A 56,341-nucleotide genomic window follows, 5' to 3' on the forward strand; every position below is an offset into this window, starting at 1 on the left:
TACAAGCGTTTGTCCGATGCCCTACTCGCACGTCTGGAGGCGCAGGTCGACGTGACCTGGGTCGACATGACGGCGCCCGATGGCCTGGCGCGCCTGCGCGATGCCCTGCCCGGCGCGCAGGGGCTGCTCGGCGCCAGCCTGCGCCTGGACAGCCCGCTGCTCGACGCGGCGCCGGACCTCGAGGTGATCTCCAGCGTGTCGGTGGGCATCGACAACTACGACGTGCCTGACCTGACGCGCCGTGGCGTGATGCTCACCAACACCCCGGACGTGCTCACCGAAACCACCGCCGACACCGGGTTCGCCCTGATCCTGGCCACGGCGCGCCGGGTCGTGGAGCTGGCCGGGTGGGTGCGGGAGGGGCAGTGGAGCAAGAGCCTGGGGCCGTCGCATTTTGGCACCGACGTGCACGGCAAGACGCTGGGTATCGTCGGCATGGGCCGTATTGGCGAAGCACTGGCACGACGCGGTGCGGCCGGGTTCGGCATGCGGGTGCTCTACCACAGTTCGCGGCCCAAGCCGGATGTCGATGCGCGGTACGGTGCGCAGTATCGCGACCTGGACGACCTGTTGGCCGAAGCCGACTACGTGTGCCTGACGGTGCCGTTGAATGCGAGCACTGAAGGCTTGATCGGCGCGCGGGAGCTGGCCTTGATGAAGCCCGACGCGATTCTGGTGAACATTGCCCGTGGCCGTGTCGTGGACGAAGCGGCCCTGGTCGAAGCGCTGAAGGCACGGCGCATTCGCGGGGCGGGGCTGGATGTGTTCGTGCAGGAGCCGTTGTCTGTCGATTCACCTTTGCTCGGGCTGGACAACGTGGTGGCGACGCCGCATATCGGCTCGGCGACCCATGAGACCCGCGAGGCCATGGCCCGGTGTGCCGTAGACAATCTGCTGGAGGCGCTCGCGGGCAGGCGGCCGAAGAACTGGGTCAATGCGTGGTGAGGTGAGAAGGGCGGTTCTGCAATCTGGAAAAACGCCAGGTGTGACCCAGTGAAAGTCACTCTGGCGTTCGATGAGTCATCTATGGGCTGTAGTGCCTGATCTTTGGTTGCACTGTCCAGTGCTGGGTTTTGGCAGGGGGCTGTCGATTTGCCTTTGAACTCAACTCCCCGGCCGATACTGCAGCGCCTCCGCCAGATGAGCCCGCCCGATCGCCTCCACCCGCTCCAGATCGGCCAGCGTCCGCGCCACCTTGAGCAACCGATGCGCCGCCCGCAGCGACAACGTCAGTCGCTCGCAGGCGCCTTCGAGCCAACGCTGATCGTCCTCGGTCAACGCGCAATGCCGCCGCAGCTTGTCCAGCGTGAGAAACGCATTGGCACAGCCCTGTCGCTTTTGTTGTACCTCGCGCGCTTCGGCGACGCGCTGGGCCACGCTGGCGCTGGTTTCACCATCGGAACTGGTGTCGAGCACGGTGGCTTCGCGGGCCACGGTCAGGTGCAGGTCGATGCGGTCGAGCAGGGGGCCGGAGAGCTTGTTGCGGTAGCGCTGGATCTGGTCCGGGCTGCACCGGCAGCGACCGGTCGGGTCGCCGAAGTAGCCGCAAGGGCAGGGGTTCATGGCGGCGACCAGTTGGAAACGCGCCGGGAAGCGCACCTTGTCCTTGGCTCGGGCGATCACGATTTCACCCGACTCCAACGGCTCGCGCAGCACTTCCAGCACGCGGCGCTCGAACTCGGGCAGCTCGTCCAGAAACAGCACGCCATGGTGGGCCAGGGTGATCTCGCCAGGGCGTGGCCGACTGCCGCCACCCACCAGCGCCGGCCCGGACGCAGAGTGATGCGGATGCCGGAAGGGCCGTTGCGGCCAGTGGTTCAGGGGTGTACGACCGCTGACCGACTGGATGGCCGCCACCTCGAGCGCCTCGCGTTCGTCCAGCGGCGGCAGCAACCCAGGCAAGCGGCTGGCCAACAGCGTCTTGCCCGTGCCAGGCGGGCCGGTGAACAGCAGGTTGTGAGCGCCAGCCGCGGCGACCAACAGCGCACGCTTGGCCGCCAGCTGGCCCTGCACCTCGCTGAGGTCGGGGTAAGGCCGGCTTTCCAGCAGCAGCCCGTTGGCAGCGTAGGGCGGCAGCGGCAGTTGCCCGTTCAGGTGCGCGACCAACTCTTGCAGGTGCCCCACCGCATACACCACCAGGCCACTGGCCAGGCTGGCTTCCTCGGCATTCTCGCGAGGCACCACCAACGCCCGCCCGGCCTCACGCGCGGCCAGCGCGGCGGGCAGCACGCCCTGCACCGGCCGCAGTGCGCCGGACAGGGCCAGCTCGCCCAGGCATTCGAAGTCGTTTAAGGTCGCCACCGGCACTTGGCCGTTGGCGGCCAGGATGCCCAGGGCAATGGCCAGGTCGTAGCGCCCGCCATCCTTGGGCAGGTCGGCAGGCGCCAGGCTCTGGGTAATGCGCCGAGCGGGGTAGTCCAGCCCGGAGTTGACGATGGCGCTGCGCACCCGGTCCTTGCTCTCCTTGACCGTTGCTTCGGGCAGGCCGACCAGCGTGAGTGCGGGCAGGCCGTTGGCGAGGTGGGTTTCGACGCTGACGTGGGGCGCGGTCACACCGACCTGGGCGCGACTGTGGACAAGGGCGAGGGACATGGACACTCCGTGTTCGCTGGGCTGAGGCCGCGTCCTGCGGCTGGAGGAAGGATAGCGAGGGTGACGGAGGGGTGGTGGGGGAGAGTGCGACTGGATTTTACTGGTGATGAAGTGGAACTAGGAAAAACCATGTGAAGATGAAATGACAGGCGTCATTCAGTTGTTTCCAGGCGGTGCTCCAAAACCACCGAACCTAAGCGTCCTCATGCACCTCCTCGCCTACAAGATCGCCATCAGCGTTCGGCATGGCCTCGCCAGCTTGTTCAGCGGGAATATCGGCCGTCTTCTGATGTTCGAGGCCGCTGCCCGGCAGCAGGACATTTGCCAGGCGATCCGAAAAATATTTGTCAAAAGGCTCGAGTTCTGGATACTCCTCCGGCGCCACCAGGTGGGCCGTCAGTCGTCCCACAAGACCGCACATCCAATCTGCGCATTGAATGGTCTGGAACAGGTGGCTTTCAGCCTGAATAGGCGGTTCGATCAGAGTCCGACACTTCTCCGTCTGGTCTTCAAACATCGCCAGGGTGCATACCTCGACGTTCGTCTCACGCCACTCGTTCCCAGCGCGCTGCTCATCGAGCATTACCATGAAAGTAGAGCTCGTCTTGGCGCAGAAACGGTCGATCTTGCGCACCGATTGTAGAAGCTGTCTTTTGAACGTCTCAGTAGAGTCGTGGGCATCAGGGTCGATGGTCTTATGCTCGCCTGTGTAGAACACATAGCCGCCAATCTTGTGGATATGGTTAAGGAGGCGGAACGTGGAGCGACGAAGGCTTTCATAGTGCTCAACGTTGCGAAGTGCATAAAGCTGAGAGCCTTTTTTTTCCCATCGCCAAGCCGGTAGGCCTTCAGGGTTCTTGTGCTTCAGGTCGAATGCCAGTAGCTGGCACTTCAGCTTGTAGAAGTAGATGGCGAACTCGCGGATTTCGGTGGCCGGGACCACCAAGCCAGCGAAGCCAAAGGCAGGGTGTGTTCTGTACTTAGGATGGTTGCGCGAGACGTACTGGCCAACGTGCCCGAATTCGTCCAGATACGCGACGTAATGCGTCATCGCTACTAGATTCCTTTACCTCAGAAACACGAAAACCCGCTGCTTTCGCTAGGCGGGTCTCGGAAGGTAGGCACAAGCGTTCCCACTTATGCGTTGAGACGAAATGTAAGGGCGGCTAACGCAGACGTCAACCAAAATCCTGGTCTTCTATCACGTTTTCGTGAACCTGCTAAAAGGAAAGCTCCGACCCTTAGGCGAAGCACCAGAGGCCCACCTTCTTGAACGTTGCTGCCGTCCCCGGCTGTGCTCTATATGAAGAAATATCCCGCTTCATCGCCCGTCTACCCACGCCGGGCACGTTTTTCGTTGAAGAGGTCCTTCCGGGGCCTGGTCTCGACAGCGTGAAGCCTGCTGCGGCCTTGGCCAGAGCATGCAAGGGTCCCCTGCGCAGATCGCTGCTGGTAGGCTGTGGCCATCATGACGACGGCGAATTCATCGGATGAAACCCGTACAGCGTTCTCTGAAGACCTTTTTCTCTACCAGCATCCTGGGTTTCATCCTCATGGGATGCATCGCCGGCGGGTGCGCGTCGTTCTTCATCTATGAATGGGTCGATGCCCTGCTCAGTGGTGTCCATGTGATCCACGTGCGCGGCAGACCCACGAAGGTGTTGACCCTCGACGGCTCGGCGGGTGCCTACTGGTTGTCCATGCTCTTCGAGGCGCTGAGGATCGCCCTGCTGGTGGGGGCGGCCTGGCTCTCGTTCTTCGCGGCGCGATTGTGTCGGAAGTGAGCGCGCCAGGCGCTGTCGAGTCGCGTTTGCCGACCTGCGTACCTGGAAGGGCAAGACAGGCCGGCGACTCGCGTGCCGTTGGGCCTCAGCTCAACGCCTCACGGCTGTGCTCGCCATCGACCAGCCGTTGCAGGCCCAGGGGGTTGGCGTTCTGCAACGCCGGGGGCAGCAGCGCGTCCGGGTAGTCCTGATAGCACACCGGGCGCAGGAAGCGGTCGATGGCCAGGGTGCCGACCGACGTGCCACGGGCATCGGAGGTGGCAGGGTAAGGGCCGCCATGCACCATGGCGTCACAGACTTCGACCCCGGTCGGGTAGCCGTTGACCAGCAGACGCCCCGCCTTGCGCTCCAGCACCGGTACCAGAGGCGCGAAGCGCTGCAGGTCCTGGGGTTCGGCGATCAGGGTCACGGTCAGTTGCCCGTGCAGCGCGTCCAGCGCCTGGCGCAGCTCGGCCTCGTTCGCCACTTCCACGATGACGGTCGTCGGGCCGAAGACTTCCTCCTGCAACAACGCATCGCCCTGGAGCAACAGGCTGACGTCGGCCTTGAACAGCTGCGCACGGGCCTCGTTGCCTGCCTGTTCGGCACCGGCCAGGTGCTGCACGCCGGGATGCTGCATCAGGCGCTGCACACCGCCGCTGTAGCTGCGCAGGGTGCCGGCGTTGAGCAGGGTCTGGCCGGCCTGGTCCGCCAGGTGCGCACCGAGCGCGCTGACGAAGCCGTCGAAGGCCTCGCCCGCCAGGCCGATGATCAGGCCGGGGTTGGTGCAGAACTGCCCAGCGCCCAGCACCACCGACGCAGCCAGTTCCTGGGCGATCCGGTCACCTCGGGCCTGCAAGGCCTCGGGCAGGACCAGCACCGGGTTGATGCTGCTCATCTCGGCGAACACCGGAATCGGCTGCGGGCGTGCGGCGGCCAGGTCGCAGAGGGCGCGACCGCCCTTGAGCGAACCGGTGAAGCCTACCGCCTGGATCGCCGGGTGGCGCACCAGCGCTTCGCCGACCCCGCCGCCGTAGATCATGTTGAACACCCCGGGCGGCATGTCGGTGGCCACGGCGGCGCGCTGGATGGCCTCGGCCACCTGTTCGGCGGTGGCCATGTGGCCGCTGTGCGCCTTGACCACCACCGGGCAGCCGGCGGCCAGCGCAGCGGCGGTATCGCCGCCTGCGGTGGAGAAGGCCAACGGGAAGTTGCTGGCACCGAACACCGCCACCGGGCCGACGCCGGTGCGGTACTGGCGCAGGTCGGGTCGGGGCATTGGCTGGCGCTGGGGTTGCGCGCGGTCGATACGGGCCCCCAGGTAATCGCCGCGGCGCAAGACCTTGGCGAACAGGCGCATCTGATGGCTGGTGCGGCTGCGCTCACCCTGGATACGGGCAGCGGGCAGGGCGGTTTCACGGCATACGATGGCGACGAAGGTATCGTCCAGGGCGTCGAGCTGATCGGCGATGGCGTCGAGGAACTGGGCGCGCCGCGCCGGGGCCAGGCCGTTGTAGGTCAGGAAGGCGGCTTCGGCCGCTTCGGCTGCCGCGGCGACTTCTTCAGGTGTGGCCTGGACGAAGGTCTGGGGCAGGGCCTCGCCGGTGCGGGCATCGAGGCTCTGCAAGGTGACGGTGCCGGCGCCGATGCGCTGGCCGCCGATGAACTGGCGTGCGGACATGGTGAACTCCTGTGAAGACGAGTGGCTTAGAGGCTTTTCACGAGACCCGGCCGAACCTGCTCGGGCAGGGCGACGATGCCGTTGCGCAGCGGCTGGCCAAAGGCGTCCAGGCTGATCTCGAAGGTGTCGCCGGGACGTGCCTGGATGCCGTCGGCGAACGACAGCGTGGCAGTGCCGAAGTAGTGCACGTGGATGTCGCCGGGGCGCAGGAACTGGCGGTACTTGAAGTGGTGGAACTCGAGGTTCTCGAAGCTGTGGCACATGTTCTGCTGGCCGCTGAGGAACGGCTTGGACCACAGCGTCTGGCCGTCGCGCAGGATCCGGCTGGTGCCTTCCAGGTGCGGCGGCAGGGCGCCGACGCGCAGTTCCGGGCCGAAGCTGCAGGCGCGCAGCTTGGAATGGGCCAGGTACAGGTAGTTGCGGCGCTCCATGACGTGGTCGGAGAACTCGTTACCCAGGGCATAGCCCAGCCGCACCGGGGTGCCGTCGTCGTCGATCAGGTACAGACCGACCAGTTCCGGCTCTTCGCCAGCGTCCTCGGCGAAGGCCGGCAGGGGCAGGTCGCCGCCCGGGCGCACGACGATGCCGCCATCGCCCTTGTAGAACCACTCGGGTTGCGCGCCGACTTCGCCTGCGGGCGGTTGGCCGCCCTCCAGGCCCCACTGGAACATGCGCAGGCTGTCGGTCACCGCGCCCTCGGCCTGCTGCTGGTGCATCTTGTCGCGGGTGGCGGCGCTGCCCAGGTGGGTCAGGCCGGTGCCGGTCACCAGGCAGTGGGCCGGGTCCGGATGGTCGAGGGGCGGCAGGACGCGCCCTTCCGCCAGCAGGGCCAGGTAGTCATGGGCAGCGCCAAGGCCGCAAGCCTCGACTTCACCCACCAGGTCGCGCCCGGCGGCGATGGCCCGCACGGCCAGCTCGCGGGTGCTGTGGATGCCTTGGACTTCCAGGGCGCGTTCGCCTTCCACCACGCCCACGCGGCGTTCGCCGGCGGCCGTTTCGAATTGGATCAATCGCATGCGTGTACTCGCTTGTTGAGTGAGAGGGTCAGTGGGAGGCATCGCGCGTGTGCGTCGACGCCTGGCGTTGGCGGCATTCCAGGCGGGTGTACACCACGCTGGTCAGCAGCAGCCCGAACAGCATCACCACGGCCAGGAAGTACAGGCCCGAGGACAGGTGACCGGTGTGCTCCTTGAGCGCGCCGATGCCGAAAGGCCCCAGGTAGCCGCCGAGGTTGCCGAGGGAGTTGATCAGGGCGATCCCGGCCGCCGCGCTGGCGCCGGAAAGGAACCGCCCCGGCAAGGTCCAGAAGATCGCCGTGCAGGAGAACAGCGCGAAGGCCACCAGGCACAGCGCCGCCAGTTGCATGACCGGTGCGCTCAGCCAGGCGCTGAAGAACAGGCCCACCGCCCCCAGGGCATAGAGCAGGCCGAGGTGGCCATAGCGATCGTTCAGGCGGTCGGAGCTGCGCGGGACGATCAGCAGGCCGATGATGCCGAACAGGTACGGCACCGCCGAGACGAAGCCGGTGACCAGGTCGCTGCCGCCGAACTGATGCACCAGGGTCGGCAGCCACAGCCCCAGGCCATAGATGCTCAGGGTAACCGGCAGGTAGAACAGTGCCAGCAGCAGGACCCGTCGGTCCTTCAAGGCATGCAGCGGGTTGCCGTGGCGGGCCTGGCCGAATTCGCGCAGGTCGTTGGCCAGTTGCTCCTGCAGCCAGCTGCGCTGCGCCTCGCTCAGCCAGCGGACCGTGGCCGGGCCATCGGGCAGCAGGCGCAGGGTCGGCCAGGCCAGCAGCACCGCCGGGGTACCGATGCAGATGAACAGCCATTGCCAGCCATGCAGCCCTTGCAGGCCATCGAGGCCCAGCAGCGCGCCGGAGAGCGGCCCGGTCACCAGCATCGCCAGCGGCTGCGAAAGGATGAAGAAGCCCAGGATCTTGCCGCGATGACGCACCGGGTACCACTGGGTGATGTAGTACAGCACGCCCGGGAAGAAGCCGGCCTCGGCCACCCCCAGCAGCAGGCGCATGACATAGAAGCCCGTGGGGCCGGTGACGAAGGCCATGCCGATGGTGATCGCGCCCCACGTCAGCAGGATGCGGGCGAACCAGCGCCGTGCGCCGAAGCGGTCGAGCAGCAGGTTGCTGGGTACCTCGAAGAAGAAGTAGCCGATGAAGAACAAGCCGGCGCCCAGGCCATAGGCGGCATCGCCCAGGCCGATGTCGGCGCCCATGTGCAGCTTGGCGAAGCCCACCGCAGAACGGTCGACGTAGGCCACCAGATACAGCAGGACCAAAAAGGGAATGAGTTTCCACGTGATCAGGCGGACGAGCCGCTGCTCATGAACCATGGCGATGTCTCCAATTGTTCTTGTAATGGATGCAACACGCGGTTGGGGCCCATGGCAGGCCGTCAACGGTCTGGATCATCTTATAGTATTACTATTTAAAGCAACAACCCTTCACATAGCGCCTTTTTGTCGCTAGAGTCGGCGCAACACTGCTAAATAGTAATACCAATAAGGTGCCGTCATGTCCGATAACAAAAAACCGCTACGCTCGGCCCAATGGTTCGGTACGGCCGACAAGAACGGCTTCATGTACCGCAGCTGGATGAAGAACCAAGGCATCCCCGACCATGCCTTCGATGGCCGGCCGATCATCGGCATCTGCAACACCTGGTCGGAGCTCACGCCCTGCAACGCGCACTTTCGCAAGATCGCCGAACACGTGAAGAAGGGCGTGCTGGAGGCGGGCGGCTTCCCGGTGGAGTTCCCGGTGTTTTCCAGCGGCGAGTCCAATTTGCGACCGACCGCGATGCTCACCCGCAACCTGGCGAGCATGGACGTCGAGGAATCGATCCGTGGCAACCCGGTGGACGCGGTGGTGCTGCTGACCGGCTGCGACAAGACCACCCCGGCGCTGCTGATGGGCGCGGCCAGCTGCGACGTCCCGGCCATCGTGGTAACTGGCGGGCCGATGCTCAACGGCAAGCACAAGGGGCGCGACATCGGTGCCGGGACCATCGTCTGGCAGATGCACGAGGCCTATAAGGCCGGGCAGATCGACCTCAACGAATTCCTCTCGGCCGAGGCGGGCATGTCCCGCTCGGCCGGGACCTGCAACACCATGGGCACGGCCTCGACCATGGCCTGCATGGCCGAAGCGCTGGGCACCTCGCTGCCGCACAACGCCGCCATCCCGGCGGTGGACGCGCGTCGTTACGTGCTGGCGCACCTGTCCGGCATGCGCATCGTCGACATGGCCCGCGAAGACCTGCGCCTGTCGAAGATCCTCACCCGCGAAGCCTTCGAGAACGCCATCCGCGTCAACGCCGCCATCGGTGGCTCGACCAACGCGGTGATCCACCTCAAGGCCATCGCCGGGCGCATCGGGGTCGACCTGCAACTGGAAGACTGGACCCGCATCGGCCGAGGCACACCGACCCTGGTCGACCTGCAGCCCTCGGGCCGCTTCCTGATGGAAGAGTTCTACTATGCCGGGGGCCTGCCCGCGGTGATCCGCCGTCTCGGCGAGCACGACCTGCTGCCCAACCCAGGCGCCCTGACGGTCAATGGCCAGAGCCTGTGGGACAACTGCCAGGCCGCGCCGCTGTACGACGAAGAGGTGATCCGCCCCTTGGAACGTCCGCTGGTGGCCGATGGCGGCATCTGCATCCTGCGCGGCAACCTGGCGCCCAAGGGCGCGGTGCTCAAGCCGTCGGCAGCGACTCCGGCGTTGATGCGCCACCGTGGCCGCGCCGTGGTGTTCGAGCACTTCGAGGACTACAAGGCGCGCATCAACGACCCGGCGCTGGACGTCGACGCCGACTCGGTGCTGGTCATGAAGCATTGCGGGCCCAAGGGCTACCCTGGCATGGCCGAGGTCGGCAACATGGGGCTGCCGGCCAAGCTGCTGGCCCAGGGCGTGACCGACATGGTGCGCATCTCCGATGCACGGATGAGCGGCACCGCCTATGGCACCGTGGTCCTGCACGTGGCACCGGAAGCGGCAGCCGGTGGCCCGTTGGCCGTCGTGCGCGAAGGCGACTGGATCGAACTGGACTGCCACGAAGGCCGCCTGCACCTGGACATCTCCGACGAGGAGCTGGCCGGACGCCTGGCCGACGTGGCGCCGGTGCCGCAGCTGATCACCAGCGGCTACGCCCGGCTCTACCTGGACCATGTCATGCAGGCCGACGAAGGTTGCGACTTCGACTTTCTGGTCGGCTGTCGCGGTTCGGCCGTGCCCAAGCACTCCCATTGAGCACGGGCCTTTCGGGTCTCGGCGGGCCGACGGCGGGGCCGGGGAGGGTGCAGGGGTGCTATGATGCGCGGCCACGCCTGAAGGACGTCCCCTGCGCCCCCATGAACTACCGCCAGCCCTCGCCGCGCAAGAGCATGCACGCCACCCTGGTCCAGGACCTGGGCCTGCAGATCGTCTCCGGTCAGCTCCAGCCCCAGCAGAAGCTGCCTTCCGAGGCCAGCCTGTGCGAGGCGTATGCGATCAGCCGGCCGGTCTTTCGCGAGGCCATGCGTGCGCTGACCGCCAAGGGCCTGGTTCAGGCCAAGCCGCGGGTCGGCACCCTGGTCAGGCCACGGCACGACTGGCACATGCTCGACCCGGACGTGCTGCACTGGCTGATGCAGGCCACGCCGCAGCAGGAGTTCTTCAACATGCTGTCGAGCGTGCGCTGGGTCATCGAGCCGGCGGCAGCGGCCCTGGCCGCCAGCAACGCCACCGAGACGGACGTGGCGTCGATCGCCGAGGCCTACCAGCGCATGGAGCAGGCCAGCACCCCGGAAGAGCGCCTGCAACCGGACTTGGACTTCCACGCCCGCATCGCCGACGCCACGCACAACGACCTGCTGGCCTACCTGTGCAACATGCTGTCGCTGGCCCTGCGCGAATCGGTGCGCTATTCCAACCAGCGTTCCAATTTCGACCAGCTGGCGCTACCCCGGCACCAGGCGATCCTCACCGCCATCCAGAACGGCGACGCCCTGGGCGCTCGGCATGCGGCGCTGGTGCAACTGGAAGACGCGCGTGTCGCGCTCAGCAAGGTGCTGGGTCAAGACCCGATCAGCTGAGTGCCAGGCTCCGTTTGCACGCCGTTTGTCCCTGCGCCCAACCTTCACACCACGAAATAATCGGCAAGCGCTGAATTATTTCACCTGTTCCCTGATCTGATTCAAAAGGTTTCTGAATAGAAGCACAGCGCCACCCCGTGCGCTGGTCAGAACCGTTTCTTTGAAGCTCGCCCCAGCGAGACACGACAGCGATCAGGTACCCGCATGAAATTACGCAAGAAACGCGTCAAGCCCATTGGGCTCAACGACATCACCATCGTCGACGATGCCAAGATGCGCAAGGCGATCACCGCCGCCGCCCTCGGCAATGCCATGGAATGGTTCGACTTCGGCGTCTACGGCTTCGTCGCCTACGTGCTCGGCAAGGTGTTCTTCCCCAACGCCGACCCCAGCGTGCAGATGGTCGCCGCCCTGGCGACCTTCTCGGTGCCTTTCCTGATTCGCCCGCTGGGTGGCCTGTTCTTCGGCGCCCTGGGCGACCGCTACGGACGACAGAAAGTCCTGGCCGCGACGATCGTGATCATGTCGCTCAGTACCTTCGCGATCGGCTGTATTCCCTCGTACGCCTCGATCGGCATCTGGGCGCCGATCCTGCTGCTGCTCGCCAAGATGGCCCAGGGCTTCTCGGTGGGGGGTGAGTACACCGGCGCTTCGATCTTCGTGGCCGAATATGCCCCGGACCGCAAGCGCGGCTTCCTCGGCAGCTGGCTGGACTTCGGCTCGATCGCCGGCTTCGTGCTGGGCGCGGGCGTGGTGGTGATGATCTCGGCCATCGTCGGCGAAGAGAAGTTCTTCGAGTGGGGCTGGCGCATCCCGTTCTTCCTGGCCTTGCCGCTGGGCATGATCGGCCTCTACCTGCGTCATGCGCTGGAAGAGACCCCGGCCTTCCAGCAGCACGTCGACAAGCTCGAGCAGGGCGACCGCGAAGGCCTGGCCGCCGGTCCCAAGGTGTCGTTCAAGGAGGTCGCCACCAAGCACTGGCGCAGCCTGCTGACCTGCATCGGCGTGGTGATCGCGACCAACGTCACCTACTACATGCTGCTGACCTACATGCCGAGCTACCTGTCGCACAACCTCGGCTACAGCGAAAACCACGGTGTGCTGATCATCATCGCGATCATGGTCGGCATGCTGTTCGTGCAGCCGGTCATCGGTTTCGTCAGTGACAAGATCGGCCGCAAGCCCTTCATCATCATCGGCAGCATCGGGCTGTTCCTCTTCGTGATCCCGGCGTTCATGATGATCAACAGCGGCGTGCTGGGGCTGATCTTCGCCGGCCTGTTGCTGCTGGCGGTGCTGCTGAACTTCTTCATCGGCGTCATGGCCTCGACCCTGCCAGCGATGTTCCCGACGCACATCCGCTACAGCGCCCTGGCCAGTGCCTTCAACATCTCGGTGCTGATCGCCGGCCTGACCCCGACCATCGCTGCCTGGCTGGTGGAAACCACCCAGAACCTGATGATGCCGGCCTACTACCTGATGGTCGTGGCCGTGATCGGCCTGATCACCGGCGTGACCATGAAAGAGACCGCCAATAAGCCCCTGCGTGGCGCGGCACCGGCGGCCTCGGACATCCACGAGGCGCGTGAGCTGCTGCAGGAGCACCACGACAACATCGAGCAGAAGATCGAGGACATCGACGCGCAGATCGCCGAGCTGGAAGCCAAGCGCAAGACGCTGGTGCAGCAGCACCCGCGCATCAACGAGTGAGACGAGGCCGGGTGTGAGCGCCCGGCTTCAGACTCGATGACAGCACAGGGGCAGCCTCCAATGCGGAGCCTGCCCCTTTTTCATGCCCTGTGCAGACGCCGCGCCACTCAGGGGCGGACCGCGATCACTTCGATCTCGACTCGCCATGCCGGATGGGCCAACCCCGCGACTTGGAAGGCCGAGCGCGCCGGCAGGTGCGATTGTCCGGCCGCTGCGCCGAAGAACTGGGTATAGCCGGCCATGAAGCCGTCGAAGTCCATGGTGCCGCCATGCTCCGGCCCGCCTACCAGGAAGGCCTGCATCTTCACCACATCCTCGAGCCCCAGCCCGAGCGTCTTCAATTGGCGCTGGATCTGTTCCAGCACATCGATCGTCTGCGCCTTGGTGTCGCCGAAGGCCGCCAGGGAATCCTTGGCCGCCTGGGCATCGATCACCGACGGCACGGTGCCGCTCAGGTAGACCAGGGTCTTGCCAGCAGGGACCTCGACCGCCGACGAGATCGGAAAATCACCGGCACCGTGGCGCACCACCTCCTGGGCATGGGCACCACTGGCAGCGATCAGGGCAGACAGGGCAAGCGTCTTCAACACGGGTTTCATGGGAACCTCCTTGGGATGGGAAAGCCTGCCTGCGCCACGGGCGTCTCAGGCAGGGTGCAACGCGTCACCCTCAGAACCGATCGAGCCTGAAAGGGCGTGGATCCAGGGCCGGCGCCTGGCCTAGCAACAGGTCGGCCGTCAGCCGGGAAGACACCGGGCTTTCGGTCATGCCCCAGCCGGTGGCGGTGTTGAGGACCAGCCCCGGGTAGCGCTCGACCGTGGAGATGATGGGGTTCTCGTCCGGCGCGATGGCCATGGCGCCACTCCACTGATCGATCAGCGTCGAGGCCTTGAAGGCCGGGAACTCGGCCTTCAACCGCTCCAGAGAGGCGTTCAGTTCCGGAATGTCCGGGGCGGCGGTCATGATCCGGTTGTGCTCGAAGGGCGAGACCTCGTCCAGCGCCCAGTGGGTGGACTGGAAGAGCGACTGGAACAGTTGCCGGTTCAGCGAGACGTGCACGGGGAAGTCCGGCAGGGCCAGCAGCGGCAGGTACTTGTAGCCGTAGAGGAACGACTCCTTGACCACGGGCGCGACGACGACGCGGGGCGAGGTCGCATAGGTGCCATCGGCCTGCTCACGGAAATAGAGGTTCCCCGGCAAGGCGACGTTGCCGCCCGGCGCCTGGGGTGCCCGGCTGATCAGCTGCTGTGATTGGTAGGCCGGCAAGGTCGGCACGTCGACCCCCAGGTTCTGCATGAACAACCGGGACCAGGCACCGCCGGCCACCACCACGCGGGATGTGCGGATGGCGCCTTTCTCCGTCACCACGTCGGACATGGCGCCGCCCTGGGTCTCCAGCCCTCGCGCGGCGCACTGGGTATAGAACTTCACGCCGAGCCGCTTGGCGTACTCGGCCATGACGAACGAGGCGATCTCGGCATCCAGGCTGCCGGCATCCTCCTCGAACCCGGCGATCGTCCAGGATGACCTCGCGCCACGCAGACGCTGCTCGAGTTCGCGGCCCTCGACGATGCGGGTCTTGAAAGGCACCGGCGAGCCTGCGGTTTCCTGGGTCCTGGCCGCGATCCAGGCGCGGACCTGTTCCAGGTCATGCTCGTCCAGCGGCACCTCGACCCGGCCCTGGGTCCGGTAGCTGGTGTCGACCCCGACCTTGGCGTTCATCTGGCGCCACTGCTGCTTGGCCAGGTGGTGCAACTGGAAGGTGGCGTCCGGCATCCGGTAGGTCATGGCCTGGCCATAGAACCGGCAGGACTGTTCGGCCGCGATCTCGCCCTTTTCGACGGCGACCACCGACAGGCCCCGCTCGGCGAGATCGATGGCCGTCATGATGCCCAGGATCCCTGCGCCCACGATCACCACGTCCGCCTGGGCGGGCAGCGGCCCTTCGGTACCGGCCACGAAGCCCGTCCTGGGGCGGCCGGGGATCAGGCGACCCTCGCGGGTCAGCAGAGGGGTCAGCGCACCGGCACCCCCGGCCATGGCCACCAGGCCACTGCCAATCAAGAACCTGCGTCTTGTCACACCCATTTGACTCGTTTCCTTTTTGCGATGGGAGGCGACACCCTGAAGGACGTTCTGGGCGCGACAGCGCACGCCAGGCCTCGCGAAAGATCATGCCCGGTGTGCGCCCTGCGTCTGCCAAAGGTGTCCTGGGAAGGGGTGTCCGTCGTTCGGTCCGGCCGTGTTCAGCCGAGGCAGCGGGTCACGTGCTTGATCGACTGGTAGGCGGCCAACCCCCACGGGCCCAGCTCGCGGCCGATGCCGCTGCCCTTGGTGCCGCCCCAGGAGGTCTCGACGAAGACGGCCTGGACCGAGTTGATCCAGACATGGCCGACCTCCAGCGCATCGGCCACCCGCTCGGCGCGGCTCAGGTCAGCGCTGGCCACGGTGGCGACCAGACCGAAGCGGCTGTCGTTGGCCAGGGCGATCGCCTGGGCCTCCGTGAGGAAGCGCTGGGTGCAGAGCACCGGGCCGAAGATCTCCTCTTGCCACAGGCGACTGCTGTGGGGGACGTCGACGTACAGCGTCGGGCTGACGAACCAGCCCTCGCGTGCCAGGGTCGCGCCGCCGGTCAGGCAATGCAGGCCCTCGGCACGGGCGATCTGGAAGTACTCGGCGACCTTGTGCCATTGCGCCGCGCTGGTCAGCGGGCCCATGTCGATGGCGTCGGTCAGCGGGTTGCCCACCCGCAAAGCGGCGAAAGCCGCTTGCAGGCGCGGCAGCAGAGTTTCGGCGATGCCGTCCTGGACCAGCAGGCGCGAGGTGGCCGAGCACATCTGCCCGGCGTTCCAGCAGATGCCGGCGACGATCCACTCGACCGCCTGATCCGGGTCGCAATCGTCGAACACGATGATCGCCGACTTGCCGCCCAACTCCAGGGTTACGGGCCGGCAATAGGCGGCCGAGCTGCGCATCACCTGGCTGCCCACTCCGTTGCTGCCGGTGAACGACAGCTTGTCCAGGCCAGGGTGCTCGCTCAGCGCGGCGCCGGTCTCGGCCTGGCCGATGACCAGGTTCAGGACCCCGGCCGGCAGCCCGAGCTGCTCGGCGATGCGGGCGTAGGTCTGCTCGATCAGCGGGGTGACTTCCGACGGCTTGAGCACCACGGTGCAGCCTGCGGCCAAGGCTGGCGCGAGCTTCCAGGCGCTGGTGACCAGCGGGAAATTCCACGGCACGATCAACCCGACCACGCCGACGGGCTCGCGCCGTGTGCGTGACGAGAACCCGGGCGCGGCCAGGGCCACTTCGGGCGAGGCGCCCTGCTGCTCGATCAGGGCCGCATAGTAGGTGAAGGTGGCGACGGCATCGTCGACGTCCACCTCGGCCTCGTGGCGGGGCTTGCCGTTGTTGCGCATCTGCAGGGTGACCAGCGCGTCGCGCTGCTGCACCAAGTGCTCGGCGAAACCGCGCAGCAGGGCGGCGCGCTCAGCCACCGGGGTCGCCTTCCAGGCCGGCAGGGCCCGGCGAGCGGCGGCAACGGCCTGGTCGACCTGAGCGCGGTCGGCCGATCTCAGCTCGGCGATGGGGTGGGCCAGGGATGGATCGTAGGCCACCAGGCAATCGTTGCCCGCGCCTGCGACCCACTGGCCGTCGATGTAGTGAGGGGTGTTCATGGTCGTTTTCCAATCGTCCGTTGATGAAGGCAGGGTGGACCGTGCGCCTGCCGTGGCGCTCGGCCCGCCTGCGAACCGTTCGTTCGGGGCGGGACGGGCCGGTGCAGGCAGCCGCGGCGTGCGGTCAGGGGGCGAACGGCGGTGCTTCGTCGATCTCGATGATCAGGGGGCGGTCGTCGGGCGCCTGGCGCAGCAGCGCCTGCAGGTGCGCGTGGTCACGGGCGCGCTCGGCGACGCAGCCGAAGCCGCGAGCGATGGCGAGAAAGTCCGGTGTGTAGATGTCCACGCCCAGGGGCGTGATGTCGCGGCGCTCCATGTAGCGCTTGATTTCGCCGTAGCCCTGGTTGTTCCACAGCAGCACGATGAGGCCGACCCGCGCTTCCACGGCACTGGCCAGCTCGGGCAGGCTGAACTGGAGGCCACCGTCGCCCATCAGGCTGATCACTGCGCGCTGGGGCTCGGCCAGCTTGGCGCCGATGGCGGCCGGCAAGCCGTAGCCCAGGGTGCCGTAGCCGGTGGAGGAGTTGAACCAGCGACGCGGACCGGCCAGCTCCACCAGGTGGTTGCCGCTGTAGACGGTCTGTGTCGAGTCGCCGACGAAGCGGGCCTCGGGCAGCACCTCGAGGAGGCAGTCGAACAGGCGCCGGTAGTGCGCCCAGCCGGTGAAGTCTTCGGCCAGACGATCACGGACCTGGGCAGCACGCCGTGCGCCGGGGCTGTCCACGCTCGCGGCGCGGGCCGGCAGGTGGGCAAGCAGCGCCTGCATCGTCTGCCGGGCGTCGCCGAGGAGGGCCAGGCTCGGGGCATGGTTGCGCGTCAGCTGCTCGGCGTCGATGTCGACACGGATCAGCGCGCCGCCCAGGCGGAAGTTGCCATCGAAGACCACGTCGTAATCGGTCTCGCCCAGTTCGGTGCCGATCGCCAGGACCACATCGGCCTCCAGCGCCAGCTCGCGCACCGGCACCAGCGATTGGTTGCTGCCCAGCAGCAGCGGATGATCGCCTGGCAGCAGACCCTTGGCGTTGATGGTCAGCGCCGTGGGTGCATCGAGCCGGGTGGCCAGCTCGGCGGCTTCGGCCTGCGCCTCGACGCAGCCGCCGCCCAGCAGCAGCAACGGGCGGCGGGCGTCACGCAGCAGGGTCGCGGCTTCGGCCAGCGCGTTGGCATCAGCCGCCGGACGCGGCAGGCGGCAGCGTGGCTGCACCGACAGGTGACCGGCCGGCGCGGTGATGATGTCCAGCGGCAGTTCGATGTGCACCGGCCTCGGGCGTTGGCTGTCGAAGACCGCGAAGGCGCGAGCCAGGACGCCCGGCAGTTCCTCCACGCTCATCAAGGTATGGCTGAACGCGCTGACGCCGGCGACCATGGCCCGTTGGCTGGGCAGTTCGTGCAGGTAACCGTTGCCCAGGCCGAGCCGCGCGCGCTCGTTGACGCTGCTGATCACCAGCATCGGGATGGAGTCGGCGTAGGCCTGGCCCATGGCCGTGAGGATATTGGTCATGCCGGGGCCGGTGATGATGAAGCATACCCCCGGCTTGCCGCTGACCCGTGCGTAGCCGTCGGCCATGAAGCCCGCGCCCTGTTCGTGGCGCGGGGTGATATGGCGGATGCCGCTGCCGGGCAGGCCGCGGTACAGCTCCACGGTGTGCACGCCGGGAATACCGAACACGGTGTCGACGCCCCAGGCCTGGAGCTGCTGGATGAGAAACTCTCCACAAGAAATCATGCTGCTTTTCCTTTTGAACGAAGGCGCGGTGCCGGCGCTTGTCGATACCGCGTGCATCGGATCGACGGGCGTCAGGCCATGCGTGTGCTGCGCAGTTGCGGACGGGTCAGCAGACTGCCCAGCACGAAGCTCAGTAGGCCGACGGCCAGGCTGTAGTAGATCGGCGTGTTGGCTTCCAGGCCGTCGCGGAACATGAACACCAGCGCCGTGCCGCAGCCCAGCGCCATGCTCAGGATCGCCCCGGTGGTGGTCGCGCGCTTCCAGTAGATGGCGCCGAGCATCGGGATCAGGATGCCGCCGACCAGCAGGTTGTAGGCCAGGGTCAGCGCGCCGATGACGTCGTTGACGACCAGCGCGATGCCCAGCACCACCACCCCGGTGGCGAAGGTGAACGCGCGCGACATGGCCAGGCTCGAAGCGCGGCCACTCCTCAGCTTGGGCAACAGGTCTTCGGTGAGGGTGGTCGAGGCGGCCAGCAGGCCGGCGCTGGCGGTGGACATCATCGCTGCCAGCGCGGCGGCGATCACCAGGCCGCGAATGCCATCGGGCAAGGCGCTCTGCACGATCGAGGCGAAGGCGTTGTTGGCGTCGGCCAGGTCCGGCAGCAGCACCTTGGCGCACATGCCGATCAGCGCACCGACCAGGCCGTAGATCACGCAATACACCCCGGCCAGGCTGCCGGCCACGCGCGCCACCCCCTCGCTGCGCGCGGTGAACACGCGCTGCCAGATGTCCTGGCCGATGAGGATGCCGAAGAAGTAGATCAGGAAGTAGGTGAGGATGGTGTCGTAACCGAGGGTGGTGAAGCTGAAGGCGGATTCGGGCAGCTTGGCGTGCAGGGCATCCCAACCGCCGACGCGCCACAGGCAGATCGGCAGCAGCACGAACATCAGGCCTATGGTCTTGATCACGAACTGCACGATGTCGGTCAGGGTCAGCGACCACATGCCGCCGATGCTCGAATACACCACCACCACGCCACCGGCCAGGAGGATGGCGGTGACGAAGGGCAGGTCGAACAGCACTTGCAGCACGGTGCCACTGGCCAGCGTCGAGACCACGGCGATCATCAGCGCGTAGGCGAACATCACCACCGCGCTGGCCTGACGTGCCATGGGTGTGTAGCGGCGCTCGAGAATCTGCGTCACGGTGCTGATACGCAGCTTGAGCAGGGGCTTGGCCAGGCACAGGTTGAGCACGATGATCCCCGCGCCCAAGGCGGCGCACAGCCAGAACCCGGAAATGCCGTGCACATACCCCAGGCGCACGGTGCCGACGGTCGCCGCGCCGCCCAGTACCGTGGCGGCCATGGTGCCGAGGTAGAAGGCCGGGCCCAGGTTGCGCCCGGCCACCAGATAATCTTCCTGGGTGCGTGCGCGGCGCATGCCGTACCAGCCGAGCAGCAGCATGCCGGCGGCGTAAAGGATCACTACGGAGATATCCAGGAGCATGGTGTTGTTCTCATTGTTCTGGAAGGAAAGGACACCGGGCCCTACACGCCCGGTGTGTGAGCGGTCGCAGGGCTGATCAGGCGATCCCGGCGCCTCCGAGCGTCAGGCCGACGGAGCTTTTCTGCCGCACCCAGCGCGGGCCGAGCGGGCCGTAGACCTCGGCCGGTTCCGGGAACAGGTTGAGCAGCGCCAGGTACAGCAGCCCCGCCATGCCCAGGGTGATCGGCAGGCTGATGTCGATGCCACCGGCCAGGTCGCCCAGCGCACCGACGAACTGCCCGGGCAGGTTGACGAAGCACAGGCCCACCGCCGCGCTCGGAATCCAGGCGCCCAGGCCGCGCCAGTTCCAGCCGTGCTGGAACCAGTAGCGTCCACCGCGCTCGCCGCGGGTGAACACCTGCAGGTCGTCGGCGTGGTAGACGCCGCGGCGCACGATCAGGCCCAGGATCATGATCACCATCCAGGGGCTGGTGCAGGTGACGATCAGCACGGCGAAGGTCGAGACGCTCTGTACCAGGTTGAAGGCGAAGCGGCCGATGAAGATGAAGGCGATTGCCGCCACGCCGATCAGCAGCGTGGCCACCGCGCGGCTCAGTACCCGTGGGAACATGCTCGACATGTCCAGGCCCGTGCCGTACAGCGCGGTGGTGCCGGTGGACAGGCCGCCGATCAGGGCGATCAGGCACACCGGCAGGAAGAACCAGCTTGGCGAAATGGCCAGCAGGCCGCCGACGTAGTTGCTCGCCTCGATGTACTGCGGCGCCTGGGTGGCCACCAGGGTCGCGGTGCACAGGCCGAACAGGAACGGAATCAGCGTACCGGCCTGGGCCGCGACCACCGCCAGCATGATGCGCCGCTTGGGCGTATGGCGGGGGATGTAGCGCGACCAGTCGCCGAGGAAGGCGCCGAACGACACCGGATTGCTCATGGCCAGCAACGCCGCACCGATGAAGGCGGCCCAGAAGCCTGTCTGCTCGACGTCGAGGGTGCCGGCGTAGTGCATGTCGAACGGCCCGGCGAAGGCCACCACGCCCAGCAGGAACAGCAGGCTCGAGGCCCACACCGCGATCCTGTTGACCCACAGCATGATGCGAAACCCATAGATGCACACCGCCAGCACCAGTACGGCGAACACCCCATAGGCCAGGCCCAGGGTCAGATCGTTTTCGGGCAGGCCGACCAGGCGCTTGGCACCGCCGATCAGGGCGTCGCCCGAACTCCAGACCGACAGCGAGAAGAACGCCACGGCGGTGAGCAAAGAAAGGAAGGAGCCGACGATGCGCCCATGCACGCCAAAGTGCGCGCCGGACGAAACCGCATTGTTGGTGCCGTTGAGCGCGCCGAACAGGCCCATGGGCGCGAGAATCAGCGCGCCGACCGCAACGCCCAGGACGATCGCCCACAGGCCGGCCTGGAACGACAGGCCGAACAGCACGGGGAAGCTGCCCAGCACTGCCGTGGCGAAGGTGTTGGCGCCGCCGAAGATCAGGCGAAACAGGTCGGTGGGGGATGCATCGCGCTGGGCGTCGGGAATCTGCTCGACGCCAAAGGTTTCGATACCCGTACTCATGGTGTGTCTCCGGTGCCTGTCACGGTTCTTGTAAGGCCGGTTCAGGCGCACCGGCCTTTTTATTCACCCCCGGCAAGGACCGGTGGGCGGTGTCACAGCAAGACCCCCGGGTGTGGGGTCGCAACGTGCGCGGGAAGGGTGGCCCCGCGCGCGCCGCAGGTTCAGCTCAGGCTCGGGGCCGACAGATGCTCGTGGCACGCCAGCCACTGCCCGGCCTGGTGACGAAAGACGATGGTCTCGCGCTCGTGCAGGTGGTGTTCTTCGCCATCCAGAGACAGGCGGGTCACGACGTCATGGATGAAAATCGCCACCTCATCGCCCTGCAGGCTGACGTGAGCCCCGCTGGAGCGGCAGCTCAGTACGGCAAAACCTTCGGCCTGCCATTGCTGCCAGAGGGCGCGATAGCGTTCGAGCGACAGCGGCTGCGGCTGGGTATGGAACACGAACGTGGCGTCTTCGCTGAAGCAGGCGAAATAACGTGCCGTGTCGTTGCTGGCGAACGCCGCCACCAGGGCCTCGGCAGCGGCCTGCACCTCGGCCGCACGGGCCATCGATGCAGCCGTCATCGGCGCACCACACCTGGCAGCACACAGAGCATTTCGTACAGCAGGTTGGCGCCGAGCAACGAGGTGTTGCCGGTGGTGTCGTAGGGCGGCGAGACCTCGACCAGGTCACAGCCCACCAGGTCCAGGCCCTGGCAGCCACGGATGATCTCCAGCGCCTGGATGGTGGTCAGGCCGCCCACCTCGGGCGTGCCCGTGCCCGGCGCCCAGGCCGGGTCGATGCCGTCGATGTCGAACGACAGGTACACCGGACCGCCACCGACCTTCTCGCGCACCTCGGCCATCAGGGGTGCCAGCGAGCGGTGCCAGCATTCCTCGGCCTGCACCACGCGAAAACCCTGCTTGCGGCTCCAGTTGAAGTCCTCGCTGGTGTAGCCCTGGGCACGCAGGCCGATCTGCACGACGCGATCGCTGTCGAGCAGGCCTTCTTCCTGGGCACGGCGGAAGGTGGTGCCGTGGGCGATCTTCTCGCCGAACATGTGGTCGTTGACGTCGGCATGCGCATCGATGTGCACCAGGCCGACCTTGCCGTGCTTCTTGTGGATCGCGCGCAGGATCGGCAGGGTCAGGGTATGGTCGCCCCCCAAGGTCAGCGGGATGATGCCGTGGTCGAGGATACGGTCGTATTCCTGCTCGATGATCCGCACGGCGTCGAGCAGGTTGAAGGTGTTGATCGCGATGTCACCGATGTCGGCGACGTTCAGCGAATCGAAGGGCGCCGCACCGGTGGCCATGTTGTAGGGGCGGATCATCACCGATTCGGCACGGATCTGCCGCGGGCCGAAGCGGGTACCGGAGCGCAGCGATGTGCCGATGTCCAGAGGGATGCCGACGAAGGCCGCATCGAGCTGGTTCAGGGCGTCGGGTGTCTGTACGTGGGGAAGACGGAGCATGGTGGCGATGCCACCGAAACGGGGCATTTCGTTGCCGCCCAAAGGTTGGTGGAGAGACTGGTCCACGGGTGGCCTCACATTGTTGTCATTGGTGTGGGGCCATTCTGGTAATGCGGCGCAGGCAAAAGAATCGCTGGCGGCAAAAAGATAGTTCAGCGATTTCTAAACTATCGCCGGCACGTCCCTGGCGAAGACCGGGCCTGGCGTGTGCGGCCTTACAGCTACCGCGCAGCCGACGACTGCTCTTAGAATGGCACCGTCCATGCGCCCGGAGCCCCCATGTCCTCTCCCTTGACCGACCTCAAACTGCTGCGCATCTTCGCCAGCGTGGTACGTCACCAAGGCTTCGCGGCCGCCCAGCACGAGCTCAATCTGTCGACGTCGGCCATCAGCACTTACATGAGCCAATTGGAAACTCAGCTGGGCATCGTGTTGTGCCACCGTGGTCGAGGCGGCTTCAGCCTGACCAGCAAGGGCGAACTCTTTCATCAGGAAACCGTGCGGCTTCTGGCCGAGTTCGAGGGCTTCGAACGCTACAGCGCTGCCCTCAAGGGTGAGCTGCGTGGCACCTTGAACCTGGGCGTGCTCGACTCCACCGTCACCGATCCGGCGCTGCCCTTGGCCGACGTGATCGGTGCCTACAGCCAGGAGCACCCGGCGGTGCACCTGCACCTGAGCGTGCTGAGCCCGGCGCAGCTGCAACTGGGGGTGCAGGAGAACCGGCTGGACCTGGCCATCGGCGCTTTCTCGATCCGCATGAACGGCCTCATCTACCAACCCCTGTACCGCGAGCAGCACTGGCTGTATTGCAGCGACCGACATCCGCTGTTCGATCAGCAGCGTATCTCGCCCGATACCATCACCCAGCAACGCATGGTCGGGCGGGGCTACTGGAGCCAGGCCGAACTGGCCCGGCATGGCTTCAAGCACAGCGCGGCGACGGTGGAGTCCATGGAGGCGCAGATGATCCTGGTGCTGTCGGGTGCCTACATCGGCTACATGCCGGAGCACTATGCGCAGACCTGGGTCGAGCAGCAGCGACTCAAGGTCCTGGTACCGGCGACCTTCGGTTACCAGGCACCGTTTTCCCTGGCGATACGGCGGGGCAGGGCGCGCGAGCCGTTGATCCAGAGCTTTCGTGATCGGCTCAAGGGATGACGCGGTGAGCGACGGCGGGCCAGCCCGCGCGTCGAGACGGGGCGGCCTGGATCAGGCGCTCGGCCAGTTCACCGCCGGCAAGGCCTCGAACGCGGGACGTGCGAACAGGTAACCCTGGAACAGGGCGATGTCCAGGCGCTGCAGCTCTCGGAGTTCTTCCAGGGTTTCCACGCCTTCGGCCACCACCTGGATGTGCAAGGTCTTGCAGATCTGGACGATGCCTTTCACGATCGCCTGGCGCACGTGATCGGTGTCGATGTTGCGCACCAGGGCCATGTCCAGCTTGATGATGTCAGGCTGGAATTCGGCCAGCAGGTTCAGGCCGGAGTAGCCGGCGCCGAAGTCGTCGATGGCGGTCTTGAACTGCCGACGCTGGTACTCGTGGACGATGCCCTTGAGGTGGTCCTTGTCGGTCAGCTCTTCCTGCTCGGTGATCTCGAAGATGATCCGGTCGGTCGGGAAGTCGAAGCGCCGTGCCGCCGCCAGGGTGGCGCGGATGCAGTTGGAGGCCTGGTAGACGGCATTGGGCAGGAAGTTGATGCTCAGCAGGCAGGGGATCTGCAAACGGGCCGCCAGTTCGATGGCCTTGATCCGGCAGGACTGGTCGAAGGCGTAGCGGTTGGTGTCGTTGACCCGGGCCAGTACGCTGGGCGCGCCGCTGCCGTCGGTACCGCGTACCAGGGCCTCGTAGGCGTAGATGCTCGAGTCGCGCAGGTCGACGATTGGCTGGAAGGCCATGCTGAAATCGAAATCCAGTGCCTTGCCATCGAGGCACGAAGCACAGGCACGCTTGTTGGAAAGTTCGCCCATGTGGAGTGTCCATTGAGTCGGTGAAGAAGGAGGCGGTGATCGTTCCCAGGGCGGTTTTCGATCATTGCCGTGCAGGCTCACCGTCGTGGCGAGGACGCTTCCATGGCGGTCGGGCGCATGCTCGTTCCGGCATACGGACGAGTCTTGTCCACTGCGTTGGACAGACGACGACGCATGGAGTGCGATGGTATTCCTGAGGTATACAGCAGAAGATGGCAAAGCGCCATGCCTGAGGGCCGAGCGGCCTTCATGGAAAAGCCACGGATCCGATCACTCGGGTCCGTGGCTCGAGGGGTGCCTGAGCCCCCTTCAGCCGCTCGGCGACTGGAGGGGGCAGGTCATCACAGGGCCATGTCGGCCGCTGGATTGGCTTCCACGGGCGCAGACGACGAGCCGTCGTAGGCTGGAACCGAAGCATCGATCACCGGCGGCGGCGTGAGCTGCAGCACCTTGGAGGTGTAGTTCCACTCTTCCTGGGTCTTGGCGGCCGAGTCGTTCAGACGGGTGCCGTAGCTTGGCACGATCTGGTGGACCTTGGCTTGCCACTCAGGCGTGGCCAGCTTGTCCTTGAACACGCGCTCCAGTACGCCCAGCATGATCGGGGCAGCGGTCGAGGCACCAGGCGAGGCGCCCAGCAGGCCGGCGATGGAGCCGTCCTTGGAGGAGACCAGTTCGGTACCCAGCTTCAGCACGCCACCGAGCTGCTCGTCACGCTTGATGATCTGCACGCGCTGGCCGGCTTGCCACAGACGCCAGTCTTCTTTCTTGGCGTGCGGGAAGTACTGCTGCAGGGCGGCGAAGCGGTCGTCGTCGGACTGCATCAGCTGACCGGCAAGGTACTCGACCAGCGGGTACTGGTCGATACCCACGCGGGTCATGGGCCAGGTGTTGTGCAGGGTCATGCTGCTCAGCAGATCGAAGTACGAGCCCTGCTTGAGGAACTTGGTCGAGAAGGTCGCGAATGGCCCGAACAGGATGACGCGCTTGCCGTCCAGCACGCGGGTGTCCAGGTGCGGAACCGACATGGGCGGCGCACCGGTCGAGGCGATGCCGTAGGCCTTGGCCATGTGCTGCATGGCGATGGTCGGGTTCTCGGTGACCAGGAACGAACCGCCTACCGGGAAGCCAGCGTATTCCTTGGCTTCTGGAATACCGGACTTCTGCAGCAGCTTCAGCGCGCCACCACCGGCACCGATGAACAGGAACTTGGCGTCGGTCGCGCTCTTGCTACCGTCCTTCAGGTTCTTGTACTCGACGTGCCAGGAGCCGTCGTCGTTGCGGGTGATGTCCTGGACCTCGGTGGACAGCTTCAGGTCGAAGTTGTCCTTGGTCTTGAGGTGACCGACGAACTGGCGGGTGATCTCGCCGAAGTTCACGTCGGTGCCGATCGGCGTCCAGGTCACGGCCAGCTTCTGGTTCGGGTCACGCCCTTCCATCATCAGCGGAACCCACTTGGCGATCTGTGCGTGGTCTTCGGAGTACTGCATCGGGCGGAACAGCGGGCTCGCCTGCAGCGCCTCGTAGCGCTTCTTCAGGAAGCGGATGTTGTCGTCACCCCAGACGAAGCTCATGTGCGGCGTCGAGTTGATGAACGAACGTGGGTTCTTCAGAACGTTGTTGCGCACCTGCCAGGACCAGAACTGACGCGAGATCTGGAACGACTCGTTGATCTCGACGGCCTTGGAGATGTTGATGTTGCCGTCTTTGTCTTCCGGGGTGTAGTTCAGCTCGGCCAGGGCCGAGTGACCGGTGCCGGCGTTGTTCCAGCCGTTCGAGCTCTCTTCGGCGACGCCGTCCAGACGCTCGATCATTTCCATCGACCAGCTTGGCTCCAGCTCGCTGAGCCAGATACCCAGGGTCGAACTCATGATGCCGCCGCCTACCAACAGGACATCGACTTTCTTGGTCTCTTCGGCGTGGGCCTGCATGAAGCCCGCGACAACGGCCAGGCCCAACAGGGTCTTGCTTGCCTTTTTGAACATTGAATTATCCAGTACCGTACGTTATCCACCCGCCGCTCTCTCGATAGATCCCTGCAGGCCTGGTAAGCGCTGGCACGGTCTGACAGTCGAGTGCGACGATGGGTGGTCTTCAGGAGCGATTGCTCAGCCCCAATGGGTAATGTCTTCAGCGCTGGCTTTTTATAAGGATGGATTCAGCGGCTTGAGCAACATGAACGCCTGCCCGCCGGCCATCCTGGCAAGTCTAGGCTTTGAAACGTTTCAGCCATTGTAACCGAATTATTCCACCCATCAAATTTTAGGGGGCGACGTCAAGACGACAGGTTGCCTCAGGGGGTCGGTCCTTTCTGATCAATCGCGTTGGCCCGTCCTCTTCAAGTCAAAGACCAAAGGTCATCGGTCAGGCAAGCGGGCAGGAGCGGCGATGACCTCGATCACCTGAGGTCACGTCGAGACGCATGTGCCATGAGCGTCGCTCTGGCACAGGCCGGTCGTCTTGCGCCATGGCTCAGTGGCACGTCTGGGTCTGCCCGAGCATCTGCTCCAGGCGTTCGTAGATTGTCTGCAGGTCGTTGGCTGCCGCCAGCAGTTGCTCATGGTGCACGCTGCCTGGATGCACACGCGTGATCTTGCGCGTCAGGAACTGGGCGCACGTCAGGTGCTCGGCTGCGTAGATGAGCAGGTCTTCGAAGGAAGGGGCAGGTGGGTCCGGTACGATCTTCAGCATGCAAAGGCTCCTCGTCAGGTGGAGCTGCCACGCGGCTGCTGTCAAACATGGGAGGTGGCAGCTGTACGCGGGTTGACAGACCGAGGACGAAGAGAGACCCGGCGCACACGAGGTGCCCCACGTACACCTGCCATAACGGCGAGTACATGCATCTCTTCGAGCAAAACGGCCTGTCACAACCGGTCGCTTGCATCAGCGACCGGTCGAGACTAGGAGGGCGTAGGACTCAATGCAACGGCATATGTACGAGCCGAGCATATTTGGGAAAAGGCCTACGACGAATAGGGAAAATCTGAAGGCTTTGTTGCCATTTTCCTTGTGTTCCACGTGAAACATGAACCCAGGCCGACCCAATGACGCTTTCCGGACAGGCCGTCGTTCAGGCCCGGACGTAGGCCCAGGCAGTCAAACCTGAGGCCAGGGTGACGGCCACTCGGGTGTAGTCCGACACTTCGTAATCGTCGGCCGCTGCCAGCTCTTCGGCCGAGATCTGGAAGACCTTGCCGCTGACGCTGTCATCCGCCGTGTCAGTGGGAAAGACGATAGGGTGACGGGACTTGCCACTGGTCGCGACAACGGCTGGATCGGTGATCTCCACCCAATCCTGCCGGTAGCCCAGCATGCGGTCTTCCTGGCCAGTCAGCTCTCGACCGAACTTGGCCAACTGCACGGCCTTGTCCTGAAGGGTGCCATAGGAGAACAGCAGCTCCGGATAGAGGGCCGAGGGCGTCAGTGAATGCGCAGGGGCCTCGGCTGCAGGCTGGAGGCGGGCTTCGAGCGCGGCGACCTGTTGCTCCAACGCTTCCAGCCGGGCCCGCGTGCGGCTCAGCACGACCATCTGACTGTCGAACTCTTCACGGCTGACCAGCTCCAGCTTGCTGAACGCACTTTGCATCAGGGCTTTGAACTGACCTTCAAGGTCGGCACGGGGGCGGGCACCGTCCCCCGTGAACAGACGCGACGCCTGGTCGCTGAGGGCATCGAGAAAGGCTTTGGGCGCGAGCATGGGGCGACGTTCCGCAGGACATGAGTAGAGCGTCAGTGTAGCACGGTGCTCGAGGGCATCAGGCCCGCACGGTTTTTGGGCACGCCCGTCCTGTGCTGCGCACCGAAGCTGTGCATCCCGTTGAAAAGGGCCGCGTGTTTGTCTGGTTAGCTTCCGGCAAACACCTGTTTTGAAAGGCCTTTGCCAACTTGGCAAGGAATCTGCAAAACCTCCGTCAGAGCATGCACTGATGCGGCTCTCGAACCCCGTACGGAGAAGTACCGGCCCGAGCGATGGCTTGCGACCGGGCACACCGCAGAGTGGGCACGAGGATACCGTCGAGGATGCGTTACAAAGCCATGCGCTGCGCTTAGACTGGCCACGGGTTTGTTTTCCTGGGGCAAGTCCACCTAATCGGGAGAGAGTTTCATGAAGCTAGTCACTGCCATCATCAAGCCATTCAAGCTGGACGACGTCCGCGAGTCTCTGTCGGAGATTGGCGTACAAGGCATCACCGTGTCCGAAGTCAAAGGCTTCGGCCGTCAGAAGGGGCATACCGAGCTGTACCGGGGTGCCGAATATGTCGTCGATTTCCTGCCCAAGGTGAAGATCGAAGTGGCCATCGACGACAAGGACCTCGACCGCGTGATCGACGCCATCACCAAGGCGGCCAACACCGGCAAGATCGGCGACGGCAAGATCTTCGTGGTCAATCTGGAACAGGCGATCCGTATCCGTACCGGCGAAACCGGCACCGACGCGATCTGACCTAGCGCCTCACCAAACCCCCAAGCCCCAGGAGAAAACAACATGACTCTGCGCACGATCGCAGGGCTAGGCGCCCTATTGTCCCTCGTAATGCCTGGGCTGGCCCTGGCCGAAGAGGCTGCCCCCGTTCTCAACTCCGGCGACACCGCCTGGATGCTCACGGCCACGGCCCTGGTGCTGTTCATGACCATCCCCGGTCTTGCGCTGTTCTATGGCGGCATGGTGCGCTCCAAGAACGTGCTGTCGGTGATGATGCAATGTTTCGCCATCACCGGCCTGATGAGCATCCTGTGGATGGTCTACGGCTATAGCCTGGCCTTCGATACCACCGGCATGGAAAAGGGCGTGCTCAACGCCAGCTCCTTCGTCGGCGGGCTGTCCAAGGCCTTCCTGGCAGGCGTCACGCCCCAGAGCCTGACCGCGTCCTTCCCTGAGCCGGTGTTCATCACCTTCCAGATGACGTTCGCCATCATCACCCCGGCGCTGATCGTCGGTGCCTTTGCCGAACGCATGAAGTTCTCGGCGATGCTGGTGTTCATGACCGTCTGGTTCACCCTGGTGTATGCGCCCATCGCGCACATGGTCTGGGGCGGCGATGGTGCATTGATGTGGGACTGGGGCGTGCTCGACTTCGCCGGCGGCACCGTGGTGCACATCAACGCGGGCATCGCCGGCCTGGTGGCCTGCCTGGTCCTGGGCAAGCGCAAGGGCTTCCCGACCACGCCCATGGCGCCGCACAACCTGGGCTATACCCTGATGGGCGCTGCCATGCTATGGATCGGCTGGTTCGGGTTCAACGCAGGCTCCGCCGCGGCTGCCAACGGCACGGCCGGCATGGCCATGCTGGTGACCCAGATCGCCACGGCCGCTGCCGCACTGAGCTGGATGTTCGCCGAGTGGATCGGTCACGGTAAGCCAAGCGCACTGGGCATCGCGTCTGGGGTGGTCGCAGGGTTGGTGGCGATCACGCCAGCAGCCGGCACGGTCGGCCCGATGGGTGCCCTGGTGATCGGCCTGGCATCCGGCGTGATCTGCTACTTCTGCGCCACCCGCCTCAAGCGCAAGCTGGGCTACGACGACTCCCTGGATGCCTTCGGCGTACACGGTGTGGGCGGCATCGTCGGCGCAATCCTCACCGGTGCCTTCGCAGCCCCCGCCCTGGGCGGCTTCGGCGAGGTACAGGACATCGCCCTGCAACTGTGGATTCAGACCAAGGGCGTCCTCGTCACCGTGGTCTACACCGGCGTGGTGACCTATGTGATCCTCAAGGTGGTCGATGTGACGATGGGCCTGCGGGTCAGTGAAGAAGAAGAGTCGGTCGGCCTCGATCTGGCTCAGCACAACGAGCGCGGCTACAACTTGTAACTACGCGCACGGTGTCCACTTGCCCGGCTTGCCCGGGCATTTTTTCGTCTGCGATTCGCCCAGTCTGGGCCATCGAAGCCCGCTGCGGCGCGCTTGTCGCGCGCGGCAGAAAACTTACAACGTGCAGGGCATTTCTGGTGCTTTGCTTTTTCTGCGGGCGCGCTAGAATGCGCGCCAACGCATGTCATGGCGCGTCCGTTTGCGTGGCGTATCGATCGATACACGCGCACGCGAGGGTGGCGAATGCCAGCCCATGGCGTCGAATTTCGTCAACGTCCGCACCTGCGGCGTTGCACCACGACCGCTTCCTGACGAAGCGGTCGACACGACCGAGGCTTGCCGAACGTCCGTGGAATTTTTGCCTGTGATCGTCGGTCTACGGCGTCACTGGCTGCAAACTCAATCTGCCTTTAGCATGGCATGGGGAACGACATGAGCGACGATGATCTGGAAAACGACGACCTCGAAGTAGGTGATGACGAGGCCGACGAGGCCCTCGAAGCGGCGACCGACGAAGGCGCTGAAGACGCAGGCGACGACGATAGCCCTGCACCTGCTGCCAAAGGCAAGGCCAAGGCTGCCGTCTCGGTAGATGACATGCCGAGCCTGGAAGCCAAGCAGAAAGAGCGCGATGCCCTGGCCCGTGCCATGGAAGAGTTCCTGTCGCGTGGCGGCAGAATCCAGGAAGTGGAGGCCAACGTGGTCGCCGATCCGCCCAAGAAGCCGGACAACAAGTACGGCAGCCGTCCTATCTGAGGGACGCCTTCGGGCACTGCATCACCCGTGAAAGCGTGCATTGGCCAGCGCTTTCACGGCAGGCTTCGAATGAACGTGGCCTTGGCTTGCCGCCATTCGATGGCAAGCGTTCACCCTCTTGCGACAGGCGCGTGGTGCTACTGCCACCGTGCCAAGACGTCGTCCAGCTCCGACAAACACCGTATTTCGGCATCCGGCGCCTGCTCGGCCTGCCAGGGCGTGCCCTGTGGGTTGAACCATACGGCCTTGAACCCTGCACCCTGCGCTCCGGCGATGTCGTCACGTGGGTGGTCGCCCACGTGTACGGCGTTCGCCGCCTGCGCGTTGCCCCGTCGCAGTGCCTCCAGAAAGAGCGCCGGATCCGGCTTGCCGATACCCAGGTCCTCGGCGCACAAGGCGAAATCGAAATAATCGGCAAGGCCCAGGCGACGCACGTCGGCGTTGCCATTGGTCACCACGCCTATCGTATAGCGCTGGCCCAGGCGCTCGAGCATGGGCTGTACCTGCGGGAAGATCTCCAGCTGGTGACGGGCATGCAGGAACACCTCGAACGCCTCGTCAGCCAGGGCCTGCGCCTGTGGCTCAGGGTAGTCGAGTGCTTGCAATGCCTGGAGCAGCACCTGGCGGCGCAAGGCGCTGATGCGGTGCTTGAGCCCAGGCTCGGCCTGCACCACACGCTCGCGTACCCCGTGCAGGTGCTCGACCGGCAGCTCGCCCAGCGCCGGGGCATGGGCCTTGATCCAGTCGCGCAGGACGAGCTCTGCGCTGGCGATCACGGGCGGTGTATCCCACAGCGTATCGTCGAGGTCGAAGGTGATCAGCGTGATGCTCATGAGTCGGTACCCTTGCTGCGTTTGGCCCTGGGGTGGGCGCTGTCGTACACCGCGGCCAGGTGCTGGAAATCCAGGTGGGTGTAGATCTGCGTGGTGGTGATGTCGGCATGGCCGAGCATCTCCTGCACGGCACGCAGGTCCTGGGAGGATTCCAGCAGGTGGCTGGCGAAAGAATGGCGAAGCATGTGCGGGTGCAGGTGCTGGCCGAGCTCGCGCTCGCCCACCACCTTGACGCGGAGCTGGATGGCACGCGTGCTCAGGCGCCGACCCTGACGGGTGATGAACACCGCGCCATCGAGGGGGCTACCCAGGCCACGCAGCTTGAGCCAGGCGGCGAGCGCCTCGCGGGCCTTGCGGCCGACCGGCAGGACACGGGCCTTGTTGCCCTTGCCCACGACGTGAACCAGGCCGGCCGCCAGGTCGAGGTGACCCAGGTCGAGCCCCGCCAGTTCGGACAGGCGCAGCCCGGAGGAATAGAACAGTTCGAGCATCGCCTGGTCACGGCGGGCGATGAAGTCATCGTCGACGCCGCCCTCAAGCAGTTGCTGGGCGCGGTCGGTGTCCAGCACCTTGGGCAGCCGACGTTCGCCCTTGGGCGGCGACAGGCCGTTGGCCGGGTCGTGCTGGCACAGGCCTTCGCGTATCAGGTAACGGTAGAAACCGCGTACCGACGACAGCAGGCGCGCCAGGCTGCGCGAGGACTGGCCCTGGTGGTGCTGGCGGGCGATGAAGTGGCGCAGCGACTGGATCTGCAGGTCGGGCCAGCGCTCGATCGCCTGGTCCTTGCAGTGGGCCAGCACCTTGAGCAGATCGCCCCGGTACGCCTGGATCGTGTTGCCCGAGACCTGACGCTCGTTGCGCAGGTAGGCGCAATAAGCCTCCAGCTGGCGCTCCATCAACGCACCGGACGCAGGGACTGCAGCGAGCGCGCCACGACGCGACCCAGGACATCGGCGATGTGGTTCAGGAACAGCGTTCCTACCGTGCTCTTGTAGTGTTGCGGATCGGGGCTGCCAATGGCCAGGACGCCATGCAGGCCATTGTGATCGAGCGTCGCCACCGCGCTGGAGCCGACCTGGCGGCGCTGGCTCTCGCCGAACAGGAACGCCAGCTCGTGATCGCGCAGATTGCCACTGACGGCCTTGCCGCTGCTCAGCAGGCCACCGATGGCTTGCTGCGCTTCGCCCAGGCTGGTCCAGCGCCCGACCGAGGCCGGGTGTTCGCTGAACAGGATGAGGCTGACGAATGGGACCTGGAAGTCCTGGCGCAGGCTGTCCTCGACCGTCATCACCACGTCTTCGAGGTGGCTGGCATCGAGCAGGTCGACGATCAGCCGACGTGTCTTTTCGAACAGCCGGTCGTTGTCGCGGGCCACGTCCATTAGTTGCGACAGGCGATGGCGCATCTCGATGTTGCGCTCGCGCAGCAGCTTCAACTGGCGCTCCACCAGCGACACGCTGTCGCCGCGCTGGTGGGGGATGTGCAAGGTGCCTAGCAGTTCGTCGTGCTCGGCGAAGAAGGTCGGGCGTGCCCGAAGGAAGGCCACCACCGCCTCGGCATCGAGATCGTGGGGTGCCGTGGATGAATCCTTGGGCCGGTCGCTCATGAAAGTCCTCGCTTAAAGACGAATCTGTCCCTCGTAGACCCGAACCGCCGGCCCGGTCATCATGACCGGCTTGCCGGGGCCGGCCCATTCGATGCTCAAGCGTCCGCCCGGCAGGTCGAGCGACACGGGTGAGTCCATCCAGCCCTGGCTGATCGCGGCCACCGCCGCCGCACAGGCGCCGGTGCCGCAGGCCTGGGTTTCACCGGCACCACGCTCCCATACCCGCAACAGCGCCTGATGACGATCGACCACCTGCAGGAAGCCGACGTTCACACGCTGTGGAAAACGCGTGTGGTGCTCGATTTTCGGCCCCAGCGTGTGCACCGGCGCGTTGTGTACGTCCTCGACCCGCAGGACGGCATGGGGGTTGCCCATCGACAGCGCGGCGATGTCGACCGTCTGCCCGTCCACCTCGAGCGGGTAGCTCAACGCTTCGGCCGGTGCCTGGAACGGGATGTCGTTCGGCGCCCGCCGAGGCGGACCCATGTCGACGCGCACCTGCCCGTCGTTGCGCACGTCGAGCACGATGATGCCGCCCTTGGTTTCCACGCGGATGCGTTTCTTGGCGGTCAGGCGCTTGTCCAGCACGAAACGGGCGAAACAGCGCGCGCCATTGCCGCACTGTTCGACCTCGGAGCCGTCGGCATTGAAGATCCGGTAGCGAAAATCCACGTCCGGGTTGCTCGGCGCCTCGACGATCAGCAACTGGTCGAAGCCGACCCCTGTGTGCCGGTCGCCCCATTGCCGGGCATGCTTGGGCTGGATGTGCGCGTGCTGGCTGACCAGGTCCAGGACCATGAAGTCGTTCCCCAGCCCGTGCATCTTGGTGAAACGCAGCAGCATGGGGTCACTCCGGCAACAGGCTTTCGCCCGCGTACAACTCGGCCACGGTTTCCCGGCGGCGCACTTCATGGGCCTGGTCGGCATCGACCAGCACCTCGGCGCAGCGACCACGGGTGTTGTAGTTGGAGCTCATCACGAAGCCATAGGCACCGGCCGATTCGACCGCCAGCAGATCGCCTTCGGCCAGGTCCAGCGTCCGCGACTTGGCGAGGAAGTCGCCGGTCTCGCAGATCGGCCCGACCACGTCGTAGCTGCGGCCTTCACCGCCCCGTGGCTGCACCGGCTTGACGCCCATCCAGGCCTGATACAGGGCCGGGCGGATCAGGTCGTTCATCGCCGCATCGACGATGGCGAAGTCCTTGTGCTCGGTGTGCTTGAGGTACTCGACGCGGGTCAGCAGGACCCCGGCATTGGCCACGATGTAGCGGCCTGGCTCGAAGACCAGGGCCAGGTCGCGATCGCCGATACGCTCGCGGACCGCCTTGACATAGTCGGTGATCAACGGCGGCTGTTCGTCGCTGTAACGCACGCCGACACCGCCGCCCAGGTCCAGGTGACGCAGGTGGATGCCGCAGTCGGCCAGGCGGTCGACCAATACCAGCAGGCGATCGAGCGCGTCGGTGAAGGGGTCCAGGGTGGTCAGCTGCGAGCCGATGTGGCAGTCGACCCCGACCAGTTCCAGGTTCGGCAGCTGGGCCGCGCGCAGGTAGAGCGCCTCGGCGTCGTCGATGGCGATGCCGAACTTGTTTTCCTTCAGGCCGGTCGAGATATACGGGTGGGTACCGGCGTCCACGTCGGGGTTGACCCGCAGCGAGACCGGTGCACGCACGTCCAGCTCGGCCGCCACGTCCTGCAGACGCTCGAGCTCGTCGGCCGACTCCACGTTGAAGCAGTGCACGCCCACTTCTAGGGCGCGGCGCATGTCCTGGCGCGTCTTGCCGACGCCCGAGAACACCACGCGGTCGGCTCGGCCGCCCGCCGCCAGCACACGTTCCAGCTCACCGCCGGAGACGATGTCGAACCCTGCGCCCAGGCGAGCCAGGACATTCAGCACACCCAGGTTGGAGTTGGCCTTGACGGCAAAGCAGACCAGGTGCGAAGTACCCTCGAGGGCATCAGTGTAGCTGCGGTAGCGCGCTTCGATGTGCGCACGCGAGTAGACGTAGGTCGGCGTGCCGAACCGTTCGGCGATGGCCGACAGCGCCACGCCCTCCGCGAACAGCGTACCGTCGCGGTAGTGGAAAGCGTCCATGGGTAACCCTTATTGGTGCTGATGCTGGTGCGAGGTGTGTGCGTCTTTGCCGTCCTTGCCATCGTCTGGCAGGTACAGCGGGCCCTTCTGACCACAGGCAGAGACGAGGCAGGCAACAGCGACCAGCGCCGCGAGGGAGGAAATCAGGCGCTTCATTGGCGAAATCCTTCGAAATAGGCAGTCTTGCGGCCGAGTATACCGAGCGGTCGCCTGCTTGCCTATGCGACGACCGGTGCGCCCGACGGGCCAGCGACCGGGCCTGACACGGTATTCTTTGCAATCGCGACCCAGCGCTCGTATCGTGCCCGGCTTGCACCGGTGCAGCCATTTTCGAGGTTCATGCAATGAGTTTGAGTGAAGCGCGTTTCCACGACCTGGTCGATGCGACCCAGCAGGCCCTGGAAGATCTGTTCGACGAAAGCGGCCTCGACCTGGACATGGAAAATTCGGCGGGCGTGCTCACCGTCACGTTCGACAGCGGCAGCCAGCTGATTTTCAGCCGCCAGGAACCCTTGCGCCAGCTGTGGCTGGCCGACCGCTCCGGCGGCTTCCACTTCGACTACGACGAAGAGAGCGGCAAGTGGGTGTGTGAGAAAAGCGAAGAGCTGCTGGGCGAAATGCTCGAGCGTATCGTCTGGGAGCGCGCCGGCGAGAAGCTGGACTTCGACGAGATCTGACATGAGTACCGACGCACGCCCCCCGAAACCGCTCTACGCCAACGTCAGTCCGGCGGTGAAGTCGCCCTGCATCGGCACGTGCCGGCTGGATGCCGAGCGCGTCTGTCTCGGCTGTCACCGTCCGGTCGAGCACATCCGCGAATGGCGCTCGGCCGACGATCAGCGTCGGCGGCAGATCCGCGACCAGGCCCAGGCTCGCGCCACCTCGGCACGTTCTGCCCAGGCTTGAGTATTCAGTAGGCTGTGGTAGGGTCGGACTGTCCGGCCCAGCCGAACACCCGTCGACCCCGTGCTGGGGCTTGTCGTCGTGCCATGTGCCAGCGAACCGCTTCTGCGGTCCGTCGCCAGCCAGGCAGGACGTTGCAGCCTCGAGCGGGGTCTTGCTTTATCTGCGCGTCAAGAAGGAGCCTGACCCGATCATGAATGCTCGACCCTCACTGACCCTGACCCGGCTGGACGTCCAGCGTCTGGAGCGTCTGCTCGACACCCTCGACGAAGCCACGCCCGGGGTCCTGGCCCTGCAGGACGAGCTGGACCGCGCCGAGCAGATCGTTGGAGCCGAGCAGGTGCCTGCCGGTGTCGTCACCATGAACTCGCGTGTGCACTGCCGCGAAGAGGCCAGCGGCAAGGACTACCACCTGACCCTCGTGTACCCGCAGGACGCCGGCGTGGACGGCAACGTGTCGATCCTCGCACCGATCGGTAGCGCCTTGCTGGGCCTCTCCGTCGGTGACCAGATCGACTGGCCGGCACCGGCGGGCAAGACCCTCAAGCTGCGGCTGCTGAGCGTCGACTACCAGCCCGAGGCGGCCGGGCACTTCGACCGCTGAACCGACCTGGTCAGGGCTCCAGCGCGTCGAGCCCGCGATTGAGCGCGTGCTCCAGCGCCTGCTTGTGCTGCAGGCAGCACAGCGTCGAGCCGATGCCTTCGTCGAACAGCTCCGACAGGTCCAGGTCGGTGAGGTAGCAGGGGTAGCGCTCGGCGCTTCGGCGCTGTTTCAGGATCTGCCTGGCGACCACGGTGTCGAGCCGATCGCCGTATTCCAGCCGCGAGAACGGCACCTGGTCGCAATACCAGGTCACTTCCTGGTCCCCTCCCGAGGTGACACGCACCAAGGCCTGTACCTCGTAATAGCACGGGTTGTCGTCCGTCGGCGTCGGCTGCGCCTCGACCCGATAGGCCTTGAAACCTGGGTCGGGCGACAGTCGATAGTAGGCCAGGGCCGGCTTGGGCCGGTGCGGCACGTCCAGCCGCAAGCGCGCGGCATGACGCACCAGCATGGCCTGCAGGAACCGGTGCAAGGGAATCAGCAACTGTCGCTCGTCGCCACACGCCTGGTGTTGGTACCAGAGCCGGTTGTGTTCATCCAGCACGTACAGGTCGGCGAACCCCGTCTGCAGCCGGTGAAAAACCTGGATGCAGTCGGTCTTGGCATGTGCCAGCAGCGCGCTCACGGCATGGCCGTCCACCCGACCGAGGCTGTCCACCCCAGACCGCGCGCGCGACTCATGGGTGCGGCTGTCCAGTGGCAGGGGGAAGGCAGAGAGCATGGCCTTGAGGCGTTCGCCAAAGACGCGGTCCTGCTCGGTGCCCAGGCCGTGGACCTGCAGGCGCGGTCTGGGCGTGTAAAGGGTCAGGCCGGCAGCCAGGTTGCGCAGGCAGTGGTCCAGGGCCTGAGGGCCTTCGTAGCGCCGCACCAGCACTTCGTTCCAGCTGGTGAGCGTCACCTGGTCGAGCGACAGGAGCACGGGGTCGCTCGGTGGCAACGTCTCGCTGCAACAGTGTATGCCGGTTTCGAGGTTGGCCAGCAGCAGGACACGGTCGGCAATGCTCGGTTGCAACAGGCGACAGTCGATCACCGTTTCCAGCGGCCACACGAGCGCCTGCCGCAGGCAGTCCAGCACGCCTGCCACACAAGCGCTATCGACACCGTTCGCAGAGGCCGACAGCACGAGCTGGGTACGCGCTGTGATCACGCCGTTGCAGTGGGCCCAGACCAGCAGTTCGACCACGTGGCGGGTCCGATGGATAAGGGCGTCCTGCGTGGCCTGCACGACGTCGCCGACCGTACCGGCATACAGACGCCACTGCCACAGGCCTGGCACCTGGGCGTCAGGCAGGCATGCCAGCGTGACCACCGCTTCTTCCAGGTTCGACGTCAGGCCAGGATTGATCACTTCGACCTTGCCCGCACGTCGCTCGAAGGCCGCATAGAGGCGTCGGCCGAGGACGCTCAGGCCATGGGGAACGGGTTGATTGGCAGGGTCGTGCAAGCCTGCGAACTGCAGGAGAAACCGGTAGCTGTGGCTCAACGCACTGACCAGGCTACTGCGTTCGGCCAGGGTCTGGCGAGCCTTCCAGTGCGCTCGGTCGTCCAGGGTCGTCACTTGGTCGGGGCGCCAGCCCCATTCGCTCACCAGGCGTGCGAGCAACTGGCACTGCCAGGCATGCCGTGTGGCATTGGCCGGCTTTTCCGCTTTCAGGTAGAGGCTGCGCCTGAGCAGCTCGAGGCGCCTGGATTCGCCCCGTTGCGTCAAGTAACGCTCGACGCGCCGATAGATCATCACGTACGGGTCCAGCGCGTCGAGCCCGGCGCGGTCGGCATGGACGGCCTGCTTGAAGTCCACGGCCAGGCAGCGCATGCGCGGGTATTCACTGGCATAGACTTCGATGAGCAACAGCTTGAGCACCGTCTTGTAAGGCGACTCGATGCCCTTGAACAGTTGCCAGAATCCTGCGCCGATGAACTCCTTCTTGGGAATGTGCGCCAGGTGCCCGAGATCGAGGTGGGCATCGCCCCGGATCAGCCCCTTGGCCAGCAGCGTCCGGGTATAGCCGTGGTAGTCCTGCTCGCACGAGGCAGGCACCAGCCACCACAGCGGTGTCTTGCCTGCGAGCCAGATCGCGGTCCGGTAGAACTCGTCGAGCAGCAAGTAATGCTGGGCTTCGCCGCAGTCTTCGGCGCTCAGTTGGCTGACCCGACGTCCTTGGGCGAAACTGCGCGGCTCGATCAGGAAGGTGTGCAGTTCGGCGCCTTGAAGGGCGGCCCAGGTCTCCAGGTGCTGGCACTTGGTACGCAGCGCCTGAAGACCGGGCTGATCGAGGTCGGCGGCATGGCAGACCCAGACGTCCATGTCGCTGCGCGCGGTTTGCGCCAACGTGCCCAGGCTGCCGATCAGGTACACCCCTTCGACGATGGGCGCGTGATCCGGCGCAGAGGCCGCCTCGGCGAGCGAGCGCGTCAGGCGCAGGGCCTCGGCCAGCTGTTGTGGGGTCGGTCGGAAACCCCAGAGGCCTGCACGCGCCATGCGCGGCACGTACCCAGGCAGGGACGGGTGGTTGAGGTGCAGCAGCAGAGGCAGCAGGTTCAGCACGCGGCGTTGAGAAGCCCCCAGACCTTCCAGCGCACGCCCCAGCCGCCCTCGATTGATCTGCATGAACCGTGCGTGCAGCACGCCGGGCAAGGCAGGTTCGACAGGGTCGGATGAGTCGGTGGGTGGAGCAAGAGGAGGGACCATTGCGCACTCGAAGCAGACAGCAGCAGCGGCGCGAGTTTAGCCTGAGTCGATCACCCGATTCAGGAAAAGTCGATGAATTGACGCCATATTTTCGTCATTCGTCGTGTGTCAGGAGGCGCGTATACCGCCTGGCTGTCGACTCCTGCACGCACAGGAGTGGACAGCCAGGCGGTGGTTTAGTGCGGCTTCACGCGATGCGAGTGGTCGACTCAGGCGACCTCGGCGATTTCCAGGATGGTCAGCAGTTGTTGGGCGTGCGCGGCCGCATCGTGCCCCAGGCTGGTCAGGTAGCCCCCGTCGGGCTGACTGGTCAGCTGCTTGTCGTGCAGACGCCGGGCCGCCTCGATCAAGCGGGGCGAGGCATTGCTATGGACCTTGATGCCCTCCTGGCTACTGTCCAGGTTGAACAGCGCGAGGACTTCCAGTTCGGCGATCAATTCAGGTGTGAAAGACATGACGACTCCTGACTTCCAGAGAGGACGGAGGCACCGGTGCCGGTGCCTGAGCCAGGAGTGTAGTCAGGCTTTTCAGGCGTTGCCTTGATCGGCCTCAGGGGGCAGTTCAGGTAACGCACGCAAGGCGTTTTCGTACCAGACATTGTCAAAAGCGCGGTCTTGTTCGAGCATGGTGTCGATCTCGATCGCCAGTACGTGCGCCATCAGGTTGAGGATGTCCTCGCGCTCGTAGCCCACCAGGCTCAGCTTGTTGTAGGTCGCTTTCGCCGCGGGCGGTTCGCCGCTCTCGATCTGGTTTTCGACGGCCTGGGTCAGGGTCGCCTCGACAAAGGCTTCTTCTTCGTCGTTGTAGTCGACGTCGTTGGACTCGCTCATGGCTCTGCTCCTGTGGATGAGCCGTCAGTGTGCCACGGGCCTGGGGACGGCGCGAACCGCCACACCCTCGGGCACTAGCCATGCACGGTCCGACAGGGCTATAACGGCTAGGCCATTTCTTACGGCCTGGAGACTGTTTTCATGCTCAAGCTTCACGGATTTCCTGTCAGCAACTACTACAACATGGTCAAGCTGGCGCTTCTGGAGAAGGGCCTGCCCTTCGAAGAGGTGCAGTTGATTCCTGGGACGACCCCGGAAACGCTGAAGGTCAGCCCACGGGGCAAGGTCCCGGTTCTGGAGACCGAGCACGGCTACCTGAGCGAAACCAGCGTGATCCTCGAATACCTGGAGCAGAGCCAGGGTGGCACATCGCTGTTGCCGGCCGATGCGTTCGAGCGGGCGAAGGTCCGTGAGCTGATGAAGGAGATCGAGCTCTACATCGAGCTGCCGGCGCGCACGTGCTACGCCCAGAGCTTCTTCGGGCAGTCGGTCGAGCCATGGGTCAAGGAAAAGGCCCGCACCGATCTGCTGGCCGGCTTCGCCACCCTCAAGCGCAGCGCGCGCTTCGCACCTTATGTCGCAGGCGAGCAGATGACCCTGGCAGACATCATGTTCTGCTTCTCGGTCGACCTGGCGGCTCAGGTCGGCAAGAAGGTCCTGAACATCGACCTGCTGGCCGACCTGCCGGAGGCTGCCGAGCTGCTGGAGCGCCTGCACCAGGGGCCACACATCGCGCGGATCAACGCCGACAAGGAGCGGATGCTGCCGACGTTCCTCGAGATGATGCGCAACAAGCGTCCTTCCTGATGAAAAAGGCCCCGGACCGCATGACGGACCGGGGCCTTTCGATTACCTGACGACCGTGCTCAGCGCGTGGCCAGCAGTGCATGGCCACGGGCGACGGCTGCGCGCACCTGTTCCGGTGCCGTGCCGCCGATGTGGTTGCGGGCGTTGACCGAGCCTTCGAGGGTCAAGACGGCGAACACGTCCTGCTCGATCTGGTCGCTGAACTGGCGTAATTCTTCCAGCTCCATTTCCGCCAGGTCCTTGTTGCAGTCCACGCCATGCTTGACCGCATGGCCGACGATCTCGTGGCAATCGCGGAACGGCAGGCCGCGACGCACCAGGTAGTCGGCCAGGTCGGTGGCCGTGGAAAAACCACGCAGCGCCGCCTCGCGCATCACCTCACGGCACGGCTTGATCGCCGGCACCATGTCGGCGAAGGCCCGCAGCGAGTCGCGCAGCGTGTCGGCGGCATCGAACAGCGGTTCCTTGTCTTCCTGGTTGTCCTTGTTGTAGGCCAGTGGCTGGCCCTTCATCAGGGTCAGCAGCCCGGTCAGCGCGCCGAACACGCGGCCGCTCTTGCCACGCACCAGTTCCGGCACGTCGGGGTTCTTCTTCTGCGGCATGATCGAGCTGCCCGTGCAGAAGCGATCCGGCAGGTGGATGAAGTGGAACTGGGCGCTGGTCCACAGCACCAGCTCTTCGGAGAAGCGCGACAGGTGCATCATCGCGATGCTGGCCGCGGCACAGAACTCGATGGCGAAATCACGATCCGACACGCCGTCGAGCGAGTTGCCGCCGACGGTCTCGAAACCGAGCAGCTTGCAGGTCAGCTCGCGGTCCACCGGGTAGGTGGTGCCGGCCAGGGCAGCACTGCCCAGCGGCATGCGGTTGGTGCGCTTGCGGCAGTCCACCAGGCGCTCGTAGTCGCGCGACAGCATCTCGAACCAGGCCAGCAGGTGGTGGCCGAAGGTCACCGGCTGCGCGGTCTGCAGGTGGGTGAAGCCCGGCATGATGGTGGCGGCTTCACGTTCGGCCTGCTCCAGCAGGCCTTTCTGCAGACGGGTGATCTCGCTCAGGATCAGGTCGATCTCGTCACGCAGCCAGAGGCGGATGTCGGTGGCGACCTGGTCGTTGCGGCTACGGCCGGTGTGCAGCTTCTTGCCGGTGATGCCGATGCGGTCGGTCAGGCGCGCTTCGATGTTCATGTGCACGTCTTCGAGGTCGACGCGCCAGTCGAAACTGCCGGCTTCGATCTCGGCCTGGATGGTCTTCAGGCCGTCGATGATGGTGTCGCGCTCGTGCTCGTCGAGCACGCCAACCTGGGCCAGCATCGTGGCGTGGGCGATCGAGCCCATGATGTCGTGACGGTACAGGCGCTTGTCGAAGTCGACCGAGGCGGTGAAGCGGGCGACGAAGGCGTCGACGGGCTCGCTGAAGCGGCCGCCCCAGGACTGGTTGGTCTTGTCGGTGCTCATGGATTCACTCGTAGCTGGCGTGATCTGAAAAAGTGGCGTCGATCATAACAGGGTTGTGCCTTGCCTCGCAGGGCGCAGGCGCCGGACCGGATGTGCGAAAGTGCCTGGAAACCGCTCGGACGATCAACGATTGAACGGCAACGCGGCAAGGACCGTCTACAGTTGGACAGAGGGTCGGCGGCAGGTACCGCGACCCAGTGAATCTTTGGCCATCGCATCGGTCTGAGCGTGGACCACGGTGTCGGTCGATCCGCACCTCGGCACGCCAGTTCATTTGCGAGACTCATTCAGGAATCCAGCAATATATGAATGTCCTGATCGTTGACGACGAAACCCAATCCCGTGACCGCCTGAGCCGCTTGCTCGGCGAGCTGGAGGGGTACACCGTGCTGGAGCCTGGCGCCACCAATGGCGAAGAGGCCTTGGCCCTGATCGAGAGCCTCAAGCCCGATGTGGTGCTGCTGGATGTCGCCATGCCGGGCCTCGATGGCCTGCAGGTGGCAGCGCGCCTGTGCGAGCGCGAAGCGCCGCCGGCCGTGGTGTTCTGCACCGAGGGCGAGGACGCTGCCCATCAGCCGTTCGAGGACAGCGCGCTCAGCCACGTGGCCAAGCCGGTGCAGCCGCAGGCGCTGCGCGAGGCCCTGCGCAAGGCCGAACGACCCAACCGCACGCAGCTGGCGGCGCTGACGCGACCTGCCAACGAAAGCGGCGGCGGCCCGCGCAGCCACATCAGTGCCCGGACGCGCAAAGGCATCGAACTGATCCCGCTGGGCCAGGTGGTGTACTTCATCGCCGACCACAAGTACGTGACCTTGCGCCACGAAGGTGGCGAAGTCCTGCTCGATGAACCGCTCAAGGCCCTGGAAGACGAATTCGGTGACCGTTTCGTGCGCATCCACCGCAACGCCCTGGTGTCGCGCGAACGCATCGAGCGTCTGCAGCGTACGCCGCTCGGGCACTTCCAGCTGTTCCTCAAAGGCCTGGACGGCGATGCGCTGACCGTCAGCCGGCGTCACGTTGCGGGTGTGCGCAAGATGATGCAGACGCTCTAGACCGGGCGGACCACGAGAGGGTCAGCCTCGCGAAAGGGCGCCAGGTTGACCGGTGTCCGCTGGCGAGGCGAGCAGAGCTGTTATCATCGGGGGCATTTCTCTCGTTCGGGGCGTTTCATGTCCACTCGCGAAATCCGCATCGCCACTCGCAAGAGTGCCCTGGCCCTCTGGCAGGCCGAATACGTCAAGGCACGCCTGGAGTCCGCCCATCCGGGCTTGCTCGTCTCGCTGGTCCCCATGGTCAGTCGTGGCGACAAGCTGCTCGATTCCCCACTGTCGAAGATCGGCGGCAAGGGCCTGTTCGTCAAGGAGCTGGAAACCGCTCTGCTCGAAGGGCAGGCCGACATCGCCGTGCATTCGATGAAGGATGTGCCGATGGACTTCCCCGAGGGGTTGGGCCTGTACTGCATCTGCGAGCGGGAAGACCCTCGGGACGCCTTCGTCTCCAACCGCTACAAGAGCCTGGACGAACTGCCCCTGGGCAGCGTCGTCGGCACCTCGAGTCTGCGTCGACAGACCCAGCTGCTGTCACACCGACCCGACCTGGAGATCCGCTTCCTGCGTGGCAACGTCAACACGCGTCTGGCCAAGCTCGATGCCGGCGAGTATGACGCGATCATTCTTGCCGCCGCCGGGCTGATCCGCCTGGGCTTCGAGTCGCGCATCACCGACAGTCTCGACGTCACCTACAGCCTGCCCGCAGGCGGTCAAGGGGCGGTGGGCATCGAATGTCGCAGTGCCGACAGCGACATCCAGGCGTTGCTGGCACCGCTGCACCATCTGGAGACGGCCGACCGCGTGGTGGCCGAGCGGGCGCTCAACAAGCGTCTGAACGGCGGCTGCCAGGTGCCGATCGCCAGCTATGCCGTGCTCGAAGGCGACCAGCTGTGGTTGCGCGCCATGGTCGGTCAGCCCGACGGTGGGGCGCTCTTGCGGGCTGAGGCACGGGGTCCCAGGACCGCAGCCGACCTGCTGGGTGTGCAGGTTGCCGACGACCTGCTCGACCAGGGCGCCGACGTCATCCTCACGGCGGTGTACGGCGAGGCCGGGCATCCGTGAAAGGCTGGCGCCTGCTGCTGACCCGGCCTGTGGAGGAGTGTGCCGACCTGGCGCAGGCCTTGGCGGACGTCGGTGTCGTCAGCAGCAGCCTGCCGTTGCTGCATATCGAGCCCTTGCCGTTTGGCACCGCCCAGCGCGACGTGTTGCACGACCTGAATGCCTATCAGGCGATCATCGTGGTCAGCAAGCCTGCGGCGCGGTTGTTGCTGGCTGCGACGCCCCCTGATGCCCTGGCCGGCCTTCGCGCGGCGTGGTTCACGGTCGGCGCGGCGACGGCAGGGGTGCTGGCCCGAGGCGGCATCACTGCTCGCTACCCTGACCAGGGGGACGACAGCGAAGCGCTGCTTGCGCTGGACGCGTTGAGCGCGGCCCTCGACGTGCCGGCGCCGCGCGTGCTGATCGTGCGTGGCGAGGGAGGTCGCGAACGGCTGGCCGAGTGTCTTGCCGAGCAAGGCGCCAGGGTCGATTATCTGGAACTGTATCGCCGCTGCCTGCCGGACTATCCAGAGGGGGCGCTGGCCCGCGTGGTCGACGGGGAACGCCTCAATGGCCTGGTGGTCAGCAGTGGTCAGGGCTTCGAACATTTGTACCGCCTGGCCGGTGAGGCATGGCCTCGCCTGGCGCAGCTGACGCTGTTCGCGCCCAGCCCCCGGGTGGCCGATCATGCCCGGGCGGTGGGTGCACAGCACGTTGTGGATTGCCGTGGCGCCAGCGCCGCGGCCTTGATGGCAGCCGTGCAGCGATGCGCTGTACCTGGCTCTTAGGCGCTCTGCGCGAGCAGCGTGCCCCAATGCAAAGGATGGATACGTGAGCGAAACTGTCTTGCCTAACACTGAACCGTCACCGGTGCCCAAGACGCCGGACACTCCACCGGCTGCCGCGCCGCGCCGCTCGGGCACGGGCAATGGCTTGGCCATCCTGGCGCTGCTGCTCGGCGCAGCCGGCGTTGCCGCGGGTGGCTGGGGCGTCTGGCAAGTGCGCCAGATCCAGGCCAACGAGCAGGGTCAGGGCCAGCACCTGCAAGCTCTCAACGAGCGCACCGCCAGCCTGCAGCAACGCGAGCAGCAGATCACGGCGCAGTTGCAGAGCCTGCCGGCCGCCAGCGAGCTGGAAGACCGTCGCCGACTGGTCACGCAGCTGCAGGGCGATCAGCAGCGGCTCAGCCAGCGTCTGGAAACCGTGCTGGGCGCCAGCCGCAAGGACTGGCGCCTGGCCGAGGCCGAGCACCTGCTGCGTCTGGCCACCCTGCGCCTGTCGGCCTTGCAGGACATCGACAGCGCCAAGGCCCTGGTCGAAGGGGCCGACGAGATCCTGCGCGAGCAGAGCGATCCGGGTTCGTTTGCTGCCCGCGAGCAGCTGGCCCGCAGCCTGGCCGTGCTCAACAGCACCCAGCAGCCCGATCGCACCGGCCTGTTCCTCAAACTGGCCGCCCAGCGTGACCTGGTGCAACAGCTCAGCGCCCAGTCGCCTGATTTTGCCAGCGATGCCAACGCCCTGGGCGCAGTGACGTCCGACGGCGATGTCGCCAGTCGTTGGTCGCGCTGGTGGGCCGAGATGTCGAAGTACTTCCAGATGGAATTCGGCGCCGACAAGAACGTGCGTCCCCTGCTGGCAGGGCAGTCGCTCAACCAGCTGCGGCTGGCGCTGAGCCTGACCCTCGAGCAGGCACAATGGGCCGCGCTCAACGGCGAGACCCAGGTCTATCGCCAGGCGCTGGACGAAGCCCGCAGCGTGCTGCAGGCCAACTTCAATGCCGACAACCCGCAAAGCAAGACCATGCTCGACAGCCTCAACGCGCTGGCCGAAGCGCCCGTGGCAGTGGACGTGCCTGACCTCAGCGCCAGCCTGACCGCCGTGCAAGCCTATATCGCCCGCCGCCACCTGCCAGCTGAAAACGCGGAGGCCAAGCCATGAAGCGGGCTTACCTGCTAGTGGTCATCGCCATCGCGGTAGCGGCGGCCCTGGGCATCGCCATCGCCAAGCACAGCGGCTACGTGCTGATCGCCTATGGCGGCTTCCGCTACCAGTCCAGTCTCTGGGCCACGCTGGGCCTGCTGTTGGCCGCGCTCTTGCTGGCGGCGCTGGTGCGCTACCTGATCGGCCTGGTCCTGGTCTCCAGTGGCGTGGTCAACCCATGGTCGCGCCGCAACCGCAGCCGTCGTACCCAGGTGGCGATCAAGCAAGGCCAGCTCGACCTCGCCGAGGGCCGCTGGGCCAGTGCCCAGCGCCACCTGCACCGGGCCGCCGAAGCCGAACGCTACCCGCTGTTCTACTACCTGGGCGCGGCACGTGCCGCCAACGAGCAAGGCCGCTACGACGAGCGCGACACCCTGCTCGAGCGTGCGCTGGAACGCCAACCCCAGGCCGAGCTGGCGGTCGCCCTGAGCCACGCACAGTTGCAGATGGACCAGGGCCAGGACGACCAGGCGCTGGAAACGCTCGACGCCATGCAGGCACGCTACCCCGGCAACGCCCAGGTGCTCAGGCTGCTGCAGCGCCTGCACGTGCGCCGTGGCGACTGGTCTGCAGTGATCCGCCTGTTGCCTGAACTGCGCAAGAGCAAGGTCCTGCCGGCGGCCGAGCTGGCCGAACTCGAGCAGCGTGCCTGGGGGCAGAACCTGTCCCTGACCCATGAAGGCAACGACGATGCCCAGGCGGTGCGCCAAGCCCTGGAACGCGCCTGGGAGCAGCTCACGGCCGCCCAGCGCCAGGAGCCACGTCTGGTGCTGGCCTATGCCGAGCAACTGCGTCAGGCAGGTGCGCAGAAAGAAGCCGAGCACGTGCTGCGTACTGCGCTCAAGCGCCAGTACGAAAGCCCGCTGGCACGCCTGTATGGCCTGGTCCGCGGGGACGATCCGGCGCGTCAGCTGCAATTTGCCGAGGGTCTGCTCAAGGCCCACCCCAGCGACCCGAGCCTGTTGCTGACGCTGGGCCGTCTCTGTCTGCAGCAACGCTTGTGGGGCAAGGCGCGGGACTACCTGGAGAGCAGCCTGCGCTTCCAGCGCAATCCGGAGACCTGTGCCGAACTGGCGCGGTTGCTGGCCAGCCTGGGTGAAACGACGCGCAGCAATCAGCTGTTCGAGGAGGGACTGGGCCTGCTCGACGAACGCCTGCTGGCGTTGCCGTTGCCCGAGGGTAAGCGTACCTGATGCCACCGCCGAACCCGTGTAAAGGCACGGGTTCGGCTGGCGAAGCCGTGTTTTCCAGCGTCCGAAAAGAACATCCAAAGCATGTTCTAGGAATTTTCCCACAGAAATTAAGAGACTTTCCTTCCGTATCAGCGACGTATCCTGCCTGTAGTGCCTTGAAACAAACCCGGCACATCCTCTAACGTTCCCGTCCCACCATTTATCCACAGGGCTTGGAACATGTCGCAGGTTCGTTTGCATTCCCTGTATTTCCCCGCATTGCTGGGCTGCCTCGGCATGCTGGCAGCCAGTCTGTACCTCGAGGCCAGCGCGGCACTCACCCCTTGTATCCTGTGCTTCACGTTGCGGTGCCTGATAGGCGCCTTTGCCTTCGTGTGCCTGGGGATGATCGTGCAGACGCCAGGGCCGAGGGGCGTGCGGGTCTACACCGGCCTGGCACTGATCCTGGCCGGGAGCGGGATAGCCCTGGCTGCACGGCATGTCTGGCTGCAGGTCAGGGTCGGTGAAGGGGTCTGCGTCCGCGGGTACGAGGTCGACCCCCAAGGCTGGGCGGCGCTGCGCCATGCGCTCAAGGTGCTGATCGAGGGCGAGCCGGCGTGTTCGTCCATCCGCTGGAGCTTCCTGGACCTCACATTGCCGGAGTGGAGCCTGCTGGCGTTCGTGCTGCTGGCACTGGTCCCGTTATCAGGCCTCATCGGCCATCTGCTGCCATCCCCTGCACGGCTGGTCGAGCGCGAACCGAGCACACCTTCGCTCGACCAGCGGTGATCTGTCGCTGCGCCAAAGACTTGTGTGAACGAGTGCCCTTGCGTACCTTGAAGCGCAGTCGATGCGCACGCTGCGTTTCGCACGGCTACCTCTACAACAACGGCTCGATGCCAGCCTGCGGATGACACCTTTCGTACCGCCACCCACGCGCTACCAGGTGCGGGGGCATCGCCCAGAAGGGAAGATCTCGTCATGCTCGATAGTTGCCAGAATGCCCAGGAACGCTGGGGTGGCGTCAACCAACTGATCGACCGGTGGCTCAAGGAGCGCGAGGAACTGGTCCGAGCGTTCGGCGACCTGCGCGATGCCCGTACCGCGTTCGCCGACAAGCGCCAACACGAACGCTTCTGCGAAATCCTCGTGGACTACGTGTCCGCCTGGCATTTCGAAGTCTGCGAGCAATTGGTCACCGAGGCCAAGTCGTTCGGCGACCAGAAGGCCCTGGGCCTGGCCGAGCAGCTCAACCCGCGCATCAACGAAATCACTGAAATCGCGCTGGCGTTCAACGACCACTGCGTCAAGGCTGCCTGCAGCGACGCCGAACGCTTCGCGCGCAAGCTGGGCGAGCTGGGCAGCCTGCTGCACGAGCGGTTCGAGCTGGAGGACTGCCTCATCGAGGTCCTGCACAACACGCACCGCGAGCAGGATGCCGTCGAAGCCTGAGGTCGCTCAGGGCTTGACCGCCACCAGCTCGACGTTGAAGACCAACGGCGTGTCGGGCGGGATCAGATCTCCCGCCCCGTCAGCGCCATAGGCCTGTGCCGACGGGATGACGATACGGCCCTTGGCGCCAGGCTTCATCTGCAACAGCGCCACGCGCCAGCCGGCGATCACCGAGTCCAGCGCGAACCACTGGGGCTGCTGGCTCTGGTCGAACACCGAGCCGTCCGGCAACCGCCCCTGATAGCGCACCTGCACCTTGCCGTCCGCACGGGGTGCGTCACCCGCGCCCGCTGCCAGCTCGGTATAGAGCACCCCTTGAGCCAGTTCGCGCACACCCGGGCGGGCGCGTTCTTCGGCCATGAAACGTGTTTCCGCTGCCTGGCGACTGGCGTCGCTCGGGGCCTCGGCAGCGATGGCCATGGCTTCGTCATGCTGCTGCAGGAGCGCATCGATACGTGACTGCTCGAGCCGCAAGGGCTTGCCCTGATAGCCCTGGCGCAACCCTTCGATCAAGGTCTCCAGCTGAAGGTCCGGGACTTCGGCGTGCAGGCGCTGGCCCAGGCTGACGCCGACCCCGTAGGACAGGTCGTCGGTGCTGGTGGAGGGCTGTGCGGGAGCGGCCAGGCAGACGCTACTGCACAGGGCCAGGGCCAGGATCGGATAGCGAGGCATGCTCGGCTCCTGTGGAAGGGAAACGGCCAGTATGCCCAAAGTAGGCCGGGCATGAGAATGGCCGAACGCACAGGCGGTGTGCAGACACGGGACGCCTCTGGCGGTCGTCGTGGCAGAGGCCTAGTATGGGACGCACACTCGTCAGTCAGGAGGTACCCATGCCGTCCAAGAAGAAGTCTGTCAGTACGCCCTTGCATTTGCTCCAGCAGTTGTCCGACAGCCTGCTCGAGACGCTGGAAGACGCTTGTTCACAGGCCTTGGCCGACGCCGAGAAGGTGCTGGCCAAGCTGGAGAAGCGGCGCGGCAAGGCACAGGAAAAGCTCCACGACGCGCGCCTGAAACTGCAGGACCATGCCGCCGCTGGCAAGAGCAAGGCACAAGGCAAGACGCGCAAGGCGATCGACGAGCTGGAAGCCTTGCTCGACACGCTCAAGGCCCGTCAGACCGAAACCCGGACGTACATCCAGACGCTCAAGCGTGACGTCGAAGACAGCCTGGCCCTGGCCCAGGGGGTCGGCAAGGTGCGCGAGGCCGTGAACGAGCGCCTGGCCCAGCGTGACGGAAAGTCCTCACAAAAACCGGCTGCACAGCGGACCCAGGTCCAGTCTGAGCCGGTGGCTGACGAAACGCCTGCCGCCAAGCCAACCCGTACCCGCGACACGAAGGTCGTCAGCAGCCGCGCGCCGCGCAAGGCAGCCGGCGATCAGGCGCCCACCGTGTCGACGGCCCGTCGTTCGGCCAGCGCGACGAACGCTGCTGGCTCGCAGACGTCGGCCACCGCCAAGCCGGCGGCCTCACGTCGGACGGCCACCGCCAAGACCCCTGCAGACGCGACCGGCTCGGCCTCTGCGCCGGGCGCTACCCAGGCACCGGCCCGGGCACCTCGCAAGCCCGCGGCCAAGCGCACCGTCAAGCCGGCCGGGCCACAGGCCGATACACCGGTCGCCGCAGGCCGCACGCCTGCAGCGGCGGTATCGGAAGGGGTGTCCTACACGGCAACCGACTCGGCTCAGGCCTCCGAGGCCTGAAGCGCCTGGGCCGCGACGCGCAACCGTTCCAGCGCGTCTTGGCCCTCGGGCTGCACAGGCACCAAGCCCTCCAGCCAGTCCTGTGCAGCGCCCGCCTCACTGGCCCAGCCGTTCGCCAGGCGCTCCAAGCGTTCGAGCAGCACGCGTTCGGCACTCAGCTCCAGAGCCTTGACCTGCTCGCGCAGCTCGGCCAGCGCAGGGTCCAGCAGGGCCTGCGCCTTCCAGCCCGTGCGTAGCGCCCTCAAGGGGGCGATCACCGGTGCCTGCCACGCCTGCGCCAGCGCGCGCAGCGCCTCCACACGTGCCGGCGTCACCGGTACATGCCGCGCCTGCAGCCAAGTGCCGCACAGCGCCAGGCAGACATCGCCGCCCTGGGCTTGCAGCTCCAGGCAGGCCGTTTCCACGCCCGGCCTGCGGTACAGGGCGATGGCGTGATTCCATAGATCGGTAGGCATTGTTCGACTCGCGCCAGGGGTCATGGAAGCTGGTAGACTCCGCGACCATCATGATCAGACTAACCAACCTCACTTTACAGCGTGGTCCTCAGCGCCTGCTAGATGGCGCCGAGATGACCCTGCACGCCGGTCACAAGGCCGGGCTCATCGGCGCCAACGGCGCCGGCAAATCCAGCCTGTTCGCCTTGCTGCGCGGCGAGTTGTCGCCCGACGGCGGCGACTGCCGCCTGCCGGCGGACTGGCGCATCGCGCACATGCGCCAGGAGGTCGATACCCTCGATCGCCTGGCGGTGGACTACGTGCTCGATGGCGACCATCGCCTGCGCCAGGTCCAGGCCGCGCTGGAGGTGGCCGAGCAGGCCCAGGACGGCAGCGCCCTGGCACGCCTGCACAGTGAGCTGGAAAGCGCCGACGGCTATACCGCCGATGCCCGTGCGCGCAAGCTGCTGGCGGGTCTGGGCTTCAGCAACGAGCAGATGGAGCGCCGCGTGGGCGACTTCTCCGGTGGCTGGCGGATGCGCCTGAACCTGGCCCAGGCGCTGATGTGCCCGTCCGACCTGCTGCTGCTCGACGAGCCGACCAACCACCTGGACCTGGACGCCATTCTCTGGCTCGAGGACTGGCTCAAGGGCTACCCCGGCACATTGCTGCTGATCTCCCACGACCGCGACTTCCTCGATGCGGTCGTCGACCATGTGGTGCACGTCGAACAGTGCAAGCTCAACCTGTACCGCGGCGGCTACAGTGCCTTCGAGCGCACCCGCGCCGAACGCCTGGCGCAACAGCAGCAGGCGTTCGAGAAGCAGCAGGCGCGCCGTGCGCACATGGAAAAGTACATCGCCCGTTTCCGCGCCCAGGCTACCAAGGCGCGTCAGGCCCAGAGCCGGATCAAGGCCCTGGAGCGGATGGAAGAGCTGTCGGCCGCGCACGTGGACTCGCCGTTCGACTTCAGCTTCCGTGAATCGGAGAAGATCTCCAGCCCTCTGCTGGACCTGTCCGAAGGGCAGCTCGGCTACGGTGACAAGGTCATCCTGGAGAAGGTCAAGCTGCAGCTGGTGCCCGGCGCACGCATCGGCCTGCTGGGCCCCAACGGCGCCGGCAAGTCGACCCTGATCAAGAACCTGGTCGGCGAGCTGACGCCCCTGGGCGGCCGCCTGGTCCGTGGCGAGAACCTTGCCGTGGGCTACTTCGCCCAGCACCAGCTCGACTCGCTGGACGACAAGGCCAGCCCGCTGTTGCACCTGCAACGCCTGGCACCGGGCGAGCGCGAGCAGACCCTGCGCGACTTCCTCGGCGGTTTCGACTTCCATGGCAACCGGGTCGACGAGCCGGTGGTGAATTTCTCGGGTGGCGAGAAGGCGCGCCTGGCCCTGGCGCTGATCGCCTGGGAACGGCCCAACCTGTTGCTGCTCGACGAACCGACCAACCACCTGGACCTGGAAATGCGCCTGGCGCTGACCATGGCCTTGCAGGAGTTCGCTGGAGCCGTGGTGGTGGTCTCCCACGACCGTCACCTGCTCAAGAGTACCACCGACGACTTCCTGCTGGTGGCCGAAGGCAAGGTGCAGGCATTCGACGGCGACCTGGACGACTACAGCCGCTGGCTGGTCGACTACCGCCAACGGCATGCACCGGTGAGCACCACGGCAGGCAACCCGGACAAGACCGACAAGAAGGCGCAGCGCCAGGCGGCCGCCACGCTCCGCCAGCAGCTGGCGCCGCACAAGCGTGCCGCCGAGAAGCTGGAAAACGAACTGGGTCAGGTGCACGGGCAGCTGGCCGAGATCGAGACGGCCCTGGGCGACAGCGGCCTCTACGACGCCTCGCGCAAGGAGCAGCTGCGCGAGCTGCTGGCACGTCAGGGCACGCTCAAGCAGCGTGAAGGCGAGCTGGAGGAGGCGTGGATGGAAGCCCTGGAAACCCTCGAGACCCTGCAGGCCGAGCTGGAAGCGTTGTCCTGAGGGACGCCCTGCGAAGCGTCACGACCCGCCACGGCTGAGCGGGTCGACGCCGGCAGGGCGACACGCTACAGTCGCCGACACACACACGCACTCATTGGCCTCACGGGCAGGCTGCGTGTCCGCACGAGACAAGGGAGGTGGAGCAATGTCCATGGAGACCTGGCTGGGTTTCTTCGTCGCCTGTTGGGTCATCAGCTTGTCGCCGGGGGCCGGTGCCATCGCCTCGATGTCCAGCGGTCTGCAGCATGGCTTCTGGCGCGGCTACTGGAACGCGATCGGCCTGCAGCTGGGCCTGCTGTTGCAGATCGCCGTGGTGGCGGCAGGTGTCGGCGCGATCCTGGCCGCATCGGCCACGGCGTTCCAGGTGATCAAGTGGTTCGGCGTCGGCTACCTGCTGTTCCTGGCCTTCAGGCAATGGCGCGCCCTGCCGGCCGACCTGGGGGACGACACGGCCGTGCGACCGGCTGCCAAGCCGCTGGGGCTGGTGATGCGCGGCCTGCTGATCAACGTCAGCAACCCCAAGGCCCTGGTGTTCATGCTGGCGGTCCTGCCGCAGTTCATCGACCCGCATCAGCCCCTGGTGCCGCAGTACCTGACGATCGCCGCGACCATGGTCGTCGTCGACCTGGTGGTGATGGCCGGTTACACCGGGCTGGCCTCGCGTGTGCTGCGCCTGTTGCGCACGCCACGCCAGCAGCGCCGGGTGAACCGCACCTTCGCCGGGCTGTTCGTCGGCGCGGCCACCTTGCTGGCCAGTCTGCGCCGCGCACCGCTCTGAATCGACCTCTGCGCCTTCTGCGTTGTCTACCCGTTGGCGGGCAAGTCCCACTTGCCCGATCCATCATCCAACGCCGTAGGGCCGATCGCCGATCGGCCGGCCAGAAGGAGGCACCATGGACGCACCTGTTCATCCGTTATCCGAGGTTTTCCAGCAGCTGGGCCTGCCTGACGATGCCGTCGAGATCGACAAGTTCATCACCACCCATTCGCCCCTGGACCAGGACGTGAAACTGGTGGACGCACCGTTCTGGACCGACGCGCAACGCGCGTTCCTCAAGGAAAGCTACGAGAAGGACGCCGACTGGATCCCGATGATCGACCAGCTCAACGTCATGCTGCACGAAAAGCCCGAGGTGTAGGCGCCGAGCGGTGCTGGAGAGCTGGGACGGCGTTGCTATGCTCGAAGGATCGAGGAGGGGACGCAGTCATGAAAGATCCCTATGCACCCGCGTTCTGGTGCGCCCTGGCCATCCTGGGCGTACTGACCGGCGGTTATTTCTTCGGCATCCGCAGCGCCTATGACCTGCACCGTGCCCAGCTGTTTCTCTATGCTGCTGCCGGCCTCGTCGTCGCGGCGGCGCTGGTCACGCTGGTCTGGATCGCCTGGCAGCATCTGCGCCTGAACCGGCGCGAGCTGGTCCAGGGCCATACGCTGGTCACCATCTGGAACACCAAGGTTGCCCTGCGCCGCGTGGAGACGGTCTTCGATCGCTACCTGTGGGGAAGCCACTGGCATTGTGGGCGCACCTTCGAGGAAGTCATGGGCGAGCTGCGCGGTACGCCGCTGGACCAGAGCCTCGAGGCGCTCAGGCAACAATGCCGTGAACTGGACCGTGAGTTGCGCGATGGTCGCCAGCATTGGCAGGCCAATGCGCGCGATCTGTCCAGCGTCGCGGCGGCCATGACGCGGGAACGCTACCGACTCGACGTGAACGAGCCTTCTTCCGCGGCCTCGACGGGCACGGCCGTGCTCAACCGCGACATCGAGGTGCTGGTCTATACCTGGTCGGCCCGCCTGCGCAGTTTCGACCATCAACTCGACGACCTCGAACGCGCCTACCACTGAGTCACTCGCCGCGGATGTACTGTTCCAGCTGCTGGATCAGGTTGGCCTGTTCGGCGATGGTTTCCTTGACCAGGTCGCCGATCGACAGCAGCCCCATCAGCTCGCCATTGGCCACCACGGGCAGGTGGCGCAGGTGGCGGTTGGTCATCAGGCTCATGCAGTATTCCAGGTTGTGGCGCGGCTCGACGGTGAACACCGGTGAACTCATGATCTCGCGCACGGGCGTGGCAGCCGAAGAGCGCCCCTTGAGCACCAGCTTGCGCGCATAGTCCCGCTCACTGACAATGCCGACCACCTGGCCGTCCTCGACCACCGGCAGCGCACCGATGTTCTTCTCGGCCAATGTCTTCAAGGCTTCCAGCACCGAATCTTCAGGGCCGATGGTGTACACGGCCTGATGCTGCGCCTTGGTCTTGAGTATTTCTTCGACGTTCTTCATGGGAGCCTCGCGAACGGGACAGGGCAAGTGGGCACGCCCAAGCATCCCGCAGACGCCGCAGGCAGGTCATGCGCAAAACGGCATCCAACGGATGGAAAACGTCATCCTGCGGCGCCGTCGATTCCGGTCCTGGTGGCATGTCGTCATTCCCATCGACGCTGTCGTTCTCGAGCACGCGGTCAGG

The 56,341-nt window shown here is 65.7% G+C and carries 54 protein-coding genes (1 of these 54 cut by a window edge); 25 read left to right on the forward strand and 29 right to left on the reverse strand.

What is annotated here, in order from left to right; translation table 11 throughout:
• Positions 1 to 945: the 3' portion of a D-glycerate dehydrogenase gene (locus tag APT63_00530; protein ID AMA44214.1), read on the forward strand. 21 nt of this gene lie to the left of the window's left edge; the window shows 945 of its 966 coding nt (coding positions 22-966); its start codon lies beyond the left edge, outside the window; it ends in the stop codon at positions 943 to 945.
• A 159-nt stretch (positions 946 to 1,104) separates the two neighbouring features.
• Here APT63_00530 and APT63_00535 read toward each other — a convergent pair whose 3' ends face one another.
• Together APT63_00535 and APT63_00540 are read right to left on the reverse strand one after the other, a co-directional pair.
• Entirely contained in the window at positions 1,105 to 2,592 is a 1,488-nt protein-coding gene (locus APT63_00535; GenBank protein ID AMA44215.1) for a magnesium chelatase, read from the reverse strand.
• A 193-nt stretch (positions 2,593 to 2,785) separates the two neighbouring features.
• Positions 2,786 to 3,643: a hypothetical protein gene (locus tag APT63_00540; protein AMA44216.1), complete on the reverse strand. Its 858-nt coding sequence runs from the start codon at positions 3,641 to 3,643 to the stop codon at positions 2,786 to 2,788.
• 439 nt (positions 3,644 to 4,082) lie between these two features.
• On the opposite strand from APT63_00540, the gene APT63_00545 reads away from it, so the two are divergent.
• Entirely contained in the window at positions 4,083 to 4,376 is a 294-nt protein-coding gene (locus tag APT63_00545) for a hypothetical protein (GenBank protein AMA44217.1), read from the forward strand.
• A gap of 85 nt (positions 4,377 to 4,461) precedes the next feature.
• On the opposite strand, the gene APT63_00550 is transcribed toward APT63_00545, so the two are convergent.
• From APT63_00550 to APT63_00560, 3 genes are read right to left on the reverse strand one after another with little or no spacing between them, the layout of a single operon-like run.
• Positions 4,462 to 6,036, reverse strand: a complete 1,575-nt coding sequence (locus tag APT63_00550; GenBank protein ID AMA44218.1) for a ketoglutarate semialdehyde dehydrogenase — start codon at positions 6,034 to 6,036, stop codon at positions 4,462 to 4,464.
• A 26-nt stretch (positions 6,037 to 6,062) separates the two neighbouring features.
• Entirely contained in the window at positions 6,063 to 7,052 is a 990-nt protein-coding gene (locus tag APT63_00555) for an FAH family protein (GenBank protein AMA44219.1), read from the reverse strand.
• Between the two features lie 28 nt (positions 7,053 to 7,080).
• Positions 7,081 to 8,388, reverse strand: a complete 1,308-nt coding sequence (locus tag APT63_00560; protein AMA44220.1) for an MFS transporter — start codon at positions 8,386 to 8,388, stop codon at positions 7,081 to 7,083.
• Between the two features lie 181 nt (positions 8,389 to 8,569).
• On the opposite strand from APT63_00560, the gene APT63_00565 reads away from it, so the two are divergent.
• From APT63_00565 to APT63_00575, 3 genes are all read left to right on the forward strand, one after another.
• Entirely contained in the window at positions 8,570 to 10,303 is a 1,734-nt protein-coding gene (locus tag APT63_00565) for a dihydroxy-acid dehydratase (GenBank protein AMA44221.1), read from the forward strand.
• Between the two features lie 101 nt (positions 10,304 to 10,404).
• Positions 10,405 to 11,127, forward strand: a complete 723-nt coding sequence (locus APT63_00570) for a GntR family transcriptional regulator (protein AMA44222.1) — start codon at positions 10,405 to 10,407, stop codon at positions 11,125 to 11,127.
• 204 nt (positions 11,128 to 11,331) lie between these two features.
• Positions 11,332 to 12,837 (forward strand): glycine/betaine ABC transporter, encoded by a 1,506-nt coding sequence (locus APT63_00575; GenBank protein AMA44223.1) that lies wholly within the window; start codon positions 11,332 to 11,334, stop codon positions 12,835 to 12,837.
• 107 nt (positions 12,838 to 12,944) lie between these two features.
• Here the strand turns inward: APT63_00575 and APT63_00580 are convergent, their stop codons facing one another.
• From APT63_00580 to APT63_00615, 8 genes are all read right to left on the reverse strand, one after another.
• Positions 12,945 to 13,436 carry a hypothetical protein gene (locus APT63_00580; protein ID AMA44224.1) on the reverse strand — a complete coding sequence of 164 codons (492 nt, stop codon included), beginning with the start codon at positions 13,434 to 13,436 and terminating at the stop codon, positions 12,945 to 12,947.
• 70 nt (positions 13,437 to 13,506) lie between these two features.
• A complete protein-coding gene (locus tag APT63_00585; protein ID AMA44225.1) occupies positions 13,507 to 14,925 on the reverse strand; it encodes an FAD-dependent oxidoreductase in 1,419 nt (472 codons plus the stop codon).
• Positions 14,926 to 15,083: 158 nt separating this feature from the next.
• Positions 15,084 to 16,511, reverse strand: coding sequence for an aldehyde dehydrogenase (locus APT63_00590; GenBank protein ID AMA44226.1), 1,428 nt, complete (start codon positions 16,509 to 16,511; stop codon positions 15,084 to 15,086).
• Between the two features lie 124 nt (positions 16,512 to 16,635).
• The gene (locus APT63_00595; protein AMA44227.1) at positions 16,636 to 18,237 is read right to left on the reverse strand and encodes a hypothetical protein; all 1,602 of its coding nucleotides are present in this window, start codon (positions 18,235 to 18,237) and stop codon (positions 16,636 to 16,638) included.
• Positions 18,238 to 18,308: 71 nt separating this feature from the next.
• Positions 18,309 to 19,688: a sodium:solute symporter gene (locus APT63_00600; protein AMA44228.1), complete on the reverse strand. Its 1,380-nt coding sequence runs from the start codon at positions 19,686 to 19,688 to the stop codon at positions 18,309 to 18,311.
• A gap of 76 nt (positions 19,689 to 19,764) precedes the next feature.
• On the reverse strand, positions 19,765 to 21,258 hold the full coding sequence (locus APT63_00605; GenBank protein AMA44229.1) for a nitrate reductase: 1,494 nt from the start codon (positions 21,256 to 21,258) through the stop codon (positions 19,765 to 19,767).
• Positions 21,259 to 21,419: 161 nt separating this feature from the next.
• Entirely contained in the window at positions 21,420 to 21,809 is a 390-nt protein-coding gene (locus APT63_00610; protein ID AMA47751.1) for a DUF4440 domain-containing protein, read from the reverse strand.
• A gap of 11 nt (positions 21,810 to 21,820) precedes the next feature.
• Complete coding sequence (locus tag APT63_00615; protein ID AMA44230.1) at positions 21,821 to 22,780, reverse strand: agmatinase; 960 nt, start codon at positions 22,778 to 22,780, stop codon at positions 21,821 to 21,823.
• A gap of 213 nt (positions 22,781 to 22,993) precedes the next feature.
• Here APT63_00615 and APT63_00620 point away from each other — a divergent pair, with 213 nt between their 5' ends.
• Complete coding sequence (locus tag APT63_00620) at positions 22,994 to 23,872, forward strand: LysR family transcriptional regulator (protein ID AMA44231.1); 879 nt, start codon at positions 22,994 to 22,996, stop codon at positions 23,870 to 23,872.
• 51 nt (positions 23,873 to 23,923) lie between these two features.
• On the opposite strand, the gene APT63_00625 is transcribed toward APT63_00620, so the two are convergent.
• The 4 genes from APT63_00625 to APT63_00640 all read right to left on the reverse strand — a co-directional run bounded on the left by APT63_00625 (position 23,924) and on the right by APT63_00640 (position 28,103).
• Positions 23,924 to 24,682 carry a diguanylate phosphodiesterase gene (locus APT63_00625; GenBank protein ID AMA44232.1) on the reverse strand — a complete coding sequence of 253 codons (759 nt, stop codon included), beginning with the start codon at positions 24,680 to 24,682 and terminating at the stop codon, positions 23,924 to 23,926.
• A 341-nt stretch (positions 24,683 to 25,023) separates the two neighbouring features.
• Positions 25,024 to 26,664, reverse strand: coding sequence for a malate:quinone oxidoreductase (locus APT63_00630; protein AMA44233.1), 1,641 nt, complete (start codon positions 26,662 to 26,664; stop codon positions 25,024 to 25,026).
• Positions 26,665 to 27,151: 487 nt separating this feature from the next.
• Positions 27,152 to 27,370: a hypothetical protein gene (locus APT63_00635; GenBank protein AMA44234.1), complete on the reverse strand. Its 219-nt coding sequence runs from the start codon at positions 27,368 to 27,370 to the stop codon at positions 27,152 to 27,154.
• Between the two features lie 379 nt (positions 27,371 to 27,749).
• Positions 27,750 to 28,103 (reverse strand): UDP-N-acetylmuramate--alanine ligase, encoded by a 354-nt coding sequence (locus APT63_00640; GenBank protein ID AMA47752.1) that lies wholly within the window; start codon positions 28,101 to 28,103, stop codon positions 27,750 to 27,752.
• Between the two features lie 681 nt (positions 28,104 to 28,784).
• On the opposite strand from APT63_00640, the gene APT63_00645 reads away from it, so the two are divergent.
• From APT63_00645 to APT63_00655, 3 genes are all read left to right on the forward strand, one after another.
• On the forward strand, positions 28,785 to 29,123 hold the full coding sequence (locus tag APT63_00645) for a transcriptional regulator (protein ID AMA44235.1): 339 nt from the start codon (positions 28,785 to 28,787) through the stop codon (positions 29,121 to 29,123).
• Between the two features lie 42 nt (positions 29,124 to 29,165).
• Positions 29,166 to 30,488 carry an ammonia channel protein gene (locus APT63_00650; protein ID AMA44236.1) on the forward strand — a complete coding sequence of 441 codons (1,323 nt, stop codon included), beginning with the start codon at positions 29,166 to 29,168 and terminating at the stop codon, positions 30,486 to 30,488.
• Positions 30,489 to 30,920: 432 nt separating this feature from the next.
• Positions 30,921 to 31,244: a hypothetical protein gene (locus APT63_00655; protein ID AMA44237.1), complete on the forward strand. Its 324-nt coding sequence runs from the start codon at positions 30,921 to 30,923 to the stop codon at positions 31,242 to 31,244.
• A 137-nt stretch (positions 31,245 to 31,381) separates the two neighbouring features.
• Here the strand turns inward: APT63_00655 and APT63_00660 are convergent, their stop codons facing one another.
• Genes APT63_00660 through APT63_00680 form a run of 5 tightly spaced genes read right to left on the reverse strand, consistent with a single transcriptional unit; the run spans position 31,382 to position 35,778 of the window.
• Positions 31,382 to 32,077: an HAD family hydrolase gene (locus APT63_00660; GenBank protein ID AMA44238.1), complete on the reverse strand. Its 696-nt coding sequence runs from the start codon at positions 32,075 to 32,077 to the stop codon at positions 31,382 to 31,384.
• Complete coding sequence (locus APT63_00665; GenBank protein ID AMA44239.1) at positions 32,074 to 32,973, reverse strand: recombinase XerC; 900 nt, start codon at positions 32,971 to 32,973, stop codon at positions 32,074 to 32,076. The genes APT63_00660 and APT63_00665 overlap by 4 nt, the downstream gene beginning before the upstream one ends.
• The gene (locus APT63_00670) at positions 32,973 to 33,683 is read right to left on the reverse strand and encodes a hypothetical protein (GenBank protein ID AMA44240.1); all 711 of its coding nucleotides are present in this window, start codon (positions 33,681 to 33,683) and stop codon (positions 32,973 to 32,975) included. Before APT63_00670 ends, APT63_00665 begins: the two co-directional genes overlap by 1 nt.
• A 12-nt stretch (positions 33,684 to 33,695) precedes the next feature.
• Positions 33,696 to 34,526 carry a diaminopimelate epimerase gene (locus tag APT63_00675; GenBank protein ID AMA44241.1) on the reverse strand — a complete coding sequence of 277 codons (831 nt, stop codon included), beginning with the start codon at positions 34,524 to 34,526 and terminating at the stop codon, positions 33,696 to 33,698.
• A 4-nt stretch (positions 34,527 to 34,530) separates the two neighbouring features.
• On the reverse strand, positions 34,531 to 35,778 hold the full coding sequence (locus APT63_00680) for a diaminopimelate decarboxylase (GenBank protein AMA44242.1): 1,248 nt from the start codon (positions 35,776 to 35,778) through the stop codon (positions 34,531 to 34,533).
• Positions 35,779 to 36,122: 344 nt separating this feature from the next.
• On the opposite strand from APT63_00680, the gene APT63_00685 reads away from it, so the two are divergent.
• The 3 genes from APT63_00685 to APT63_00695 all read left to right on the forward strand — a co-directional run bounded on the left by APT63_00685 (position 36,123) and on the right by APT63_00695 (position 37,285).
• Positions 36,123 to 36,455, forward strand: a complete 333-nt coding sequence (locus APT63_00685) for an iron donor protein CyaY (GenBank protein AMA44243.1) — start codon at positions 36,123 to 36,125, stop codon at positions 36,453 to 36,455.
• A gap of 1 nt (position 36,456) precedes the next feature.
• Positions 36,457 to 36,684, forward strand: coding sequence for a DNA mismatch repair protein MutT (locus tag APT63_00690; protein AMA44244.1), 228 nt, complete (start codon positions 36,457 to 36,459; stop codon positions 36,682 to 36,684).
• Positions 36,685 to 36,874: 190 nt separating this feature from the next.
• The gene (locus APT63_00695) at positions 36,875 to 37,285 is read left to right on the forward strand and encodes a nucleoside diphosphate kinase regulator (protein AMA47753.1); all 411 of its coding nucleotides are present in this window, start codon (positions 36,875 to 36,877) and stop codon (positions 37,283 to 37,285) included.
• A 10-nt stretch (positions 37,286 to 37,295) separates the two neighbouring features.
• Here APT63_00695 and APT63_00700 read toward each other — a convergent pair whose 3' ends face one another.
• The 3 genes from APT63_00700 to APT63_00710 form a co-directional block, all read right to left on the reverse strand.
• Complete coding sequence (locus APT63_00700; protein AMA44245.1) at positions 37,296 to 39,920, reverse strand: hypothetical protein; 2,625 nt, start codon at positions 39,918 to 39,920, stop codon at positions 37,296 to 37,298.
• A gap of 263 nt (positions 39,921 to 40,183) precedes the next feature.
• Positions 40,184 to 40,429, reverse strand: coding sequence for a DNA-binding protein (locus tag APT63_00705; GenBank protein AMA44246.1), 246 nt, complete (start codon positions 40,427 to 40,429; stop codon positions 40,184 to 40,186).
• Positions 40,430 to 40,501: 72 nt separating this feature from the next.
• Positions 40,502 to 40,804 (reverse strand): hypothetical protein, encoded by a 303-nt coding sequence (locus tag APT63_00710; protein ID AMA44247.1) that lies wholly within the window; start codon positions 40,802 to 40,804, stop codon positions 40,502 to 40,504.
• Between the two features lie 141 nt (positions 40,805 to 40,945).
• Between APT63_00710 and APT63_00715 the strand changes: the two genes are divergently transcribed.
• On the forward strand, positions 40,946 to 41,611 hold the full coding sequence (locus APT63_00715; GenBank protein ID AMA44248.1) for a glutathione S-transferase: 666 nt from the start codon (positions 40,946 to 40,948) through the stop codon (positions 41,609 to 41,611).
• Positions 41,612 to 41,670: 59 nt separating this feature from the next.
• Here the strand turns inward: APT63_00715 and APT63_00720 are convergent, their stop codons facing one another.
• On the reverse strand, positions 41,671 to 43,065 hold the full coding sequence (locus APT63_00720; GenBank protein AMA44249.1) for an argininosuccinate lyase: 1,395 nt from the start codon (positions 43,063 to 43,065) through the stop codon (positions 41,671 to 41,673).
• Positions 43,066 to 43,370: 305 nt separating this feature from the next.
• Between APT63_00720 and APT63_00725 the strand changes: the two genes are divergently transcribed.
• The 7 genes from APT63_00725 to APT63_00755 all read left to right on the forward strand — a co-directional run bounded on the left by APT63_00725 (position 43,371) and on the right by APT63_00755 (position 49,756).
• On the forward strand, positions 43,371 to 44,117 hold the full coding sequence (locus tag APT63_00725) for a two-component system response regulator (protein AMA44250.1): 747 nt from the start codon (positions 43,371 to 43,373) through the stop codon (positions 44,115 to 44,117).
• A gap of 117 nt (positions 44,118 to 44,234) precedes the next feature.
• A complete protein-coding gene (locus APT63_00730; GenBank protein AMA44251.1) occupies positions 44,235 to 45,176 on the forward strand; it encodes a porphobilinogen deaminase in 942 nt (313 codons plus the stop codon).
• Entirely contained in the window at positions 45,173 to 45,940 is a 768-nt protein-coding gene (locus APT63_00735; GenBank protein AMA44252.1) for a uroporphyrinogen-III synthase, read from the forward strand. The genes APT63_00730 and APT63_00735 overlap by 4 nt, the downstream gene beginning before the upstream one ends.
• 43 nt (positions 45,941 to 45,983) lie before the next feature.
• Positions 45,984 to 47,090, forward strand: coding sequence for a heme biosynthesis operon protein HemX (locus APT63_00740; GenBank protein ID AMA44253.1), 1,107 nt, complete (start codon positions 45,984 to 45,986; stop codon positions 47,088 to 47,090).
• Positions 47,087 to 48,325 (forward strand): heme biosynthesis protein HemY, encoded by a 1,239-nt coding sequence (locus APT63_00745; protein AMA44254.1) that lies wholly within the window; start codon positions 47,087 to 47,089, stop codon positions 48,323 to 48,325. Before APT63_00740 ends, APT63_00745 begins: the two co-directional genes overlap by 4 nt.
• Before the next feature lie 219 nt (positions 48,326 to 48,544).
• Positions 48,545 to 49,093 carry a hypothetical protein gene (locus tag APT63_00750; protein ID AMA44255.1) on the forward strand — a complete coding sequence of 183 codons (549 nt, stop codon included), beginning with the start codon at positions 48,545 to 48,547 and terminating at the stop codon, positions 49,091 to 49,093.
• A gap of 192 nt (positions 49,094 to 49,285) precedes the next feature.
• Entirely contained in the window at positions 49,286 to 49,756 is a 471-nt protein-coding gene (locus APT63_00755; protein AMA44256.1) for a transcriptional regulator, read from the forward strand.
• A gap of 6 nt (positions 49,757 to 49,762) precedes the next feature.
• On the opposite strand, the gene APT63_00760 is transcribed toward APT63_00755, so the two are convergent.
• On the reverse strand, positions 49,763 to 50,428 hold the full coding sequence (locus tag APT63_00760; GenBank protein AMA44257.1) for a peptidylprolyl isomerase: 666 nt from the start codon (positions 50,426 to 50,428) through the stop codon (positions 49,763 to 49,765).
• A gap of 158 nt (positions 50,429 to 50,586) precedes the next feature.
• On the opposite strand from APT63_00760, the gene APT63_00765 reads away from it, so the two are divergent.
• Positions 50,587 to 51,456: a hypothetical protein gene (locus tag APT63_00765; protein AMA44258.1), complete on the forward strand. Its 870-nt coding sequence runs from the start codon at positions 50,587 to 50,589 to the stop codon at positions 51,454 to 51,456.
• Here APT63_00765 and APT63_00770 read toward each other — a convergent pair.
• Entirely contained in the window at positions 51,438 to 51,911 is a 474-nt protein-coding gene (locus APT63_00770) for a hypothetical protein (protein ID AMA44259.1), read from the reverse strand. The two genes, APT63_00765 and APT63_00770, sit on opposite strands and share 19 nt — an antisense overlap.
• Before the next feature lie 50 nt (positions 51,912 to 51,961).
• On the opposite strand from APT63_00770, the gene APT63_00775 reads away from it, so the two are divergent.
• The 4 genes from APT63_00775 (at position 51,962) to APT63_00790 (ending at position 55,718) form a co-directional block, all read left to right on the forward strand.
• Positions 51,962 to 53,872, forward strand: a complete 1,911-nt coding sequence (locus APT63_00775) for an ABC transporter ATP-binding protein (protein AMA47754.1) — start codon at positions 51,962 to 51,964, stop codon at positions 53,870 to 53,872.
• A 145-nt stretch (positions 53,873 to 54,017) separates the two neighbouring features.
• On the forward strand, positions 54,018 to 54,650 hold the full coding sequence (locus tag APT63_00780; protein ID AMA44260.1) for a threonine transporter RhtB: 633 nt from the start codon (positions 54,018 to 54,020) through the stop codon (positions 54,648 to 54,650).
• Between the two features lie 115 nt (positions 54,651 to 54,765).
• Complete coding sequence (locus APT63_00785) at positions 54,766 to 55,011, forward strand: hypothetical protein (GenBank protein AMA44261.1); 246 nt, start codon at positions 54,766 to 54,768, stop codon at positions 55,009 to 55,011.
• Between the two features lie 68 nt (positions 55,012 to 55,079).
• A complete protein-coding gene (locus APT63_00790) occupies positions 55,080 to 55,718 on the forward strand; it encodes an NADH:ubiquinone oxidoreductase subunit N (GenBank protein AMA44262.1) in 639 nt (212 codons plus the stop codon).
• Between the two features lies 1 nt (position 55,719).
• Here the strand turns inward: APT63_00790 and APT63_00795 are convergent, their stop codons facing one another.
• The gene (locus APT63_00795) at positions 55,720 to 56,157 is read right to left on the reverse strand and encodes a histidine kinase (protein AMA44263.1); all 438 of its coding nucleotides are present in this window, start codon (positions 56,155 to 56,157) and stop codon (positions 55,720 to 55,722) included.
• Positions 56,158 to 56,341: the final 184 nt, after the last annotated feature.

The sequence above is a fragment of the Pseudomonas monteilii genome, from assembly GCA_001534745.1.
GTDB lineage: Bacteria > Pseudomonadota > Gammaproteobacteria > Pseudomonadales > Pseudomonadaceae > Aquipseudomonas > Aquipseudomonas alabamensis.

Coding starts and splice junctions, on each gene's coding strand:
- APT63_00775 (AMA47754.1), top strand. CDS start 51,962: ATGATCAGACTAACCAACCTCACTTTACAGCGTGGTCCTCAGCGCCTG.
- APT63_00680 (AMA44242.1), bottom strand. CDS start 35,778: ATGGACGCTTTCCACTACCGCGACGGTACGCTGTTCGCGGAGGGCGTG.
- APT63_00785 (AMA44261.1), top strand. CDS start 54,766: ATGGACGCACCTGTTCATCCGTTATCCGAGGTTTTCCAGCAGCTGGGC.
- APT63_00795 (AMA44263.1), bottom strand. CDS start 56,157: ATGAAGAACGTCGAAGAAATACTCAAGACCAAGGCGCAGCATCAGGCC.
- APT63_00715 (AMA44248.1), top strand. CDS start 40,946: ATGCTCAAGCTTCACGGATTTCCTGTCAGCAACTACTACAACATGGTC.
- APT63_00630 (AMA44233.1), bottom strand. CDS start 26,664: ATGTTCAAAAAGGCAAGCAAGACCCTGTTGGGCCTGGCCGTTGTCGCG.
- APT63_00580 (AMA44224.1), bottom strand. CDS start 13,436: ATGAAACCCGTGTTGAAGACGCTTGCCCTGTCTGCCCTGATCGCTGCC.
- APT63_00655 (AMA44237.1), top strand. CDS start 30,921: ATGAGCGACGATGATCTGGAAAACGACGACCTCGAAGTAGGTGATGAC.
- APT63_00590 (AMA44226.1), bottom strand. CDS start 16,511: ATGAACACCCCTCACTACATCGACGGCCAGTGGGTCGCAGGCGCGGGC.
- APT63_00710 (AMA44247.1), bottom strand. CDS start 40,804: ATGAGCGAGTCCAACGACGTCGACTACAACGACGAAGAAGAAGCCTTT.
- APT63_00665 (AMA44239.1), bottom strand. CDS start 32,973: ATGGAGCGCCAGCTGGAGGCTTATTGCGCCTACCTGCGCAACGAGCGT.
- APT63_00555 (AMA44219.1), bottom strand. CDS start 7,052: ATGCGATTGATCCAATTCGAAACGGCCGCCGGCGAACGCCGCGTGGGC.
- APT63_00540 (AMA44216.1), bottom strand. CDS start 3,643: ATGACGCATTACGTCGCGTATCTGGACGAATTCGGGCACGTTGGCCAG.
- APT63_00660 (AMA44238.1), bottom strand. CDS start 32,077: ATGAGCATCACGCTGATCACCTTCGACCTCGACGATACGCTGTGGGAT.
- APT63_00690 (AMA44244.1), top strand. CDS start 36,457: ATGAGTACCGACGCACGCCCCCCGAAACCGCTCTACGCCAACGTCAGT.
- APT63_00560 (AMA44220.1), bottom strand. CDS start 8,388: ATGGTTCATGAGCAGCGGCTCGTCCGCCTGATCACGTGGAAACTCATT.
- APT63_00610 (AMA47751.1), bottom strand. CDS start 21,809: ATGGCCCGTGCGGCCGAGGTGCAGGCCGCTGCCGAGGCCCTGGTGGCG.
- APT63_00770 (AMA44259.1), bottom strand. CDS start 51,911: ATGCCTACCGATCTATGGAATCACGCCATCGCCCTGTACCGCAGGCCG.
- APT63_00600 (AMA44228.1), bottom strand. CDS start 19,688: ATGCTCCTGGATATCTCCGTAGTGATCCTTTACGCCGCCGGCATGCTG.
- APT63_00595 (AMA44227.1), bottom strand. CDS start 18,237: ATGATTTCTTGTGGAGAGTTTCTCATCCAGCAGCTCCAGGCCTGGGGC.
- APT63_00755 (AMA44256.1), top strand. CDS start 49,286: ATGCTCGATAGTTGCCAGAATGCCCAGGAACGCTGGGGTGGCGTCAAC.
- APT63_00705 (AMA44246.1), bottom strand. CDS start 40,429: ATGTCTTTCACACCTGAATTGATCGCCGAACTGGAAGTCCTCGCGCTG.
- APT63_00695 (AMA47753.1), top strand. CDS start 36,875: ATGAATGCTCGACCCTCACTGACCCTGACCCGGCTGGACGTCCAGCGT.
- APT63_00545 (AMA44217.1), top strand. CDS start 4,083: ATGAAACCCGTACAGCGTTCTCTGAAGACCTTTTTCTCTACCAGCATC.
- APT63_00685 (AMA44243.1), top strand. CDS start 36,123: ATGAGTTTGAGTGAAGCGCGTTTCCACGACCTGGTCGATGCGACCCAG.
- APT63_00645 (AMA44235.1), top strand. CDS start 28,785: ATGAAGCTAGTCACTGCCATCATCAAGCCATTCAAGCTGGACGACGTC.
- APT63_00620 (AMA44231.1), top strand. CDS start 22,994: ATGTCCTCTCCCTTGACCGACCTCAAACTGCTGCGCATCTTCGCCAGC.
- APT63_00790 (AMA44262.1), top strand. CDS start 55,080: ATGAAAGATCCCTATGCACCCGCGTTCTGGTGCGCCCTGGCCATCCTG.
- APT63_00550 (AMA44218.1), bottom strand. CDS start 6,036: ATGTCCGCACGCCAGTTCATCGGCGGCCAGCGCATCGGCGCCGGCACC.
- APT63_00605 (AMA44229.1), bottom strand. CDS start 21,258: ATGAGTACGGGTATCGAAACCTTTGGCGTCGAGCAGATTCCCGACGCC.
- APT63_00750 (AMA44255.1), top strand. CDS start 48,545: ATGTCGCAGGTTCGTTTGCATTCCCTGTATTTCCCCGCATTGCTGGGC.
- APT63_00730 (AMA44251.1), top strand. CDS start 44,235: ATGTCCACTCGCGAAATCCGCATCGCCACTCGCAAGAGTGCCCTGGCC.
- APT63_00570 (AMA44222.1), top strand. CDS start 10,405: ATGAACTACCGCCAGCCCTCGCCGCGCAAGAGCATGCACGCCACCCTG.
- APT63_00565 (AMA44221.1), top strand. CDS start 8,570: ATGTCCGATAACAAAAAACCGCTACGCTCGGCCCAATGGTTCGGTACG.
- APT63_00760 (AMA44257.1), bottom strand. CDS start 50,428: ATGCCTCGCTATCCGATCCTGGCCCTGGCCCTGTGCAGTAGCGTCTGC.
- APT63_00625 (AMA44232.1), bottom strand. CDS start 24,682: ATGGGCGAACTTTCCAACAAGCGTGCCTGTGCTTCGTGCCTCGATGGC.
- APT63_00670 (AMA44240.1), bottom strand. CDS start 33,683: ATGAGCGACCGGCCCAAGGATTCATCCACGGCACCCCACGATCTCGAT.
- APT63_00675 (AMA44241.1), bottom strand. CDS start 34,526: ATGCTGCTGCGTTTCACCAAGATGCACGGGCTGGGGAACGACTTCATG.
- APT63_00765 (AMA44258.1), top strand. CDS start 50,587: ATGCCGTCCAAGAAGAAGTCTGTCAGTACGCCCTTGCATTTGCTCCAG.
- APT63_00635 (AMA44234.1), bottom strand. CDS start 27,370: ATGCTGAAGATCGTACCGGACCCACCTGCCCCTTCCTTCGAAGACCTG.
- APT63_00725 (AMA44250.1), top strand. CDS start 43,371: ATGAATGTCCTGATCGTTGACGACGAAACCCAATCCCGTGACCGCCTG.
- APT63_00535 (AMA44215.1), bottom strand. CDS start 2,592: ATGTCCCTCGCCCTTGTCCACAGTCGCGCCCAGGTCGGTGTGACCGCG.
- APT63_00585 (AMA44225.1), bottom strand. CDS start 14,925: ATGGGTGTGACAAGACGCAGGTTCTTGATTGGCAGTGGCCTGGTGGCC.
- APT63_00780 (AMA44260.1), top strand. CDS start 54,018: ATGTCCATGGAGACCTGGCTGGGTTTCTTCGTCGCCTGTTGGGTCATC.
- APT63_00575 (AMA44223.1), top strand. CDS start 11,332: ATGAAATTACGCAAGAAACGCGTCAAGCCCATTGGGCTCAACGACATC.
- APT63_00745 (AMA44254.1), top strand. CDS start 47,087: ATGAAGCGGGCTTACCTGCTAGTGGTCATCGCCATCGCGGTAGCGGCG.
- APT63_00650 (AMA44236.1), top strand. CDS start 29,166: ATGACTCTGCGCACGATCGCAGGGCTAGGCGCCCTATTGTCCCTCGTA.
- APT63_00720 (AMA44249.1), bottom strand. CDS start 43,065: ATGAGCACCGACAAGACCAACCAGTCCTGGGGCGGCCGCTTCAGCGAG.